Raw genomic sequence first — 57,671 nt, 5'->3', positions numbered from 1 at the left:
TGTATCTGCGTGGTGTGCGTGGTGGGTTGCTGGAGTAGAAATCAATCTTTCTAAAACCCATGCAATTGGATGCAAAACTTTGTATTTGTAAAATGGCTTGTCCCAAGCAATACTTGAATGTGCGCCCAAAGTGATGAAACTTTTAATTACTAAAACAAATAAAGCTGGTAACCCTAAACCTAAATACGTTAATGTTGCTGTCAAATAAATTTGAGAAAAGAAAACCGTGTAAATAAAGTTTTGTCTAGAAGCCATCGCCATTCCCATGTATGGAGCTGAGTGATGTGTTCTGTGAAAACGCCATAAAAACGGAACTTGGTGGTGCAGTCTATGATACCAATACTGCGTTAAATCGTCTGCAATTGCGATTAGGAAAAACCCTCCCCAAAACGGAACCCATGCTAATGAATTTGCCAAGTTTGGAAGTAAATAAGGTAAAGCTGTTAAACTAAAAAAGGCAATTACCGGCGGTAAAAGTAATTTTGGAGCTAAAAAACAAACGATATCAATTTTACGTTCTTCGCCTGTCCATTCGTCATCGTACAAACCTGCTGCAAATTCGATAACTCCCAAAACCAGCATAAAAACCGTTAATCCCCAGGTGCGGATATTTTCAAAAGCAGGTTTTGCGAATTCTAAAAATCCATGAAGCGCAATATGAGAATCAGTTACTGATCCGCCTGTTAGTTTAAAATAAAGGTAAATTGCCAATACCGGCAATGAATAGATGAAAAAACTTATCGTTAAATCTCTTGTTAATTTTTCTTTTTGAACTATTGCCATGATTTCTTATTTTAAAAATTGATTAATTAATGCTAATCCTCCAGCTAAAATTACCAGCGGAACTAAAAATAGGATTGCCCCAACGACAATCTTTTTCCCTATGATTTCATAATCTACTCGTTTCATATCTTTTTGAATTTTAATTCTTTAATGTAAAAATAAATAATTTAACTGCTAATTCTATGGATTTAGTAGAGTTTTATTTTTTATTTTTTCATTAATTTGTTAGAATTTGTTGTTTTACTTCACTTTTTGAATGGTTGGAAGTGTTTCAACGGTTAAATTTTCTCTCAATTTTTCTGATGGTAAATACAAACGAATGATCAAACTCGTTTTTTGAACATTGTTAATAGGAAGCCAGTTTTCTTTTTTTTCTGTACCCGAAAGGTTGATTTTATAAGAAGTGCTGTCGGCCTCATATTTTACATCTTCAAGATTATAGCCGTATTTGTTGATTGGGTTTTTAATTAAAAAACCATTTTCATCATAAGCCGTAATGCTCCAGTATTTTGCATCAAGTTTTTTTCCGTTAATCACATAATCCGATTTTGGGTCTAATGCATTTCCTTCGCTGTCTGTATTTGTACTCAGGTAAATTACTTCTTTTTTAGTCAATGCATAAGGTCCGTAAACTGCTACTTGTGCAATTGTCAGCAAATCAGCTGTGTTGAGGTCTTTGTCTTTATCAACTGTCTGCCAGTTTCCAATTTTGCGCTGTGAATCACTTTTTCCTGATTTGATATTATAAATACCAATGCCGCTTCCTAAAACTACAGCTAAAAGAATTAATCCTAATCCGATTGCTATTTTTTTAATTTTTTGATTTAAAGCCATTTTTATTTGATTTTAAAATTACTTCGCTAATTTCTCTACCGTAACGCCATGCTGTAATTCGGCCAGCGTTTTTACGGGATACGCTTTTGAAACTAAATAACGAAACAGAATCAATCCTTTTGTCGTTGGACTGTAAATGATTTTTTCTTTCGGAACATTTTTTAAAACTTCTGAAGTACTTCCTTCTAGAGCTAAATAATATTCAAATTTTGCTTTTACTTTTTCTTCGTTTTCTACAAAATAATTGGTTGTATTTTCTTGGTATGCAGATATTGACCAATAAGTAGAATCAGGAACAACGCCAGAGATTTTTAATACATTCTCTTTCAAATCATAATTAATTGTAGAATACAAGAAATCAGGATTTGGAAGCGGAATTACTCTGCTGTTTTCTGCATTTGGCTGATTTCCAAATCTTGGCACATTTACGTAACCGGCACTTTTTTCTGCAAATTTACTTTGCACATAATAGGGAGTTGCCCATATTGTTAAGTAGTAAAAAGTGACTGCGATTACTACAAGCACCAAGGCAAAAATGCTTTTTTTGATAATTGGTTTTGTTGCTGCCATAATTTATTTTTTTAGTTAATGATTTTCAAATCTTCTAAAATAATTTGTTGAGATTGAGAACCTGCAAGATTTGGAAAGTCTTGCAGGTTTGGTAATTCTTATTTAGAAGTACTTTCTGTATCTCCAGATTTAGTTACTTGTTTAATCAAATCAGAAACTGTTTTTCCTTTATCGGCTCCTGTATTATGGATTCGTCTGTTGTACACATCCTGCCAGTCTATTAACGGGTAAACGTTGTTTTCTTTTGCCTGTTCATCAAACAATTTTTGAAGTTCAGCAAGTTTCTCAGGATATTTTTTCGCAAGATTATTACGCTCGTTAAAATCTTCGTTTAAGTTGTACAATTCCCAAACATCAGTATCGAAATTACTTGGTGCAGGCTTTTCATTTTTTACCAAAAGCTTTTTTAACGGCAAACGAATCTGGAAGATGTGCTGCTCCAGCTTTCCAACCATCTTTGTAAATTGCTCTGTTTCCGAAGATATAGTAATATTGAACTTTGTGTAAAGATTCTGCTTTCGGATTATCTAATGAGGCCTGGAATGAAGAACCTTGAATAATATCTTGCTTGATTCCTTTGATGTATTCTGGAGCTTTAATTCCCACAATATCCAATGTTGTTGGAAGCAAATCGGTTACGTGGCTGTATTGATTTCTAATACCGCCTTTGTCTTTAATTCCGTTTGGATAAAAAACAATTAACGGATTATGTGTTCCTCCTTCAGATTGGGCATCTTGTTTCCAGTTTTTAAACGGAACATTCGTTGCTTGAGCCCATCCTAACGGATAATTGGTATTTAAACCTTTTGGCGTACCTATTTCATCAATATTCGCTAAGTTTTTCTTCAAATTTTCCTCGTCAGATACACCTTGAGAAAACAAACTTTGATTGATTGTTCCTTCTGTAGTTCCTTCTTTACTAGCTCCGTTATCTCCAATCGCTACAAAAATCAAAGTATTGTCAAGCTGTCCGCTTTCTTTTAAATAATTTACAACTCTTCCAACTTCATAATCTGTATAAGTCAAGAAACCAGCGTAAACTTCCATAAATCTAGCATAAACTTTCTTTTGCTCTGGAGTCAGTTTTTTCCAATCTGTAATCAGTGGGTTGCGTTCTGGCAAGACAGCATTGGCAGGGATTACACCTAATTTCTTTTGGTTTGCAATTACTTTTTCACGGTAAACATCGTAACCTTCGTCAAATTTTCCTTTATAAGGATCGCTCCATTTTGTAGCAACTTGATGAGGTGCGTGCGCTGCTCCCGGTGCGTAGTATAAAAAGAATGGTTTTCCAGGTGCGGCTTTTTGTTGTTTTTGAATATAGCTGATTGCTTTGTCTGTAATTAATTCATTTAAATGACGTCCGTCAGGTTTAATATGAACTTGATCTTCAACCAAATCAGGATTGTATTGATCTGTCTGAGAACCTAAGAATCCGTAGAAATGATCGAAACCTTTTCCTGTCGGCCATCTGTCAAACGGACCTGCATCTGTAGCATCTTCATCTGGTGTTACACCATATTTACCAACGGCAAAAGTATTGTATCCGTTTTCACGTAAAATCTCAGCGATTGTACCTTTATCAGAAGGAATTCTTCCGTCCCATCCTGGGAAACCAGCAGATAAAATAGTGTGAGAAAATCCGCTTACGTGAACTCTTCCTGAATTTCTTCCTGTTAGTAATGCAGCACGTGTTGGAGCACAAATTGCAGTAGTATGGAAATTCGTATAACGTAAACCATTATTAGCCAGATTATCAAAAGTAGGTGTATTGATTAAACCTCCAAAAGTACTTGCAGCACCAAATCCAACGTCATCCAATAAAATCCAAACAATATTTGGAGCACCTTTTGGAGCTTTTACTGGTTCTGGCCAATATTCTTTAGAATCAGCCAAAGTTTTGCCAACAGTTCCTTTAAATTCTGTGTTTTCTTGTGCAAACCCGATCTGGACGGCTAGAAAAGCGGTAAACAAAAGCCCCGTTTTTGGACTTTTGTTTAAAAGGTTATTTAATTTTTTCATGATTTTATAGTTTTTTTAGTTACTTTTTAGATTAATATCCAGGGTTTTGAGGTAAACCGTCAGGGTTAATATTTCGTTCGCTTTGAGGAATTGGATAAAGATTATTTCTTTCTGAAACCGAATTTTTAGCCGTTACTTTTTTCACTTCAGTAACCAGAGTTCCCCATCTTACCAAGTCGAACCAGCGCTGTCCTTCCTGAACAAATTCTTTTTTACGTTCTTCCTGAATTGCCGCTCTAAACGTTGTCTGGTTCAGCCCAGCCAAATCAACAGCTGCATCTGGAGTCGTAATTGGCTTTCCAAAAGCTCTTCTTCGTATCTGATTAATTAATTCGTAAGTTTCTGCAGTTGGTCCGCTTTGTTCATTTATCGCTTCCGCTAAAGACAATAAGATGTCGGCATAACGAATAATTGGAAAGTTGATAGCGACATTTCCAGGTGTTGCTAAATTGGTTAAATCCAAGTATTTTTTGAAAATTGGTTTCGGAAATGTGTATAGCGTTCCAGTTGTGGGATTCAGCAATTGCTTGGCGTAACTCACATCTCTTCTTTTATCTCCAGGCGCATAAATGTCATAAAACAATGCTACGTCTGAGATAATATCTGCTGGTTCTGTTGCAGTAAATCCAGTAAATGATGTTGATTGAAAAGTACTTCCGCTAGATCCGTTTCCTGCTTGATTAGGTTCAAACTGAACAGAAAAAATATGCTCTTTTCCGTTCTTTTTAGTTTTTGTGAAGATATCTTGAAAATCTTCAAACAAAGCATAACCATATCCGCCGTTAATTACTTCTCTAGCTTTTAAAATTGCATTTGGCCAGTCTTTTCTCGTCAAATAAACTTTTGCCAAAATTGCTTTTGCAGCTCCAGAAGTTGCACGGCCGGCATCTGCAGCAGTGTAAGTAGGAGGTAAAGCTTCAGCATCAGTCAAGTCTTGAATAATCTGAGTATAAACTTCTTCTACAGTTGCTCGGTTAGTTTTTAAGTCTCCTAAATTAATAGATTTTGCTTCGTGTAAAACAATTGGGACACCGCCCCAAAGACGCACTGCTTGAAAATACAATAATCCTCGTATGAATTTTGCTTCATTGATTAGTCTAGTTTTGATTACTTCATTTCCAGCTACTTTCGGGATATTATCAATCGACACATTCGCTCTGTTGATTCCATTGTAAATTTGTCTCCAAGCTACTTGAACACGGTCATTTGTTGCATCATGCGTTAAACTGCTCATTGCTCTAACTTGCGGATTTGTAGCAGAAACTCCAGCTGCAGCATAATCTGAACCCATATCTGTTAAGAAATAAAGGTTTCTTCCAAACAAACTCTGCTCTCCCGGATCAATACTTAACGAAGCGTAAACTGCAGTTACACTCGCTACAGCATCATCCTGGGTTATAAAGTAATTGTCTTCTGTTACAAAAGAGGTAGGCGTTACCTCTAGTTCCGTGCACGATACAAGTAAACCTGCACTAAAAAGGAATGTTATAATAATCTTTTTCATTTTATATTTTTTTTACTTAGAAAGTTACGTTCAAGCCCGAGATGAATGTTTTAGAGTTTGGATAAGAACCAAAATCAATTCCCGGATATAAGTTGTTTTGTTCGTATGAACTTACCTCTGGATCATAACCAGTGTATTTTGTCCACGTAATTAGGTTTTCTGCTGAGATATAAAATTTCACGCTTTTTGTTCCTAATTTTTTAGAAACGCTTTTTGGTAAAGTATATCCTAATGTGATTAATTTTAATCTTAAGAAAGAAGCATCTTCTACATAGCGCTCAGAAACAATTCCTAATGGGGAACTTGTTGCCCTAGGAATTTCATTGCTTGGGTTTGTTGGTGTCCAGCGATCATTTAAAGTAGATGCTGCATTTGTTCCCAGCGTAGAAATTTCTAACTGCTGATTTAAAGCATTGAAAATTTTACCGCCATAAGATCCTTGAAAAGAGAAGTTTAAGTCAAAATCGTGGTAAGATATCGTGTTGCTGAAACTTCCAACAAATTTTGGCTGAGACGTTCCTAAATTTCCTTTGTCCAAAGCATTAATTACGCCATCTCCATTTGCATCAACATATTTTCTGTCTCCGACTTTTGTATTGGCTAAACTGTTAATTTTTGGCTGTGTATTTACTTCTTCCTGAGTTTGGAAAATCCCGTTTGTTTTATATCCCCAGAAGCTTCCCAAAGGCAGACCAACTTTTACAATAACAGGCTGCTGCTGTAGTAGAGAACCATTTGGAACTACAGGGAAAAATTCATTAACGCCATTTCCTATTTCTGTAACTTTATTTTTATTGGCAGAAAATACGATGTTTGAATTCCAAGCGAAATTTTCTGTTTTGATGTTTTCTGTTGTCAAACCAATTTCCAAGACCTTTATTTTCAACACCTCCAATATTTTGAAGAACAGTTGCATAACCCGAACTCAATGGAACTGGTACATTGATTAACAAATCTTTTGTTTTTTTGTAATACACATCAAATACAAAATTGATTTTTCGATCTAATAATGATAAATCCAATCCAACATTATATTGATTTGTTTTTTCCCATCTCAAATCTGGATTTGCCAATCGGGTAGGAGCCAATCCGGTATACAATGTACCTCCAAAAGAATAGTTTACAGAACCCATTGAAGCCAGCGAAAGATAATTTCCAATTTCCTGATTTCCTGTTGTTCCAGCAGTAATTCTAAGTTTAGCTTCTGTTACACCTTTAATGTTATTTGCAAATTCCTCGTCAGTAATATTCCATGAGAATCCAGCAGAAGGGAAGTAACCCCAAAGTGATTCAGAACCAAATCTAGAAGAACCATCTGCACGTCCAGAGACTGTGAAGTTGTATTTTCCTTTATAAGAGTAATTTACTCTTGCCAGCCATGATTTTAAAACACTTTCGTAAGCATCGCTGTATGGTTTTACTGGCACACCATCTTGCAAAGCATTGTATGTATTAGCATCATTTACAAATGTCTGTGCTCCTGCATTCACAACTTCTCCTTTTGTATATTGAAGTGTATAACCTCCTAAAGCAGAGAATTTATGATTTTCGCCAAAATTTGTATTGTAGTTTAAGGTATTTTCATTTAAAACAGAACTTACAGCTCTTTCACCAACAGAAGCTAAACCTTTTGTTCCTGCACCATTTGATGTGTTTGCAGGAGCGTAGTAATTTTGTTTTGTATTGATGACATCACCACTTACTGCAACTTTAGCCGTTAATTTTTTAGTGATTTTGTATTCACCAAATAAGCTGGTTAAAATTCTATTGATTTTAGTTTCGTTAGTGGTATTTTCTAAATCATTAATGGGGTTAGGAACATAACCATTTACAGAAGTAGCGTAAGGATTATTGGTAACATTATAACTTCCGTTGTCATTTTTTATAGGCACTACTGGAGCAGTCAATAGAACACCAACTAAAGGATTTGGATTTCTTCCTCCACTGCTGCTGGCACCTACTCCATTTGATACTGAATTGGTATAATTAGCATTTACACCAAATTTGAAATTCTGAGAATAATTTCTTTCGTAGTTAGCACGAAGTGAAATACGTTTAAAATCACTACCCAAAACAATTCCGTCTTGATCAAAATAACCAGCAGATATGGCATATCTTGATCTTTCATCACCTCCAGAAAAAGACAAGTTATGACTTTGTATTGGTGCTGCAGTTACAAATGCCGCAGACTGCCAGTCATAATTTCCAGAAGTTTTTAAGGCTTCTATCTGCGCTGCAGAAAAAGAAGGCGCCTGACCAATACTGGCTTGAACATCGTTTCTTAAACTTGCCCATTCGCTGGCATTCATTATCCTAAGTTTTTTCGAAATATTCTGAAATCCAAAATAACCTTGATACGAAATATTATCTTGTCCCTTTGTCCCTTTTTTAGTGGTAATAATTACTACACCATTGGCACCTCGAGAACCGTAAATTGCTGTTGCAGAAGCATCTTTCAATACTTCGATTGATTCAATATCAGCAGGGTTGATAGTTGACAAAACGTTAACACTAGAACCTGCATAAGCTACTCCCGCAGAGCTGTTAGAATTATCATTGTAAATTAAGATTCCATCTACAACATACAGCGGTTCATTACCAGCAGTTATAGAGTTTCCTCCACGAATACGAACACTAGAAGAAGCACCAGGACGTCCAGAACTTTGCGTAACTACCACGCCAGAAATAGCGCCTCTTAAAAGATTATCTGCCGAAGAAGTTACCTGAGATAAATTAGCTTTAGGCACAGAAGCTACAGAACCTGTAATGTCTTTTCTTTTCTGAGTTCCGTATCCAACAACTACTAATTCATCAAGTTCTTGGCGTTCTTCTTTAAGACTAATGGTAACTGGATTTTTTTCAACAATAATTTCTGCTTTTTTATATCCAATGTAACTTACAAGTAAAGTATATGGAAATTTTTGTCCTGTCTGAAAATAAAATTTTCCTTCCGCATCTGTCACAACGCCGTGAGTTGTTCCTTTAATTGTAACAGATGCTCCTATAATTGGCTGATTTGTAATAGCGTCTACAACAGTTCCGTCAAGTTTAGACTGTATAAGAGGTGTAGTATTTTGGGCATGTATTCCCGCCGTTATGAAGAGTAGAAACAGCGGTATGTATATGTTTAACTTTTTTTTCATTTCTTTGTACTGGTTTTAAGTAATTAACAAGACGCCCTGAGCACTGTTTATACAGCACTCTAAAAGTGTTCTTGATTTAGTGATAAATGTTCTTTAAGCCTTGCCATTTCTGTTGCCGCAGAAATGGCTTTTTTTATTTACAGCAGCAGGTTTGCATTGTTTTCATTTTAGTTTTTTTAGTTGTTAGTTATTTAAATTATTGAATAATAGGTGTGGTTTCAAGAATCCATCCAACGCAGAAAATGCATCAGAAAGATTTTTGGGTAAAATTCAGTAAATATTTTTTTGATAGTGTTTTTAAGAAATTTGCTGTAACAGAATATCAAATAGCAAATAAAATAAAAGTAGGTTTTAGCAACAGAAGCACATATAACAGCAAGTGTTATAAGTGTACTTTTTAGGAAGAATGTAATACGATATGCTTTCTGTTGTTTTCACAATAATAGTTTTTATGGTTTGAAATATTATTTTAAACTCTACTAATCCTATAGACAAAGTTAATTTTTATATAATAAAAACCAAAAGTTTGTTGATTTTTTTTTGAAAAAACTTCGCTTATATATACCGTTTAAACTTCTATTGTATTTGTTAAGCCCTTATTTTAAAGAGATTTCAAAAGAACATATACTTCGAACATTTGTTAAAATAAATTTTTCCTGCTGGTTGAAATGTAGTATTTTACATTATTTTAAACCTCAATTTTAAGGTTTTTAATGTCTCATATTCAGGCAAAAAATGTTAAAAACTATCATATAGCCTTTTTCAAATTAAAAAACAGATTAATTGTAATGAAATTTTAAAGTTGATTTTGAATAAATTAAAGTAATTTTATAAAGACGAAAAAGAAAATTCAAAATTTGATCCATCCTAATATTAAATACTTATATTTGTAATAAGTATTTATACTTAGTTTAACTAAATAAATAATGATAGAAGTAAAAGAAGCTTTAGAAATTGTAGCAGCGAATAGTAATGCTATGCCAACGCAGAAAATTAAAGTACAGAAAGCGCGAGGCTATGTCGTGGCAGAAACAATTTACTCGCCAATTTCTATGCCTCCTTTTCGTCAATCTGCAATGGATGGGTATGCTTTTACGCACAGTATAAGACATCAATACGATATTGTAGGGATTTCTCAGGCTGGAGATCACTCCAATATCAAACTAAAACAAAATGAAGCCATCAGAATATTTACTGGTGCCTATGTTCCAGACGATGCTGATACAGTGGTAATGCAGGAGCATGTAATGGCCAATACAGATTCAATTCTAATTGCTCAAATGCCAGAGAAAAATACAAATGTTCGTGCAAAAGGAGAGCAAATTGGCAAAGGTGATGTTGTTTTCGAACCTAATACTTTGCTGACTCCTGCCGCAATTGGATTTCTAGCTTGTTTGGGAATTACAGAAATTGAAGTGTATAAAAAACCAAAAGTAAGTATTTTAGTTACTGGAAATGAATTAGTAGAGCCTGGAAAAAAACTAAAAAAAGGAAAAATATTCGAAAGTAATTCTATTATGCTTCAGGCAGCACTTGAGACAATTGGAATCGAAAAAACGAAAGTTTACAGAGTAAAAGATAATCTAAAAGCCACGAAGAAGGCATTAAAATCAATTTTAAAAAAGAATCATATCGTATTAATTTCGGGTGGAATTTCTGTAGGTGATTATGATTTTGTAAAAGAAGCATTATTGAAAAATGGAGTAGAAGAACTATTTTATAAAATCAATCAGAAGCCTGGAAAACCAATGTTTTTTGGATCTAAAAAAGAAACTTTAGTTTTTGCACTTCCAGGAAATCCAGCTTCGTCATTGACTAATTTTTATATTTATGTTTTGCCGGCAGTGAAAAATAAAATGGGTTTTTCTGAAATTCATAAACCAAAAGTAGTTCGAAAACTAAATTCTGAAATCAAAAATGATACAGAAAAAACGTTGTTCTTAAAAGCAAAATACGACGAAACAAACGTGACGATTTTAGATGGTCAAAGTTCGGCGATGCTTAACTCTTTTGCTATTGCAAACGGATTGGTAATTGTAGAACAAGATGTAGAAAATATAAAAGAAGGACAATTAGTGACTATTTTGCCAATTGATTAGTTTTTTTTAAGAAGAAAGAAAATAGAGAAAAGAAAATAGAAGAGAGAAAATAGAAGAAGAAAATAGATTGAAGCAAAAAAACGATTAAACAATTTAACAATTAAACCAAAAAATGAGTCTCCTTAGTTCCGAAAATATAGTATTATTCAGTTTCGCCTTAATCGTTATTGCGTTTTTATATTCAAGTGTTGGGCACGGGGGAGCTTCGGGTTATTTGGCTTTGATGAGCATTTTTGCGTTTCCTATTTCGATTATGAAACCATCTGCTTTATTGTTAAATTTATTTGTTTCCAGTATTTCATTTTTGTTTTACTACCGAAATAATTATTTTAAACCAAAGCTCTTTTATCCGTTTGCAATTGCGTCTATTCCTGCGGCATTTATTGGTGGTTTTATAACTTTAGATAATACAATTTACAAAATAGTTTTAGGAATTGTTCTCGTATTTGCGGCATTAAGATTATTCGGGATATTTAATTTTAAAGAGAAAGAAGAAGTAAAAATTAATTTACCTTTTGCATTATTAATTGGTTTTACCATCGGATTATTGTCCGGCATGCTGGGAATTGGAGGCGGAATAATTTTAAGTCCGATTTTATTGTTTCTAGGATGGGCTTCTGTTAAAGAGTCGGCAGCGATTTCGAGTTTATTCATTTTTGTAAATTCATTTGCAGGAATGCTGGGATTCTTTTTAGGAGGAAAAACAATTCCTATAGAAAGTTTTTATTTAGTTCCAATTGCCGTAGTAGGAGGAATGCTAGGCGGATTTTATGGAAGTGGTTCTTTTTCTAACCGAACATTAAAAATGGTTTTAGGAACAGTCATTTTGATGGCAAGTATTAAATTGATTTTTCCTTGAAACTAAAATATTAAATGATTGCTATATGAAACATAGCCGACGGTTTCGACCATCGGGATAAAGATTGGCAACCTGAAACGTGAAACAAAAAAAAGTCATGGAAGCATTAACAGTATTTATTCTTTGCGGCGGAAAAAGCTCAAGAATGCAGTCAGAAAAAGGATTGGTTTTGTTTCAGGATAAACCATTCATTGATCACATTATTCAGGCGATTCTGCCCATTACAAATCAAATAAAATTAATCACAGCATCTAAAGACTATGATTATCTGGAATATGAAAAAATACCAGATTTGATTGTGGATAAAGGTCCGCTGGGTGGAATTTACACAGCATTATCTCATTCTGAAACCGAATTTAATCTGATTTTAAGTTGTGATATTCCCTTGATTTCAACCGAATTATTGCAGGAATTAATCTCAAAACATACCAAAGAAGCTGGAATTACAATTTTTGCTTCAGAAAGTAAAACACATCCTTTAATTGGTATTTACTCGAAAAATATTGTTCCGGTAATAAAAGAAGCAATCGATTCTGATGAATTGAAAATGATGGATTTGCTGGCCAAATTACCGCATCAGATTATAAAAATAGAAGAAAGTGAAAATTTTCCTTTAACCAATATTAATTCAATGGACGAATTAGATGACCTCAATATCAATTTAAGTTAATTACTATGCGAAACTTAAAAACACCAAAATTGACGATTGTAGGCGCAGGTCCTGGAGACGTCGAATTGATCACAATGAAAGCCATAAAAGCACTGAAAAATGCAGACGTAGTTTTGTACGATGCTTTGGTTAACGAGGAATTATTAAACTACGCAGCAAATGCAGAAATTGTTTTTGTTGGAAAACGTCTTGGCTGTCACGCCTACACACAAGATCAGATCAACGATTTGATTGTGAGTATGGCAAAAACCTACGGACATGTTGTCCGCTTAAAAGGCGGTGATCCTTTTGTTTTTGGGAGAGGAAGTGAAGAAATTGAATTTGCAGAACAATTTGGAATTGAAACAGCAATCGTTCCCGGCATTTCATCTGCATTAGGAGTTCCTGCATCGGTCGGAATTAGTTTAACACAACGTAAAGTTGCCGAAAGTTTCTGGGTAATTACAGGAACAACCTCAGATCATAAATTATCACAAGATGTGGAATTGGCTTCGAAATCGGCTGCGACCGTTGTGATTTTGATGGGAATGCATAAATTAGATGAAATCATTTCTATCTATCAGGAAAACAGAAATGATGATCTGCCAATTGCAATTATCCAGAATGGAACTAAAAATTCAGAGCAAAAAGTAATTGGAACTGTCAATACAATTAGTAAATTGGTATCTGAAAAAAATATATCATCACCAGCAATTATAGTTATTGGAGAAGTAGTGCGAAATACGTCAAGCTGGATTTCGTATTTTCAAGAACATTTTGATGACGAATTTATATTTCAGAATTTAAATTTATAAGAATGATCGAGGTAAAATATTTTGGAGCTGTTGCTGAAAAAACAAAATGTGAATTCGAAAAATTATCTTTTTCCGAAGAATTATCACTGCAACAATTATTGCAGGATTTAAACGAAAAATATGAATTTGAATCATTGAGTTTTAGCGTTGCAGTAAATCAAAAAATAGTTTCAAAAACTACAGATCGCATTTTGCAGGCAAGTGATATTGTGGCTTTATTGCCGCCATTTGCAGGAGGATAATACATATGGAAACATCAAATCGATATAACCGACAAATAATTCTTCCTGAAATAGGAGAGGAAGGACAATACAAATTACTGAAATCGAAAGTTTTGGTTGTTGGGGCTGGAGGTTTAGGCGCGGCAATTCTGCCCTATTTGGCTGCAGCAGGAGTTGGCGAAATCGGAATTATTGATGATGATCGTATTGAAATTTCAAATCTGCATAGACAGGTTATTTACAAAACTTCGGCCGTTGGAAAATCAAAAGCAAAAGAAGCCAAACTGATGATTTCAGAATTGAATCCGCAGGTAAAAGTAAAAGCATTTTCAGAGAAATTATCAGGGAAGAATGTTTTTAATTTATTTGAAAAATATGAGATAATTGTCGATGCAACAGACAATATTTCGATTAAATATTTAATTAATGATGCTTGTCTGGCTTTAAATAAGCCAATGGTTTATGGATCGATTTTTAGATTTCAGGGGCAGGTTTCAGTTTTCAATTATCAAAACGGGCCAACATACAGATGTTTGTATCCCGAGGAAAATAATAGTGCATTGAATTGTGAGGACGCTGGTGTAATTGGTGTTTCAGTTGGAATTATCGGAATGTTTCAGGCCAATGAAGTCATAAAAATGATTCTTGGAGTAGGAGAAGTTTTGAGTGGAAAGATTCTGATTTATAATATTTTGAATAATGAGCAACAGAAATATGATTTCGAAAAGAGCTCAAAAATAGAAATGACTAAAGAAGATTTCGAACAGAAATACAATTCATCTGAAAATGAGATTGAAGAAATAAAATTTGAGCTTATTTTTGATGAAATTGAAAATGATGAGGTTCTTTTTTTAGATGTTCGAAATGAAGACGAACTGCCAAAAATAAACTTGAAAAACAGCCTTCAGATTCCGTTGGTGAATCTAGAAAATGAAATTAAAAAACTGAATTCAAATCAAACGATTTACGTTTTCTGTCAATCTGGAATCAGAAGTAAAATCGCAGTTGAATTGCTTCAAAAGCATCAATTTAAAAATATAAAAAGCATTGCTGGAGGTGCTTTAGCAATGAAAGAATCGTTGCATGAAAAATCCATTCTAATTAATAAATAATAGCTACTATGAAAAAAGTTATTTTCGGATTGTTTTTATTTTTTTGTTTTTCTCAATTCGGTTTTTCACAAAACCAAGTTGATGCTACTGGTGAAACAGAGCTTTATGAAGCTTATGATAAAGCAGATAAAGAATTGAATAAAGTTTATAATCAGCTGAAAAATAAATTAGGAACAAAAGATCAGACAGCTTTAGTTGCTGCTCAAAAAGACTGGATAAAATTTAGAGATTCAAATTGTAAGTTTAAATGCTATTCTGAAGGTGACGGTGGTGTTATAGCAAATAAAATGTACACAGATTGTAGAATGCAGCTTACCATTAGCAGAACAAAGGAATTGAAAAGTTTGATGAACGGCTTTTAAAGTCCTTATTAAAAAAACTTAAAAATGAGTAAAAATGTATTTGTAGAAGGGCCAATTGCTCCTGAATTTATAGCGGAATCTATCGCTAAACATCAATCAAAACATACGATTGGTGCGCACAATATTTTTTTAGGACAAGTTCGTGCTGATGTTATTCACGATAATACTGTAGTTGCGATCGATTATTCAGCGTACACCGATATGGCAAATGAATCTTTGTACACGATTCGCGAAAAAGCTTTCGCTAAATTTGATTTAACCTGCATGCACATTTACCATAGTCTGGGAGTTGTAAAAACAGGCGAAATTTGTTTGTTCGTATTTGTTTCGGCAACACGCAGAAAACAAGTTTATGAAGCGACAGAAGCAATTGTAAATTGGATTAAAACAGACGTTCCAATTTTTGGCAAAGAAATGTTTGAAAACGATACATTTACTTGGAAACAAAATAGTTAATGGTAGATATTACACATAAAATAAGTACATTAAGAAAAGCAACCGCAACCGCAATTGTAAAAGTCAGCAGACAGGAAACGATTGATGCTGTGGTAAATAATTTGGTCCCAAAAGGAAATGTGCTTGAAATGGCAAAAACCGCGGGGTTATTTGCGGTTAAAAACACACATTTATCTATTCCGGATTGTCATCCAATTCCAATTGAATTTACTTCGGTGGAATATAAAATTGAAGGTTTAGAAATTCAGATCATATTCAATGTAAAAACCGTTTATAAAACGGGAGTTGAGGTTGAAGCCATGCACGGCGCATCTATCGTGGCGCTCACAATGTATGATATGCTGAAACCAATTGATAAAGAAATTGAAATTTCGACAATCAAATTAGTCAATAAAGAAGGCGGAAAATCTTCTTTTAAAAATAAATTTCCAAATGCGATAAAAGCAGCTGTTTTTGTTTGTTCTGATTCAATTTTTGCAGGTGATAAAGAAGATCGTTCTGGAAAAGCAATTGTTGAAAAATTAGATTCTTACGGAGTCGAAACTTCTCATTATGAAATCATTCCAGATGAACTGGATATTATTCAAGAGAAAACAAAAGCTTTCGCAAAAGATCATCAATTAGTTATTTTTACGGGAGGTACAGGTTTATCGCCAAGAGATGTAACTCCAGAAGCGCTATCGCCGATTTTAGAAAGCAGAATTCCAGGAATCGAAGAAGCTATACGCAATTACGGACAACAGAGAATGCCTTATGCAATGCTTTCAAGAAGTGTCGCTGGAACGTTGGGTAAAAGTTTGGTCTTGGCACTGCCGGGGTCAACTAATGGAGTAAAAGAGTCGATGGACGCTGTGTTTCCACACGTTATGCACGTCTTTCATATTTTAAAAGGAAAAAATCATGACAACCTCTAACACTATTTTGACGGATGGTTTTGGGCGTAAACACAATTATTTACGCATTTCGCTGCTGGAAAAATGCAACCTGCGTTGTACGTACTGCATGCCCGCGGACGGAATTGCGCTTTCTCCAAAAGCCAGTTTAATGACGGCGGAAGAGATTTTTGGTATCGCTCAGACTTTCGTAAAAAATGGTGTTGACAAAATAAGATTAACGGGCGGAGAACCTTTATTAAGAAAAGATTTTCCGGAAATAGTTTCTAAATTATCAAATTTAAATATCTCACTTTCGATAACCACTAACGGAATTTTAATTGATCGTAATATTGAAGTTTTAAAACAGTTTAAAATCAAAAACATCAATTTGAGTCTAGATACTTTAGTTTCGTCGAAATTTCATTCGATAACACTTAGAAATCAGTTTGAGAAAGTAATTGACAATCTGCATTTGCTTTTGAATAATGATTTTAAGGTAAAAGTAAATGTGGTTTTAATCAAAGGATTTAATGATAACGAAATTGTAGATTTTGTTAAACTGACGCAGTTTCTGCCTATTTCTGTCCGATTTATTGAATTCATGCCTTTTGCAGGGAATGAGTGGGACAGGAGTAAAATGGTTTCGCAAAAAGAGATTTTATCTTTGGTAGAAAATGCTTTTTCTTCAGATGAAATTCAAAAATTAGAAAACGAAAAAAACTTTACTTCTAGAAATTTCAAAATAAAAGGTTTTCAAGGTGATTTCGGAATCATAAGTTCTATTACAAATCCTTTTTGTGACAGCTGCAACCGAATCCGCTTGACGGCAGATGGCAAAATAAAAAACTGTCTTTTTTCTAATTCTGAAACTGATTTATTGACTGCTTTTAGAAATGGAGAATCAATCGCAGATTTGATTTCAGAATCCATTCAAAATAAAAAGAAAGTCCGCGCTGGAATGGTTACCATTGACGAAATGGACGATCCAAAAAAACACTTTGATAATCGCAGTATGATTGCGATTGGGGGATAGGTTATTTAATTATGAATTGTGAATTGTGAGTTGTGAATTGTGAGTTGTGAATTGTGAGTTGTAAGTTGTAAGTTGTAAGTTGTGAGTTGTAAGTTGTGAGTTGTGAATTGATAGTTGCGATTTACAAATTATTTTAACGATTGTCAGGCTGAGCGGAGTCGAAGCCTTTTACGGAACACGAAATTAGTATCCTTTTTGTGATGTTCATACATGCATCCATTTAAAAACAAAAAAGGCTCAACTCTAAAGTTAAACCTTTCCTTAAGTAAATTATTTTTTCTTTTTAGCCTTTGCTTTTTTCTTGGATTTAGCTTTTTTTTCTGCTGCTTTTTTAGCTTTTTTTGCCTTTTCTTTTTTCTTTTCGGCTTCTTTTAGTTTTGCTTTCTTAGCTTTTTCTAATTTTTTGATAACAGCTTTAATCGCTTTTTCTCTTTTCTTTTCTTTTTCTTTTTTAGCTTTAAGTTTAGCTTTCAGCTTTGATTTTATATCATTGTTTTTACCAATTTTTTCAATTGTCACAACTGGTTGGTTTGCTTCAAAAGGAACTGGAATATCAGTAGTTTGAATTTCAACAATTTCAGAAACAATAGGTTCTGTGCTTTCAGGTGTTATTGCTTCTTTCTTTACGGTTGCTCTAGGTGCTCCTTTTACTGCCGCTCTCACAGGTGTTTTTGCAGCTGGTTTAACTGCTGCGGGTGTTTTTACAGCTGTTGTCTTTGCAGCAGTTCTGGTTGTTCTTCTAACGGTGGATTTTGCTTCTGGCTGTGTTTCTGTAGTTTGTTCTACAATTGTTTCTGCTGGAATATCGGTAGTATTTACAGCAGGGGTTTTAGTTGTTCTCTTTATCATAACTGTATTTTTATTGAGTAAAATAGACGATTACTAAGAGGTAAACAATAGCTGGAGTACAATGTTTGGATATAAATTCTTAGTTAAGCTAAATATACGCAATTTTTGAATACCCAAATGTTAAGTTTTTTGTAGAAAAAGCTAATGCTCAACGGCTTCCAAAATTTTGAAATTACTTTTAGGAGCTTCACAAAGAGAGCAGCAATATGTTTCTGGCAGATTTTCAAACAAAATACCTTTTGGAATTCCCTGAGTTTCATCTCCGTATTCAGAATTGTAAAGCGTTAAACATTCCTGACATTGATAAATATCTAATTGTGGTTTTTCTTTTTTCTGCGGATTTTCTGTTGTTTCTATTGTTGAATTTCCAAGCTCTTCAAAATATTTTCGGCTTAATTCAATTAAAATTGTCGGCAGTTCTAGTTTGTCAATATCCTGAGAATGTACAATATATTCTCGTGTGTTTGGGTCGAAATTTTTAGCAAAAAGAACATTATAAGTATCTCTAATTTTGATGGATTCTAAAGCTGCAGGAAGTTCGTTTTTTTCGATTACAATCGAAGTAAAATAGTGGCCGTCACGATTGTATTCTGCAATTCCAAAATTTAATCCGTATGTGCTGATGTCAAACTGGTCGAGTGTACGCACCAGAAATGTTTTGAGATTCAATGCCCATTCCATTGCAACAGGCAAATGCCAGTTTAATTCTAGTAAAGAATGACGGACGTTGATTCCTCTTTTACCTAAAAATTTTTCCCATTCTAATTTGCGGTCTTTCGGGATTCCTTTAATAATGAATGATTTCCAAGGTGTGATACAGATTTTACCGATCTTGCATTCAAAACACAAATCACACATTTCTTTTAAAAAATCGAGATCGTACAAATTATTACGCCAGTATAATCCCAGCCAATATTGATCAATCCCCATTCTATTCATTCCTTCGTAATATGGAAAAGGATAAAAAGGAACTTTTAAAGGTTTATCAATTGTTCGATTATTAGTATCTAATGCTTCGCTGACCAAAGTAAAAAGTAATTCTATGTCAACAGCAGTTTCGTCTGTTATTTTTTCAATTTCGTAATAGGTTTTGGCCAAATCCCAGCTGTAAATTAAAACAGGATAAACCTCCATTTTTTCCCATTGCGGAAGACGAATATACAAATACCAGTAATCCTCGTGCTCTGAAGCAATAAAGTTTATATGACCCGTGAATAAAGGGACAAGCTGCTGTTTTGGATCTGTTATATTGACTTTTAGTTTGGGCTGTTCTTTAAATTCTTCTAAAATATATAAAAAACGATTTCCAGTAAGCCAGTTTGTATTTCTAAAAATATCTGTCGAAACATAAGAAGAAACAATATTATTCCCGCTTTTTTGATCGGGATAAACAAAGTGATGTTTGCCCAAAGTCGTTTTGTCCAATGATTTAAAACCTTGCGGAAAAATAATATCTTGTCTGGAACCAAAAGAAATGGAATCGAGACCTTCTTCCAATGCAATATCAATTACTTCTCGTAATTCCCCCGGCGAAATAACGCCTCCTTTTACTATTAATCTTGTTAGTTTCATTTTTTTTAGTTTCAAGTTTTAGGTTTCAAGTTTCAGGTTTCAGGTTTCAGGTGCACGTTCCAACAACTTGAAACTTGAAACCTGAAACAAAAAAACTCATCTACACTTCGCAAGAATCTCCTTAACCTCTGTTTTACAGCTGCCGCATCCTAATCCTGCGCCAGTGTTTTTGCATAGATCGGTAAAATCGTTTACGCCGCTTTTAATAGTTTCTTCTATATTTCCAGCACCAACCTGACTGCAGGAACAAACTAGTTTTCCTAAAACAGGTTTTGCATTTGAACTTCCCCTGAGCAATAAATTTCGTTTGTCTGATAATTCTATTTTGCTTTCGATCATCGTTTTGAATTCGGCAAATTCGTTTTTATCGCCCATCAAAATCGCGCCAACCAAAAGATCATCTTTTACGATGCATTTTTTATAGTAACGTTTTTTCAAGTCTGAAAAAACAATTTCTTCGTATGAATCGTCGTTTTCGGGAATTTCAATATCACCAATACTGCAAAGATTTATATCTTCCAGTTTTAAAATATTCATTAAAATCGAACCTTTGTAATAACTGCTGATATCGCCTGCCAAAAAGTTAGCCAGAATATCGGCCTGTTCTTCGGCAGCAGAAGTGATTCCGAATAACTTATTATTGAATTCAGCTATTTCTCCAATAGCAAAAATATCAGGATTTGATGTTTGTAAATACTGATTGACTTTTACACCGCGTCCGCAGGCAAGACCGCTTTCTCGAGCAATTTCGATATTCGGAATTGTTCCAATCGTATAGACAATCGCATTTGCTGTAATGATTTTACCGCTCTTTAAAGCTATTTCAATCTCATTCGGATTATCCGTTTCGAAAACCGTGCTTACTTCATTATCAAAATAAATCTGAATATCGCGAAGCTGTACTTCTTCTGCCAGAAGCTTACTTGAAATTCGATCCAGCTGGCGTTCCATTAAACGCGAAGCCCTTTGAACAATTGTAGTTTTTACTTTTTTATGTTTTAAAGCTGCAGCTAATTCCAAACCTAATAATCCACCGCCAATAATCACAACGTGTTGTTCTTCTGGAGGAAGATTGGTGCTGTCGAGATGTCTTTTTAAACGATCGGCATCTTCTTTACGTCTCACGGTAAATCGTCCTGGAAGATGTAATTGTGCATTTTCAGGTACAAAAGGACGGCTTCCAGTCGCTAAAATCAAGGAATCAAAAGTATGTGTGTTACCCTGATTGTCTTTTATTGTTTTTAAGTTAGTATCAACTTTATCAATAGAAATCCCCGCTTTCATGGTGATTTTTAGTTTATTAAAAGTTTCGCCGTCTTTTACTTTTAATAATTGTTCCCAGCTGAATTCTCCAGTCATATATTCTGGAAGTAAAACGCGGTTGTAAAACGGATTTACTTCATTCGAAAAAACAATGATTTCATCAGTTGTATTGAATTCACGATAATTTTGAATGAATCGGAAAGAAGCAGCGCCGGCGCCAACAATTGCAATCTTCTGGAAAGGTTTTACATATTTGGTAATGGAAACAGTAGTGAATTTAAAATCAGGTTCTTTTGAAATTGGATCGACTACTGTATTGGTTAAATTATTGGTTCGATTTAGATCATTTTCTAATTGTTTTCCCCAGTGCATTGGCAGAAAAACAACTTTTTCTTTTATAGAGTCTGTCACTTTTGCTTTTACACGGACTTCTCCTTTTTTGCTGGTAACAGTAACAATATCACCGTTTTTAATATCGTTTTTAAAAGCATCAATCGGATTTATTTCTAAAACAGGACTCGGAATATGTGTTAACAACCTCGATACTTTTCCCGTTTTGGTCATCGTATGCCATTGATCGCGAATTCGTCCTGTTGTTAGTATAAAAGGAAATTCCGCATTTGGCTGTACGGATGTATTTTCGATAGAAACAGGAAGGTTGAAAATAGCTTTTCCAGAAGGCGTATAGAATTTTTTATCGGTAAATAATCTAGGTGTTCCCGGATGTCCATAATCTGGAACCGGCCATTGAAAAGTCCCTTCGGTTTTTAAACGGTTGTAATTTAAGAACGAAATATCGATGTTGGTTCCTTTCGTAAGTGCACAATGTTCTTTGTAAATTTCTTCGGCGCCATTGAAATTAAATCCGTTGAAATTCATTTTTTTCGCAAAGCGAATTAGAATTTCAATATCTGGAAGCGCTTCTCCCGGCGCATTAATTCCTTTTGGTAAATAAGAAATACGACGTTCAGAATTGGTCATCGTTCCCTCTTTTTCCAGCCATCCCGCTGCAGGCAATAATAAATCGGCAAATTTGGCTGTATCGGCATTATGAGAAATGTCTTGGACCACAACAAATTTGGCGTTTTTAAGTGCTTTTTCAGCTCTTCTGGAATCGGGTAAACTCACTAATGGATTGGTGCAAATAATCCAAACTGCTTTCATTTTTCCCGATTCCAATGCTTCAAACATTTCAGTTGCTGTCAATCCAGGTTTATCTGAAATTTCGTCAACACCCCAAAAATCTGCAACTTCTTTTCGATGCGTCGGATTTGCAATATCTTTATGTGCTGCCAAAAGTGTTGCCATTCCGCCCACTTCGCGGCCGCCCATTGCGTTGGGCTGACCCGTTAATGAAAAGGGTCCAGAACCTGGTTTTCCTACCTGTCCCGTTAACAAAGATAAATTCAGCAAAGCCGTATTTTTATCAACCCCAACAGCACTTTGATTTAAACCCATTGCCCAAAGCGAAATAAAACCTTTTGCCTTACCAATAATGTCTGCCGCCAGTTTAATATCGCTTACAGAAATTCCACAGAGTTTAGAAGCTTTTTCTAAAGAGGTATTTAAAACTAAATCCTTATACTGTTTAAAGTTTTCTGCATTATTTTTTACAAAATCATGATCGACATAGCCTTTTTCGATGATTCGTTTGGCAATGGCATGATATAAAATAATGTCAGAACCTGGAATAATCTGCAAATGCAAATCGGCGAAAGCAGCAGTGTCTGTCCGCCTCGGATCGATTACAATTATTTTTATTTTCGGATTTTTCTCTTTATGTTTTTCAAGTCGTCTGAATAGAATAGGGTGGCACCAAGCAGGATTTGCCCCGGTAATTAAAAAAGTATCAGCCAATTCAATATCATCATAAGCAATTGGAACAGAATCTTCTCCAAAAGTTTTTTTGTAACCCACAACAGCCGAACTCATGCAGAGTCTGGAATTGGTATCGATATTATTGGTTTTTAAAAATCCTTTTACAAGTTTGTTTACTAAGTAATATTCTTCTGTTAAACATTGTCCAGAAATATAAAAACCAACGCTGTCTGGTCCGTGTTTTTTGATGATAGAAGAGAAAACAGCAGCAGCACGGTCAAGAGCGGTATCCCAGCTGACACGTTCCAGCGGATAAGATTTACTGCCCCGCATTTCGGGATACAGAATTCTATCAGATGTTTCGTTAACTACGTAGTGCAGATTCATTCCTTTAGAACACAGCATTCCTTTATTAACAGGATGGTCCTTGTCACCTTCAACCATTACACCGTTTTTGGTATCATTAGTTACGATTATGCCGCATCCAACGCCGCAATAGGAACAGGTGGTTTTGATCTTTGTATTTTGCATTACAATTCTGTTTTTGAATACTACTTTATCGAATCTGCTTCACTCTAGATGAATACGTAAACAAAAATAAGTATTATTTACGTATAAATACTTAATTTTTAAATTTATTTTTTTATTTTTGATGCAGTAAAATGACAAACAACAAATTAGTTTTTAATCTGCTAAAAATGAAAAGTCATGAAAGAAGAGCAAATTATTTGTTATTCCTGTACCAATGAAAATTGTTTCATAAAGAAACACTTGCATTTAGAACAGATGACGCAGTATGTTTCGAAAAAACAAAATCTAGTTTGTAAAAAATCAGATCGTTTTATTACGGAAGGTTCACCGCTGCATGGACTTTATTTTATCTGCAAAGGAAAAGTGAAAACAGTAAAGACGGGCATTAACGGCCGTGAGCAAATTGTCCGCCTGACAAAAAATGGAGACATAATTGGCTTTCGCGGATTTGGAACGGGGCAAAAGTATTTAATTGGAGCTTATGCCTTAGAAGATACTGTTCTGTGTAATTTCAGTAACGAAACAATGCTGGAAATTTTAAAAGAAGTTCCTGAATTTACATACGCTCTTATGTTGTTTTATGCCGATGAATTAAACAAAAGTGAAAACAACATTCGCAAAATTGCACATATGAATGTCCGTGAACGTGTTATCGATTTACTGCTTTACATACATCGAAAATTTGGACAAATCGATGATGGTGTTATAGATATCGATCTTTCCCGAAAAGAAATAGCCGATTTTGCAGGAACTACCGAAGAACAGGCCATTCGAGTAATTTCGACTCTTAAAAAAGAAGCGTTGATTAAAACAGTTGGAAAACGAATTGGAATTCTAGAAGTTGCCACACTGCGCTCCGAAATTATGGAGCATAAATATTTTTGATGTGAGGTTCTAAGTTGCTAAGATGCTAAGGTTTTGACTGTAGAGACGCACTGCAGTACGTCTCTACTCGTATTAAATTTATTTTTTCCTGCCGATAAATCGAATTACAGAACCAGTTCCGTTATGGAATAAACCTTCATTAAGTTCAATTTCTTTTTCTTCCAATTCAATGATTTCGTAGTTCGGAAAATCAGCTTTGATTTCTTCAATTGAAAAAAGCGATTCAATATCTTTTGGTCCGCCCACTTTTTCGTTTATGGCAAGATATTCTAAATGTTTTTTGCTGAAAGCTTCAAAAATAATAATACCGTCTTCGCGGAGTAATTGATTCAGCTGTTTGTGAATTTCAGATTTAATTGCTGCAGGAAAATGCGCGTAAATCAAAGCAATTGCATCAAATTGTCTTGGCTGAAAGTTTAGTGTTTCCAGTTCACCAACTTGGTAATCAATAGAAACATTATTTGTTTCTGCAAGTTTTATAGCTTTGTTTTTTCCTTCTTCACTAATATCAAAAGCCGAAACTTTCCAGCCTAATTTTGCGGCAAAAACAGCATTTCGTCCTTCGCCTTCGGCAGGAAAAAGAACAGTGCCGGGACTTAATTTTTCCAGTTGTTCTTTTAAATAATTATTAGGCTCTTCGCCGTACGCAAATTCTTCACTGCTGTAGCGGTCGTCCCATCTTTTTGTCCAGTTGTTCATGGTTTATATATTGAATTTAATGATTAAAGGTTTGTGGTCGCTGTACAAAGTCCAATCTTTGTAACTTCCCACTTCAACGCTTTCTAAAACTTCTATAAAATCATTTGAGACAAAGCAATAATCCATATGATAAGGCTTGTTTTCATGTCGGTACATATACAAAGTTGGATGTGCTTCTTTGCCTTGAATTTGATTGAAATATTTGTGATAGGTGCTGAAAATATTTTTATCTGCTAATTTGTTTACCACCGTCGTGTGATTTCCTTCTCGTCTCGGTTTGTCCCAAATCGTATTGCTGTTGAAATCGCCAATTAAGATTGTTTTTGTCTCTTTGATTAAATCGTCGTAATAATTAATTGCTTTCCACACTTGAGTTACATAAGCGCCATCTTTATCAGCGGGATTATTTGCCCAAACAGCAAACAAAGTAAAATTAACTTTTCCGCCTGTGACGGCTATGGGCAAAATATTTTTAAAGTCTGGATTATGGCAGTCTAATAATTGAAGTCGGTAGTCACTATAAGAAAAAACACCAATTCCTTTATTGAGATTGGCTCCGTACCAAATAATGTCATTTGGAGTTTGTACGCCGTTTGGGAATTTTAATTTTTCAGGACTTTCGCACTCCGAAATTACAGCAATATCAGGATTGTGAGCGAGAATGAAAGCTGCTTTTTTTCTGAATGCCATGTTGCAATTCCATGCGATGAGTTTCATTAGACTATTAAATTATTCTATCTCAAATATAGCGATTAAAGAGTAAAATAAATTCCTCCCAAATTAAAAAAAAATACCCTTTTTCTACTTGGAAAAAGGGTACTGTATAAATTTCAGATTTATAAAATCTCTCTATTTTTAATCTTAACCAACGATTGTTGTTATGCCGCTATTTATGTCAATTTCTGCAAAATGATGTTTTCCCATTACGATAAGCAGTTTATCTGAATTATAACCTACATATCTAATTTCAGGTTGTCCTTTTTTTGGTTCTCCGCAAGCAGAAATTACATTGGTTTGCCATTTCAATTTGCTTCTTTTGTAAGCAGATATGGTTTGTAAATCCTTTTCAACATAATAAACTATGTTGTTTTTTTTAATTCCTCTTTTTTGCGTTTTTGCAAAATTTATTTCTGAGTTTTTTGAAATTAAATCATCATTGTATTTTTGGGCAATGCCAGGCTGGGCTACAATGAAAGTTAACATTGATAATTTTAAAAATGGTTTCATTAGGATAGAATTTGGGGTTCATAATCGGCTCAAATATAATTAATTAAACTATATATCAAGTTTCTTTTAGGTGAAAAAAAAATACCCTTTTCCGAAATAGGAAAAGGGTAAAAAATATAATTTAATTTTGTAGAAAAATTATTTTTTCCAGCTAAAAATTCTTGGATTCACAGAAACCATTAACCAAGCCCAATTATTAGTATGGCTGGCATCTCCATTTTTTATAAATTCCATTGTTTTTGAACCAAACATTTGAGAATAACCTCCTGTAACTGTAATGTCTTTTTTGAAATTATAACCAAAAGTAACATCAACCTCAGTTCCTAAATAAGAATCTAATTTTTCGTTTAAAGGCGTAACTACATCAGCAGCAGCTAAAAATACGTGAGGCATTAAAGCAAACTGCCATTTATTAATATTGTAATTTAATTTGATAAAAGCATCTTGTAAACCTACATTGTTTAAATGGTTTCCAACATAAAAATAATCCATATAACCATTGAAGCCGTGGTTAGTTCCAAAAATCGGATTGAACGATTTAATAACTGAGCTTCCGTCGTTTGAATCTTTTCCAGATAAGAATTCATATCCTAAGCCGGCTTTGAAAGATTCAGTGATTTGATATCCAAAATTTGCCGCCGCATTCCAGGCACTTACTTGTAAATCTGTACTTTTTCCTGTTTGCCCGTATACCCAAAAATTAGTATCTATTTTACCAGTTTTATAAGTAAGGTACGGCCCAAAAGTTTGCTTGTAATCTACTAGTAATTTGGCATCGGCATTGGCATATTCGTAACCAGTATTCAATAATAAGAAACTCAAACCTAAATTTTCATTAAATTGATTGTGATACCAGGCATATTGCAAAGTTTTATATGTGGCAATAGTGTAAGGCGTTTGGAAAGTATTTTCGGCAGTAGAATTATAGGCGCCTCCAAAATCAAATTTTTGCTTTTCTGTATGATAACTTACAGTAAGTGCATCATGACTTTGTGCCTGTTGTCCCCAATCTTGTTCTCCAAAAATACGCTGATTATCATAAGAAAGAACTTGGCGTCCCATTCTTGCGCTCCATTTTTCTGTAAAATTATATTGTGCCCAAGCTTCAAAAACGGCAACTCCATTTTTATCAGCAACTGCTGTTGGTGCAACATCGCCCCAGGTTCTGGTGTTTTGAAGAGTTAATTTTACAATTAAATCTTCTTGTTTATAATTGAAATTTAAACGAGAACGCTGTGATATTTGAGATGTTCCTTTTTGTCCCTCAGGGATAAGGGTTTTATAACCATTACGGTATTCAAAACGTGGTCTAATCTGCAGATTTACATCTAACTCCTGCGCCTGAATTTCGAAACTTAATCCTACGATAAGTATTAAAATTAGTTTAAGTTTTTTCATAAAGTTTTTATGTTTTTATCGAAGGTAAATTTATAAGAAAAAGCCTTTGTTTTCTATGATCTAAGTCATAATTCTAATTATTTTTTAATCTATGTTTAATATGCTGGCTCTAATTTTGCTTTACTTGTTTTAATTTGTTTTTCCTTAGATAGTTGTGTTATCGTGTAATGCATCCAAACTAGACAGGCAGTTGAAAAAATTAGAATAAAAATCCATGAACTGGACCATATTCCAGTAGTTGTAAGTAAATATCCGAAGATAATAGGACCAAAGAAACCGCCTAAACCACCAATCATTCCTACCATTCCGCCTACAACACCAACTTCTGTCGGGAAATATTCTGGAATATGCTTATAAACTGCCGCTTTGCCAATTCCCCATGAAATTCCGATTAAGATCACTAATACTAAAAATACCCACATGTTGGCATCAAATTTAATAACCGTGATTCCTTTTGCGATTAACTCTTTTTTGGCAACATTTTGATTATGAGCTACTACAACATTCTGCCAGCTCGAAGTGGTTGGGAATATAGCATTCTCATTTATAAGTGAGGCTTTCTGTATAATTGGATATTCTTTGTCACCTACTTTTACAATTTTTTCGTTGATTTCTTTCACAACTCCTTTTTTGGCTGCTAATATTCCTGGTCCCGCAGTAGTGATTTCCATTTTCGGAACCATTAATAATGCGCTTAAGATTACAGAAGAACCTAAAACCCAGTACATCACTTTTCTGGCTCCAAATTTATCAGACAAATAACCTCCAAAAGCTCTAATGACACCAGACGGAAGACTAAACATGGTAGCAAACAAACCGCCCATGACCAAACTGGTTTGATAAACATTCATAAAGTTTGGTAAAAGCCATTGCGAGTACGCTACAAAACAGCCAAATACTAAAAAGTAATAAGCTCCAAAACGCCAAACTCGAGCCGATTTTAATGGAATGAGCATTTGTGAAACAGTTTTGTTGCTGTTTTCTATTTTTTTATTTTGGGCAAAAATTAGAAATGCGATTCCGATAAGAACTAAAGAAATAGCATAAATCACAGGAAGTATTTTCCATCCATTTTGCGGATCACCAATTGAAAAATGATTTAATAATGAAGGTGCAAGAAAGGTTGTAATAGCTGCGCCTGCATTTCCCATTCCGAAGATTCCTAAAGCGCGCCCCTGCCATTCTTTTGGATACCAGATTGATGTATAGCCGATTCCGACTGCAAAACTGGTTCCGACCATTCCGAAGAAGAAACTAAGTACGGCAAACATGAAAAAACTGTCGGCGTAGGGAAGGAGAAACAACGGAATTGAGCTGAGAAGCAGTAAAAGTGAAAAAACGTATTTACCTCCAAATTTATCGGTCAGAATACCAATTGGAAGACGCATAATAGATCCCGTTAAAATTGGAATTCCAAGTAACCATCCAACCTGAACAACGCTCCAGTGGAAAATTCCGTTATCTACTAAAAAGGTTACTAAAACCCCATTTAATGTCCAGCAGGCAAAACACACTGTAAAAGCCAATGTGTTCAAAAATAAAATTTTGTGTGATTGCGATAATGAGTTTGTATTTTTCATAGCACTTATATTTTTTAGTAAAATTAAGTACTATAACTTAGTTAAAAGATGCTAAAACGCAGTTTTTGAAAAATAATTACGTATTTATACGTATTTTTAAATTAAGGAATACTCCGCAGCTTTATTCGAAAGTTCCATCAAGTTTTTAACTTTTAGTTTTTTCATCAAATTAAATCGGTGTACTTCAGCTGTACGTTTACTGATATCAAGAGCTTCGGCGATTTCTTTGTTTCCTTTTCCAGATAATAAAAGAGTTAGAATCTCTTTTTCTCTTTTAGTGATCATCATTTCTTCTCCTAAATTTTGCTTAGGTTCTAATGATGTAGATGAATTCGTTAATTGACTTATTAAAATAGAAGAAATATCACCGCTGAAATATTTTCCGCCAGCAGCAACACTATGAAGAGCTTTTAAAAATTCTTCTTTGCTTGAACCTTTTAATAAATAACCATCAGCACCAGCTTTTATAGATTTCAAAACATATTCTTCCGATTCGTGCATCGAAAGCATTATAATTTTGATGTCGTTATTTTCGCTTCTAAGTTTTTCTACTACCTCTATACCAGTTAAGTTTGGCATACGAATATCTACTATAAGTAAGTCTGGTTTGCTTTCTGCAACTACTTCAAGCGCATCGGCACCATCTATTGCTTCGCCTACAACCTCAATGTTTGCTTCGTTTTCTAGTAAAGATTTGATTCCGTCTCTAACAAAAACATGATCATCTGCCAGCACTACACGAATGTTATTACTCATAATTTACTTAATTTGATTTCTGGATATTTACGTATATTCATCTATAAAGAAGACGCTAATATACGTACTTTTTTTATTTAAAATTTCAATTTTTTGAAATTCCAAATTCCAACATTAAAAAATCATTAGAAAAAAATACAATGTCAATGACAATTTCAATATCAAGGACGATATCAAATTTCAATTTTTTTAATTGTAAAATTGTCGATTGAGATTGAGGTGTCTTCAACTTCGCTCAGCCTGACAAATGGAAAAAGTTGGACGCTTAGGTAAATTTTCTAATTATCCCATTTTCTAATTACCACATTATCTCATTTAAGAATTGGAATATTAAAAGTGATTCTCGTTCCTTCGCCAGGAATTGAATTGATGAAAACGCGGCCGTTAACGTATTGTATGCGCTCTTTCATAAATAAAAGTCCCATTCCAGATTCGCTGTTGCGTTTTTTGTCGACTGAATTCATGTCGAAACCTTTTCCGTTATCATCAATAATAATGCTGAGGAGCGTTTCGCTGTGTGAAAGCTGTACAATGATATGAGAAGATTCGGCGTATTTTATGGCGTTGTTGATGGCTTCCTGCGTAAGACGGTAAATATTAATCTCGATTAGAGAATCCAAACGCTGGTCGAAATCGGTTTTGTTGTAAAAAAGGATTTCTTTTCCCGTTAGTTTGGAAAGTTCTTGCGTAAGTTTTGCCAGCGAAGAAACGATTCCGTGATCGCTTAATTCTGGTGGCATTAAGTTGAAAGTTGCCGTACGGACACCTTTTATAATATCAAGTGAAAGTTTTTTTAAATACTCAATTTTTTGTTCCGACTTTTCTCTGTCATCTAAATTAATACTTTCCAGACTGAACTTTAAACCAGTAAGCATCTGGCCAATTCCGTCATGGATTTCTTTCGCGATTCGATTTTGTTCGTTTTCTTGATTTTCAACAATCTTGCTTGAAATAATCTTTTGCTGATTGATTTTTTCGGTGGTGTTTTCAAGGTTTAAACGTTCGACTTCGCGTTGTGCTTTTTTGCGTTCTGTAATGTTGAAGCAGACAATTAGAAGTTCTAATTCGTCTTTTTTAATCATAACTGGAACCATTGATAAATCAAGCCAGATTTCGAACTCTTCTTTGGTGATAATTTTTATTTCACCCTGCCAGCCGCTTCGCTGTTTTTCAAATATCAGGCGGTCAAAATTGGATTGTTCTTTTTCGTCAACGGTTAAAACTTCTGAGAATTTTTTGTTGGAGGAAAATTTGGTATAATTGAGCAGTTTGGCAAATTTTTCGCCAATATGTATGATCGAACCATCGGGTGCAATTCGGCAATAGAGAAGGGTATTTTCCATTGCATAGTTAAGTGATTTTAATTCTTTAACCGAGTTTTCCTTGATTTCGCTAAGTATTTCGGTGTCGTATGCCAGTTTTAAAGCTTTCTTTTCGGAAGAAAGAAGTTTAGCAATTAAGCGTTCGATTTTCTTATTTGTGGGTTTGAAAATAAAGAAGAACTCTAATAGTAAAACCAAAAGTGTAAAGCCAAAAATCCAATATTCTATTCGGCGTTGTTCGGTTACTTTTTCGTGTGCTTCAAGATCGTATTGCGTTACAATCTGATTCATTTTAGAAAGGAAAATGCCTTCGTTTTCAAGAATAATCTGAACCAGTTTTTGATTTTCTGAAGTTTGTTTTTTCTGTTTTAAATTTGATAGAAATGCATCGGTTGTTTGGGCAATTTTATTAAAAATCGGATTGATTTCTAGATACAATTTATTTAATGTCTCGCTTTTTTCTTTAGGAAAAGCTAAGCTGTCACTGCCGTTTACAAGTGCATTTTGGTTCTTTTTCCACAGTGATAAAACGCTTTTTAGATGTGAAATTTGTTTAGCAGAAGCGGTGTCAGAAACATAATGGAGAATCAGAACTTCTTTTACGATTTTCTGACTCAGCATTCTTTGCTTTCCTGAGAAATTAATGATTTTAGAATCGCTTAACTGCTGGTTCAGATTGTATTGTACTAAAATCTGACTTACAATTATAGTTAAAGCAATAGTAAGAAGTGCAAAAAAATACAGACGGCGTAAATTTTTGAAAGTGATTTTATCTTCTTCCTGACTGCTTTTTTTCATATAATTGAATTACAATCCTAAAGAGGCTTTTATAAGATTTAAATTTTCTTCGGAATAGTTGATTTTTAAGGCTTCCTGATGTCCTTTGTCTGACATTTTATCCCAGGTTTTTTTGATGATGTTTTTTAGTTTTTCCTCATCGTGTTTATGAACGAAAGGTTCTAAATAATACTCAAGGAAAACAAGACAAATAACATCTTCTAATAATTGTGTTTCGTGATCTTTTTTTAGTAATTTTTTCTCAATTAAAAACGAAACGCGATCAATAAAAGTCTGGTCATAACCTGCTTTTTCCAGAATTTCGGCAGTAGTTTTGGCGTGGAATTTTTTTAATTCTTCTCGCCATTTCAAATAACCAACGCGATCCATTGGGTATGATTCTCTTGCGACTTTCCATCGGCAGATGTGCTGTGCTTTTGAAGCAATCTGGATTTGTTCAGATGCATTTGGTTCAAACTGCATCAGTCTTTCGTACATCCTGTTGGAATACAATAATTCTTTTGGATATTCTGTATTTTGATCGATTTCAATGTTTGGATCTTGTGCGTTTTCAGCATCAATCCATTCGCTTGCTTTTTGAAAAGGTGTAGTCATTGTTTGGTTTGATAATAGATTTCAAAGATACGGAATTAGTAAATATGTGAGATGTGAAATGTGAAATGTGAAATGTGAGTAGTACAAAGTGAAAATTGAGAATGTATTTTTAAGTACTAAAATTCGTTTCACATTTTACTTTTAGCATCTCACATTTTTTCTAATCCACAAATCCAACAAATACTTCATTCTCCACAACCTTAATCGGATACGTTGCAATTTTAAAATCATCTCCGTTTAGGTTAGATCCATCAACAAGTGAAAATGTTTTTTTATGCATTGGGCAGGCAATTTTCGGGATATCATCGGCAGATCCTGTCATTCCTCTTGAAAGTACCATTTCCATTTTGTGCGGGCAGGCATTTTGACAGGCATACCATTCATTTCTGCGTGTAAAATTGAAAATGGCAATCTGTTTGTTTTTGTATTTGATGCATCCGCCTCGGTTGGTTGGAAAATCTTCTACTTTACCTGCTTTGAACCAAATTGTTGCATCGCTTGCATGAACTGTTTCGTATTGATTTAAGATTTCTTCCATGGTAATAAATTTTAATTCCTGTTTCTTAGCCCTCTTTTTACAATCATGAGAGTTATGATGGCGCAGTAAAAAAGAGGGTAAGAAGGACAGCAACGTTTATGATATTTTTTTTTGGAGCTGATTTTTTAATTAAAAATTGAGAATTAAAAATTAAAAATTTTTGAAACTGTAATTTTTGTTACAGGTATGCTATGTTTGTTAATGTAAGTGAAACGCCTTTATATATGCCTATAAGTTATGTTTCTATGTGTTTAAAAATTATTTATAAAACTAAGACCAAGCTTTTGGTGCTTTTTGATCTCTTAACGGAACAAAAACAGCATTATCATCTTTTTCGTCTGAGTTTATAAAGTGATTGAAACGTTTCAATAATCTTGGTTTTTCCAGGACTTGTTTCCATTCGCATTCGAAAGTGTTTACTAATGTCTGCATTTCAGCTTCAAGTGTTTCGCAGATTCCTAAACTGTCTTCGATAATTACTTGTTTTAAATAGTCTAAACCTCCGTCCAATTTTTCTAACCAAGTTGAAGTTCTCACAAGCGGACCAGCAGTTCTTATGTAATACATTAAGAATCTGTCCATATATTTGATCACGGTTTCTTTGTCGATTTTCTCAGCCAATAAAACAGCGTGTTTTGGGTTGGCACCGCCATTTCCAGCAATGTATAAATTCCATCCGCCTTCAACAGCAATTAATCCGAAATCTTTTCCGCGGGCTTCGGCACATTCGCGAATGCAGGCCGAAACGCCACCTTTTAGTTTATGAGGAGAGCGAATTCCTTTATATCTGTTTTCTAGTTCGATAGCAAATCCGGCACTGTCGTCCATTCCGTAACGACACCAAGCATTTCCAACGCAGCTTTTTACAGCACGAAGCGATTTTCCGTAAGCGTGGCCGCTTTCAAAACCGTTATCGATTAAGATTTTCCAGATTTTTGGCAAATCACTCAAATGCGCTCCGAATAAATCCACTCTTTGTGCTCCAGTGATTTTGGTGTACAAATCAAATTGTTTAGCAACTTCGCCAATTACGATTAGTTTTTCGGCTGTAATTTCACCTCCTGCAACTCTTGGAACAACAGAATAAGTTCCGTTTCGTTGAATGTTTGCTAAAAATCTATCGTTTGTGTCTTGTGTTGTTACATGTTTATTGGCTGTATCATTATAAATACTAGAAAAAATTGAAGCCACAACTGGTTTGCAGATCTCGCATCCGTCACCTTTTCCGTGATGATCGATAACGTCATAGAAATTCTCGTATTTATTGATTTTTACCAAATCGAACAATTCCTGGCGTGTATAGCTGAAATGCTCGCATATCACTTCTTTTACTTCTTTTCCAAGTGATTTTTGAGTCGCTTTTACCAAATCTGAAACCATTGGCTTACAACCCCCACAACCAGAAGTTGCTTTGGTTGCTTTAACAACATCTGATAAGGAACTGCAGCTTTCGTCTAAAATTTTACAGCAGATGGCGCCTTTAGTAACATTTTCGCAAGAACAAATTACAGCTGTATCTGGTAAGTCCATTACGCTTCCTAAACTTGAACCTTCAGATCCATCTCTTGAGCCAAGAATTAAATCTTCTGGATTTTTAGGCAGAGTCATTTCGTTAACATAGATTTGAAAAAGTGAGTTATAGTCGCTTGCGTCTCCAACTAAAATTCCACCTAATAGTTTTTTAGAATTTTTTGTAACGTTAATTCTTTTGTAGATACCGCTTAATTTGTTTTCATAAATAATGGCTGTAACGTCATTATTTTCAATAAAAGGATCACCAAAACTCGCTACTTCAACACCAATTAACTTTAATTGAGTCGACATATCGATGGTTTCTCTCATGGTTTTATCACCATTTAAAATTTGCTCAGCGGCAACATCGGCCATTTCGTAACCTGGGGCAACAAGTCCGTAAATATTTTGATTATAAAGTGCCGCTTCGCCAATTGCATAGATAGAAGGATCTGAGGTCTGCATTTGATTGTTTACCACAATTCCGCCTCTTACACCGACTTCCAGCCCAGAAACTCTTGCCAGTTCGTCGCGAGGTTTAATTCCGGCAGAAATAACCAGCATGTCTACTTTTAACAATTCGTCATTGGCAAACATCATTCCTGTTATGCATTCCTTTCCGTCAATATATTGTGTGGCTTTATTAAGATGAATTCCGATATTTAATTCTTCAATTTTAGATTGCAGCATATCGCTCGCGCCCTGATCTAATTGTCTGGGCATTAAACGAGGTGCAAATTCCACAACGTGTGGGTTGAGTCCTAAATCCCTAACCGCTTTTGCTGCTTCAAGACCTAATAATCCTCCGCCTAAAACTGCAGCTTCGGTTGCGCCTTTTTGTTTAATTTTTTTGGCGTATGCCATAATAGAATCCAGATCTTCGATGGTTCTGTATACAAAAACGCCTTCTTTTTCTACTCCTTCAATTGGAGGAACAAAAGCCGAAGAACCAGTTGCCAAAATTAAGTAATCGTAAGTATGCGTTTTTCCTAGATGTGTATATATTGTTTTTTGTTCACGATTTATATCAGTAATTAATTCTGATGTATTAAGAGTAATGTTATTTTCAGCGTACCATTCACTTGTTGATAGAGATAAATCATCTGCTGTTTTTCCCCCGAAGTATTCACTTAAGTGAACGCGATCGTAAGCTCGTCTCGGTTCTTCACCAAATACTGTGATTTGATACTTTTCTTGTCCTGATTTTGCAACGAATTTTTTGCAAAATTTATAACCAACCATGCCGTTTCCAACTACTATTACTCTAATCATGATTTCTTTAATTAAGTATTACTACGCAAATATAAGTATTTATACTTATTTAAATACGTATTTATTTAAATTTTTAAGTAGAGTAGAGGTTTTATTACTACGTATTTCAGCGTAATATCATACGTAGTGTAGCTTTTGGACCGATTTGTAAAATTTTAATAGCATTAAATTTGAAAAGATTCTAAATAAGGTTTTCAAAAAAAGTCGTAAATTCATAGGAATTTTATACCTATTTAAGGATTGGTAACATTTTTAAATAAAGATCTTATGAAAAAAATACTTTCACTTTTGTTATTGTCTCTTTTGATGATAAGCTGTAAAACGGCAGCAAATAAAGAATCTAATACAAGCGCATCGACTTCAGGAACTTTACAAGACGATTTAAATTTTTATTTTAAAGCAACAGGAAATGAGCCTTTTTGGGGAGTTAAAATAGGAAATGATCAAATTGTTTTTACTTCATTAATAAGTGGTAAAGAAAGCATCACTTTTCCTGCTGTAGATGCGATACGAGCGATGGATGCCAATGTCAAGATGTATAAAAGCAGTAACGAAACGGCATCTATAATTGTCACAATCCAGCAATTAGATTGTCAAGACTCTATGTCTGGCGCAATTTCGCCTTACAGCGTAAAAGTTGAAATTAAAAATAATGCTGACTTGGAGTTTCAAAAGCTGAGCGGCTGCGGTAAATATATAACAGATTATCGCCTTCATGACATTTGGGTTTTAGAAGAATTGAATGGTTATAAAGTTTTTGCTGCCGATTTTCAAAAGGAATTCCCAAGAATCGAGATTAATTCGACAGAAAATAGATTTTCTGGCTACGGCGGCTGTAATACTATTAGCGGGCAATTTTTTTATGAAAAGGATGTATTGAGATTTACCAAAGTCCTTTCGACCCTTATGGCATGTCCTCAAGGAAATAAAGAAGGAGAATTTACTAAAGCACTTCAAAACGTAACTACTTATTCTATTGAAAATAACAGATTAACACTTTCGAACCCTTCTGCAAAGCTTTTGGTTTTTAGAAAAGTAGATTGATATTTATTACTAAAATGTCTTAAAGTGGTTTAAAAATAACTTTTAGGGAATATGAATGCTGTAGCGACAAAATATTTTTGTAAAATAAAACTTATATTTATTTTACATGAAAAAGATTTTAATGTTATTTATTGCAGCATCATTGGCTTACAGCTGCAAATCGAGTAAAGAAGCAACATCCGTTGCTGTAACAAATGAAAAATCAGTTGAAAAGAAATTACAACAAACTTGGATTTTAGAGAATTTGAACGGAAAAACAATAAGTGAGAAAGATTTCGCAAGTTTTCCAAAAGTTCAACTGACTCCGTCAAATTTTTCTGGATCAACGGGATGCAATGCTATTAAAGGAAATTTACTTTCTAAAGGAGAAGGAAAAATTCAGTTTTTGGATCTTACTTCAGAAACTAAAAAATGTGATGCAAAAAAAGAAAGCGAATTTCTACAATTGTTAAGAACCACTTCAGGTTATTCTATTGAGAACAATAAGCTTTATCTTTCTAATCAGTTTGGATTGACAATGTCTTTTAAAAAAGGGTAATTAATAGAAAGGCTTCGAAATTAATCGAAGCCTTTTTTTATTTATTCGAATAATTCCTTAGGATCTTCACTTTCGTCTTCTTCAATAAAATCTAATTCTAGAGCCCTAACGGTCTGCACAGCATTTCCGGCAATTCCACGAATCGAACCGTACATTCCTAAAGTGTTATGAACTACTTTTTCGATTTGCTTTTCTCTTTGTTTCCAGATTCGCTGCATCGCTCTTTTTTCAGAATCTAAGTCGTTTTGCATTTGCGTAAATCCTTCTACAATTCCTTCAATCTGTAGTCGGAATTCGTTGCTTGTCAAGAAATCGTATAACATTGACATTTTATCACCTTTGTTTTCCTGCGCCTGTACAGCCTGGCTAACCTGAATTAAGGATTGACGTAAAACTGCACTCAGACCTTTAAATTCTTCATAGGTACAAATCCAGATTCCGTCACGCATTCCCATTCTTTCCATTCCAGAAGGCATCACTTCGGTAACTAGTACGCCAATATTGGCTCTTTTAGTTCTAATATCATTTTTAAACTTTTCAATCCACGATGGCTGAAAAGCTTTTGTTCGTTTACTTTCGTAATAAATAGAACCGCAATTTTGTAGTTCACGTGTATTTACAATTTGAAGACAGTCGGCACCATTTGCGCCTTTTTTAACTTCATCGATACTATCAAGCGGAAAATTATTTGCGAGCCATTCTTCAATCGCCAATTCCATTACTTCGCCTTGCAATTGCATAGAACCTTGTTCCTGCTTGCGTTTCATTTCTTCAATAAGTTTCTTCTGGTCGTCAGACTGCTTTTGGTATTCTTTGATTTTTAGCTCGTTTTTTTCTTCTTCCTGTTTACGAATTTTATCACGCTCTAAAACCAAAGTTGCATTCAGCTGTTTTTGCGCTTCGGCTTCAATTGCTTCTTTCATTTCCAGTTTTTCACGCTGTAATTTGGCAATTTCACCCTGCATTTTATTCAACTCCCTAATTTTATCTGATTTTTCAGAGAGCTCTTTTTCCATTAAAAGCAAACGATCTTTGTTTTCTTCTTCGAGTTTAATTTTAAGCTTTTCAGAGATTTCTTTTTCGGCTATTTTTCTTTCTCGCTCCAAACGCTCAGCAAAGAGTTCGTTTTCTTGTTTTTTCTTGGCTTCAAACTCGGCTTTGGCTTTTTCGAACTGTTCGTTTTTAAGCTCAATTTCACGATTTTGAATACTGGCTTTTTGTTGAAATTCTTTACGGATGCTATCTTCCAACTGATGTTTTAAAACATCATTGACATCGATAGGAGTTCCGCAGTTTGGACACTGAATTGAAGATTGCTCGGCCATTTTATATTGAAATTTTATTGTAGAATTTGAATTTGCTAAGATATTTAAACTTTCTGTTTTTCTTACTGCGATTCGTGTGATAAATTGTAACGAAATTTTTGTCTGCCACGAATTACAACAATTTTCACGAATAGTTTTATATGCTGCAATTTAAATACGTTTTATATTTAGATTTTACGGATTTCCTTTGTTTTAAAATAATTCGTGAAAATTGTTGTAATTCGTGGCAGTTTTTTATTTCTTAGAAAAATTCAATAAAAAAGCAACAGCCGTTTTTGTAATTTCAGAATCATCTTCTTTTGAAGTAATCAGTGAAACATCGGTAAAAAGATTTACTTTTTTTAATTCGATAAATCCTATCTCAGAATCCTGATTGCTTTTAGCAATATTCGAAGGGACGATCGAAATTCCTAATCCATTCTTCACTAATTGTACAATAGAGTTAATGTTGTTTGCTTCATGGATGATTTTCGGAGTAAAGCCATAAAAAGCACAGAGTTCTAACAAAACTTCATGATAATGAGGTGCATAATCTTTGTTGAAAAACACGAAAGTTTCGTCTCGTAAATCCAAAATATCTTTTTCAGATTTTAATTGAATCATGTTTTTATTAAAAACAATAGAAAATCCGTCCTGAAACCATAAGTGTGCTTTTATCTTAGGAGATTGTATTGGTGAACGAATTATTCCCATTTCGATTTTTCCTTGTTCTAATGCTGTAATTTGTTTTGTTGTTGAAACTTCAAAAAGTTTGAAATTGACATACGGAAACTGCGCTTTCAAATGTTTTATTAAATCTGAAATAACAGCCGAATAAATGGAACTGATATAAGCAATTCTGAATTCACCTGAAATGTTCTCTGCAATTTTTTTTGTTTTAGTAGAAATACGTTCCAAATCTTGAAAAAGGGTTTTTACTTCTTTTTCAAAATATTTTCCAGCTTCGGTTAATTCTACTTTTTTATTGTTTCGAATGAAAAGCTTTGCCTGAAGTTCTTCTTCCAATTCAGCAATTTGACGGCTCAGCGGTGGCTGTGAAATAAACAGTTTTTCTGATGCTTTAGTAAAGTTTAATTCTTCGGCTACAGCCAAAAAATATTTTAAGTGACGTAATTCCATGATACTTTATAAGTATTGTTAATTGATAAAAATAGTATTTTTAAAGTATATGTCAATGAGGTAGTTTTGAAAAATAGAATATTTCTTAAGCAGGTTTTGCAGATACAGCAGAGTATTAATTTATTTAAATAATTTAATCATAAAAATCTCGATCAATAATAGCAACAAGAGCTGCTGATCTGCAAAGTCTGCGAGAGAAATCTAAAATAAAAAACATGGAAAAATCAACGATTACAGAGATTAAAGAAAGATTTGACAAGGATGTCGAACGTTTTTCGAATTTAGAAACGGGTCAATTGTCCACAATTGATGCTAAGATTTCTTTAGAATTAATTACCGAAGCATCAAAAAGAATTGTGCCAAACGCAACTCATGTTTTGGATATTGGCTGCGGTGCTGGAAACTATACTTTAATGATGTTGTCTAAATTACCAAATTTAAATTGTACGCTGGTCGATTTGAGTTTGCCAATGTTGGATAAAGCATTTGAAAGAGTTTCGGCAGTAACAAATGGAAAAGTCGAAATTCAACAAGGCGATATTCGTGAAGCTGCTTTAGAAGAAAATAGTTTTGATATTATTTTGGCTGGAGCGGTTTTACATCATTTGAGAGATGATCAGGATTGGGAAACTACTTTTACCAAATTGTTTAAATTGTTAAAACCAGGTGGATGTCTTATGATTTCTGATTTGATTACACAGGATACCGATTTGTTGAATGAATATACCTGGCAGATTTATGGCGAATATTTAGAAGGCATTGGCGGAGCAGTATATCGCAAAAATGTATTCGATTATATTGCAAAAGAAGATACGCCAAGATCTATGAATTACCAATTGGATTTAATGAAAAAAGTAGGTTTTTCTAAGGTAGAAATTCTACACAAGAATATGTGTTTTGGCGCTTTTGGGGGAATAAAGTAGTTTTTATAGCCACGAATTCACGAATTTATTTTTAGAATCTATATGTGTAAAGTTTAGATTAATTAATTCGTGAATTAGTGGCGGAAAACCTTTATAAAATTTGAGCTGTTTTGTAAACTTGAATTGGGCTTGCGACTAAGCTTTCGGTTTTTGAAATAAAATCAATTAAATAGGATTGTGCGTTATGTGAATCTAGACCAATTTGATCTCTCCATTCTTCCCAAAGAATAAATACGTTGTCGGAAGTATGTAAATCGTAACGAATACATGCTGTTTCTTTTCTAGTTTCGGTTACTAAATGTGTCAGCATATTTTGAACTTCAATTAAGTTCTCTGGTTTACTTTTTAAAATTGCGGTAATCGAAATCATATTATAAGTTTTTAAAAGTTTCTTCCAAATGTTTCGTATAATCTTCTTTAAAGATAACGATATTTTCTGGTGTTGCGCCTTTTTCTACATCATGAAAATGGAATCCGTTTACGCGTTCCATTCCTGTAAATTTATTCATTTTATGAAAACCAAACATTACGCCGTCGTCAACAGAAGTTTCTTCGAAGAATTCTCCGGGCAATGTAAACGCTGTTTTTGGAGCATTCCAACTGGTTGTCAGCATATATTTACGACCGTGTAAAAGTCCGCCTGTTCCGTAGTTGATGTCTGGATTTACGCGGCTTCTTCCGTCACTTTTATAGATTCCGTTGTTGTGTCCCTGTGTAAAAACATCATCGATATATTTTTTAAAAAGATTTGGCAGTTGAAACCACCAAACGGGTGTGTGATAGATAATTAAATCTGCCCAAACGAATTTTTCTACTTCTTCCTGAAGATCGATATTGTCTTCGATATGAGTTGTTTTTATTTCGTAATTATTGTTTTTTGAAAGAAATTCAATTGTCCAGTCTTGAACTGTTTTATTGAATTGTCCGCCTGAATGTGCGAATTTTTGTCCGCCGTTGATTATAAATATTTTTTTCATTTTAAAATTATTGTTTCTTATGAAAATGGATGCGTGAGGGATAGCAGTGGAAATCCTTTTGTGTCTCGTTTTTTAACGAGACACAAAAGATTGTAACGGATAGCCCGACCCGGAGGGACACGCCCAAATTCTAATTATTTAAATTTTGAGATTGTTTTTAACACATAGAAACATAGATTTTCTTTCTTGAAAAGGAATGAAAAGAAACTAGTTTCTAACATATAGTCCCGAAGCCTCGGGATATGTTAATGAAAGTGAAACGCCTTTAACCACAACAAAAAAACTATGTTTCTATGTGTTTAAAAGAATATTATTTAAGTTTCGAAATTGCCTGATTAATGAAATCTAATTCTGAAACTGATAAATTGAAATCCATTGTTTTTGCATTTGAAATGGCTTGTTCGGCATTTCTAGCTCCTGCCAAAACAATTGAGATTCCTTTTTGTAAGCTTGTCCAGCGTAAAACCAATTGCGAAAGTGAAATGTGTTTTGCGTTTGCCAGCGAACTTAGTTCTTCTACCAAAGTTTTTACTTTTTGAAGGTCGAATTGACCGAAGTAACCATTTCTATGATCGTTTTCTTTTAATTTACTGTCTGTGAAATATTTTCCAGTTAACAAACCTCTTTCCATTGGACTGTAAGCAATAATTCCGATGTTTTCTGCAACTGTGAAAGGAATTAGTTCTTCTTCAATTTTACGGTTTAGCATGCTGTACGCTACTTGGTTTGAAGACACTTGAATTGTTTTTTGTGCTTCCTGAATTTGAGAAACATTATAATTACTTACTCCAAATGCTCTAATTTTTCCTTGTTGTATTAAGGTTTCTACAGCTTCCATTGTTTCAGAAATTGGTGTTGTAGCATCTGGCCAGTGAATTTGTAAAAGGTCAATGTAATCAGTTTGAAGGCGTTTTAAACTTTCTTCGATTTCTTTAATCACATTTTCCTTTGATGAATATTTGTATACAGGAACTTTTTTTCCGTTGTCATCAGCATCAAAAAAGAAATCTCCTTTTCCGTTATTACTTCCGTCCCAAACCAAACCGAATTTTGTAAGCAGTTGAACTTTAGAACGATCGTGACCTTTAATAGCTTCACCAATCATTTCTTCACTTAAACCGAATCCGTAAAAAGGAGCAGTGTCGATTGTAGTTACGCCATGATCTATAGAAGCGTGGATCGAATCGATTGAATCTTTCTTTTCGTTTCCGCCCCACATGGTTCCGCCAATAGCAAAAGCGCCGTATGTAATAGTTGATAATTCAAGTTCTGAGTTTCCTAATTTTCTATATTCCATGATATTGTATTTTTAAATCTTAAATTTCACTTGGCAAAATTATACTGTTTTTAGGACTATTAATTTGTATATATTTGTCTTTTTTATGTAAATTTGCAACTTCAAATAATTATCAGTGTCATGAAAAAAGAAAATTTATACGAACCTTTTACGGTTTCTTTTGAGACTTTAGATGAATATCCAGATGTTGGTGATCGTCATAATTTCTTTGAATTGGTCTATATTTTAAGCGGAACAGGAAGGCAGTGTATTAACAAAAATATTTTTGAATATGATGCTGGACATATGTTTTTATTAACGCCTGAAGATTGTCATAATTTTACAATTGAAACGGAAACAAAGTTTTTCTTTTTGAGGTTTAATGATATTTATTTGAAGAATTCTAGTCTGCAGAATGAAAATATTCAGCGTTTAGAATACATTCTGCAAAATGCTAATCATCAGCCAGGCTGTATTTTAAAAAATGATGCCGATAAATGTCTGGTTAAAGTGATGATCGAAGCAATTTGTCGAGAACATAACGATAAAGATGTTTACAATCAGGAATTGATTCAGCAATTGGTAAATACTTTGATTATTATTGTAGCAAGAAATATTGCTAAATACCTTCCTGAACAAGTGAATATTGGTACTGAAGGAAAAGCAATGGATATTCTGCAATATATTCAGAACAATATTTATTATCCTGAGAAGATTAAAGCAGAATCTATCAGTGATTATTTCGGAATTTCGAATACGTATTTAGGCCGTTATTTTAAGAAACATGCAAGTGAAACGATGCAGCAATATATCAGTAATTACAAAACAAAACTGATTGAACATCGTTTACAGTTCAGCGATAAACGTATTAATGAAATTGCTTATGAATTTGGTTTTACGGATGAAAGCCATTTTAATAAGTTCTTTAGAAAACAAAAAGGGTATAGTCCTTCTGAATTTAGAAAGACGATTAGATTAAGTGCTTAAACACTAATTGCACTAATTTAGACGAATTATTTATTACCGTTGGATGATGGTAAACTTTGTTTAAATCGTTGTTAATTTTGTGTTTAAATAATTTTCTTGATTACTCTTAATTTGTGAGTGTGTTTATTCAATTCAGGATTATAAATTCCGGTGTGGTCTAAACGGTCAATACGAACTTTTCCACTGGCGTGAATGATGTAATTGTTGTCCATTATAATCCCAACGTGAGTAATATTTCCTTCATCGTTATCAAAAAAGGCCAAATCCCCGGCTTCACTTTCTTCAATAAAGCTTAAAGGTTCGCCATCAAGCGCCTGCTGTGACGCGTCACGATGAATTTTATAACCATTTAGTTTATAAACCATTTGGGTAAAACCAGAACAATCGATTCCGAAAGGTGTTTTACCTCCCCATAAATATGGAGCATTCAAATACATAAAAGCTGTATTTATAAGTGCACTTTTAGGTTTGATGCCACTTGTTTTTGTTCCCTCAAAATCAAAATTAGAAACATTGATTTCGCTGTTATTTAGAAATGATAATGAAGCTCCTAGTGGAATTGGAAGTAATAAATTGTCGGGAGCGGTTATGTAATCAATTAAATCGGCATTTAAGATAATCGCCTCTTTACTTAATTGATTGAAATTTGCTTCAGAAATTACCTGATATTGTTTCGAATCTACCCAGCCTTCGTAGTCATCAAACTGAATTCTTATTTTAGCCCATTGATTATGGCGTTCTAAAATTTCGATATGCTCGCCAAACAAAAGTTGTGTAACGATTTCACTTCTGTCACTTGGTTCAGATCGAACGGGTACTATAGCTAAATTGCAAATTCCGAACATTTAAGGAAATTTATAAGTTAAAAATTAGGAGTTATAACTTGTGATAACTCCTAATTTTAGATAATATTATTTAAGCTCTTTCGATAACAATTGCAGATGCACCACCGCCTCCGTTGCAAATTGCAGCAGCTCCGGTTTTAGCATTGTTTTGTTCTAAAACATTTAGTAAAGTTACAATAATACGCGCTCCTGAACAACCCAGCGGATGTCCTAATGAAACAGCACCTCCATTAACGTTTACTCTATCGTTATCTAAATTTAAGATTTTCGCATTGGCTAAACCAACTACAGAAAATGCTTCGTTAAATTCGAAATAATCAACATCTGAAATTGAAATTCCAGCTTTGTCTAACGCTTTTGGCAATGCTTTTGCTGGACTTGTAGTAAACCATTTTGGTTCTTGTGCAGCATCTGCATATCCTTTGATGTAGGCTAAAGGTTTTAAGCCTAATGCATTGGCTTTTTCTTCAGACATTAAAACTAACGCTGCAGCTCCGTCATTAATTGTCGATGCATTAGCAGCAGTTACAGTTCCGTCTTTTGTAAAAACAGGACTCAAAGATGGAATCTTGTCTAATTTTACATTAGTATATTCTTCGTCTTTTGAAAATATAATTGGTTCTCCGCGTCTTTGTGGAACTTCCACAGGAACGACTTCATTGTCAAATTTTCCAGAATCCCAGGCTTTTGCGCTTCTTTCATAAGATTGAATAGCAAAATTATCCTGCTCCTCACGGCTGATGTTATATTCAGTAGCACATAAATCAGCGCAAACTCCCATTGCGTTGTTATCGTAAGCATCTGTTAAACCATCTTTCTGCATTCCGTCAAGCATTGTAGCTGGACCAAATTTGTTTCCTGCACGCATTTGTACGTAGTGTGGAATTAAGCTCATGCTTTCCATTCCGCCTGCAACAACAATTTCAGCATCTCCACACGCGATTGCCTGCGCAGCAAACATAACCGCTTTCATTCCAGAAGCGCAAACTTTGTTTACAGTTGTAGCGGCAACTTCTTCAGACAAACCAGCAAAAAGAGCTGCTTGGCGAGCTGGAGCTTGTCCAACGCCGGCCTGAATTACGTTACCCATAAAAACTTCATCAACTAATTTTGGGTCTAGGTTAATTTTTTGAAGTGCTCCCTTAATTGCGGCAGCACCTAATTTTGGTGCGGGTACGGTAGATAACCCTCCCATGAAACTTCCGATAGGTGTTCTAACGGCAGAAACGATAACAACTCTTTTGTTCATTTTCTGTAATATTAGTTAATAAAGCAAATTTACTCTTTATTTGAATAAATTCAAATTTTGTGTAGAATAGGGTGATTTTAAATTGAAGATGAAATTTTTGTTAATTCTATTTGTTTGATTGTGAAGTGTTTTAAAAAAAAGATTAAAAAAACTTAAAGAAAAGCGTAAAAATAGTTGTGAGAAATGGAATGTTGTCTTACATTTGCAACCGCAAAACAGAACACGTTTCTTGAGCTTGGAGAGGTGCCAGAGCGGTAATGGAGCAGATTGCTAATCTGTCGACGGGTAACCGTCGCCAGGGTTCGAGTCCCTGTCTCTCCGCTTAAATTTTGCCTTCGGGGTGTAGCGTAGCCCGGTTATCGTGTCCCGATTGAGATCGGGAAGACCACAGATACGAATCTATGACTAAAGCTCGGGGTGTAGCGTAGCCCGGTTATCGCGCCTGCTTTGGGAGCAGGAGGCCGCAGGTTCGAATCCTGCCACCCCGACAGAAACTTTGCCATAAAGTTTTAAAACAAATGGACGCATAGCTCAGCTGGATAGAGCACCTGCCTTCTAAGCAGGCGGTCGAAGGTTCGAATCCTTCTGCGTTCACATCAAAAGCCACTCAAATCGAGTGGCTTTTTTGTTTTGTATAAAATTGGTTTTTGATAGCATAGCTCAGCTGGATAGAGCATCCCGATTTTTTAATCGGGACGGTCGAAGGTTCGAATCCTTCTGCGTTCACATCAAAAGCCACTCAAATCGAGTGGCTTTTTTGTTTGCATAAAAATGGTTTTTGATCAAGTAGTTCAGCTGGATAGAGCATCCCGATTTTTAATCGGGACGGTCGAAGGTTCAAATCCTTCTACGTTCACATCAAAAGCACTCAAATCGAGTGTCTTTTTTGTTTTGTATAAAATTGGTTTTTGATAATTTCTTTCTGAAAAATTAATTATTCTTGATTTGAGCCATTTCTAGAAGCGCTTCCATTTTATTTGGCATAATGTAGAATACCAAATTTCTACTTATTGCCGATAGGTTTTCAAATGCAACAGCGCCCAAATAAGAATCTGCAAGATTAAAACTATTTACCTGCCAGTTTTTACTGTTTTTTATGAGGCTAAAATCAATTTTATGCTGTCCATCTAAACTCGGAATTTGTTTAAAATCTTCATCGATGCCTTTTCCTAATGCTTTTACAAAAGCTTCTTTGCGTGTCCATGAAGTATAAAAAGCATGTTTTTTATCAGCTGCATTTTGAATCTGCAAAACTTGATTGTCGTCAAACACATCTGGAAGAAGACTTGTAAAATTGAAATCTTTAGACATATATTCAATATCTAATCCAACATTTTTGCGCGAAACTGCTATAGCTGCAAAGTCTTCAGAATGTGAGAGATTAAAAAACAACCAAGGATGTGAAGCCAAATATGGTTTTTTGTTAAATTGATAATCCAGATAAATATTCTTTACATTCAATTTGGTATGAGCTGCTAAAACGAACTTTAAAATTGATCTGTATATAATGAATCTGCTTCGGTCTATTTCTTTAAAAAAACGTTGTGCTTTCTTAAGCTCTTTAGAAGTTAGAAACTGAGATAAATCAGATTTTAGTTCGATAAAATCAGGCAGATAAATAGTGTAAATGATTATTTCATCAGTATCTAATGGTGCGAGTTTACAAGGAATCAGTTTTATGTCCTTTATCGTTGAATATTCAATGACAGGTTTAAATGTTCTCATGTTTCTCATCTAAAATGTCCTGAAGTAATCGCGCTAATACTTTGTCATTTGGTGGTGCTACAATATCTAAATGATTACCAGAGATATTATGAATTGTAACGCCTCCTAATGCTGCTTTTTTCCATCCCAAATGTGTTGGGTCTAATTTGTAATTAGCGTCATCTTTTGATCGAAATAAATCAACTTCAATGTTTTGTGGTTTTAAGTGGTAACGGTCTACGATCTTTTTAACCATGCCATCGGCTTCTATAAATTGCTGAAGAGCTAATTCTTCCTGCTCAGTCATTTCTTTTTTCTTGCCAAAATGTCTTTGTAGAATGTATTCTTTTTTTCCATTGATACGCATTTTAAAAGCTTCCCAGCTCAATAACATTTCTTTTAAAAAATCCAGCCTTCTGTGTGTAATATCGAAGTATCTCACAAGTTGTTTTCGCCTGTAATTTCCATAATAATAAGAAGAATCAACATAAGAGTCGAGCAGTGCGGTCAAGCTTACTTTTTTTCCCTGTGCTTTCAATTGGCGTGTCATTTCAAAAGCAACAATACCTCCAAAAGAAAACCCTGCTAATGCATATGGTCCTTTCGGGTTTACTTTTATGATTGCATCTATATAATGAGCAGCCATCGCTTCAATTGATTCGTACCATCCATCAAAGCCTTTAGGTTTAGTTCCTTGGATACCATAAATAGGCTGGTCTGGATCAAAATGTTTGCTTAAATTAATGAAATTTAAAACATTAAGTCCTGCTCCATGAACGATAAAAAGAGGCGCTTTGTTTCCCTGCGGTTTTATTGGAACCAGACAATCCGAATAAATTTCTGTGCCGGTGTTCAAAAGTTTTGCAAATTTTTCTACTGTCGAATATTTGAACAATGCTGATAAAGGAATTCGTTTACCGGTATGCTTTTCAATTTCAATCATAACCTTAACGCCTTTGATTGAATGCCCGCCCATTTCGAAGAAATCACTAAAAATATCAATGTTTTCTATATTTAAGCTTTCTTTCCAAATGGTGGCAACTATATTTTCCTCTTCGGTTCGAGGAGCAGTATAAGTTACTTTTTTGTTTACTTTATATTGCGATAATGCTTTGCGATCGATTTTTCCATTAAGCGTTGTTGGTATTTTCTCGATTAAATTAAAATCATGCGGAATTAATTGCACGGGTAATCGTGAGGCTAAAGCTTCGCGCCATTGCGGTATTTGATTTTCTGCATTTTCTAAGCTGCTATCAGGTACTATATGTGCTATAAGAAAATTTTCATCGGCTAGTACGACCGCAGCTTTTATGCCGTCAAGTAATAACAAGGCTTGTTCGACTTCGCCGGGTTCAATACGGTGACCTCTAATTTTAACCTGCTGATCCAGGCGTCCTAAACATTCAATTTCATTGTTGGGAAGTATTTTTCCTAGATCACCTGTGCGATAAATAACATCTTCTTTATTAGAAGAAAATCTGTTTTCAATAAATTTTTCAGATGTTAGCTCTGGTCTGTTCCAGTAACCTTTTGCAACGCCATCACCTCCAATAACAATTTCTCCGATATTTCCAGGTGCAGCAAGCTGACCATGTTCATCGATTAAATAAATTTGTGTGTTTCCAATTGGTTTTCCAATAGTTATTAATTTATCGTCAGCTTTTATTTGTTTTATAGAAGACCATATTGTGGTTTCTGTTGGGCCATAAACATTCCAAAGAGTATCACATTTAGACAAGAGTTCTCTGGCTAGATCTGCAGGCATTGCCTCACCGCCGCAAAGGGCTTTAAGTGGTAATTTTTCAGACCAGCCAGAATCTAAAAGCATTGCCCAGGTTGTTGGTGTTGCTTGTAAAAAATTAATATTTTCACGTTCTACTAATTCTAGTAAAAGTCTTCCATCTCTGGCTGTTTCATGATCGGCTATTATTAATGTCGCACCTTTAATAAGCGGGAGGTATAATTCTAAACCTGCAATATCAAAAGATATAGTGGTTATAGATAGTAATCTGTCATTTTCAGTAATGCCAGGTTCTAAAGCCATACTACAAAGAAAATTCACCAAATTTTTATGGGTAATAGGAACACCTTTTGGGTTACCAGTTGACCCAGAGGTATAAAGTACATACGCTATATTTTCTGGACTAACGGTTTCAGGAAGCGGTAATGTTGAATATTCATCTAATGAATCCATTGCATCTTCTATAAAAAGCGTTTGCGGCCATGATGGCAAAGAGGCGAACAATGTTTTACTGGTTAATAAAACTTTCGCACCCGAATCATTGAGCATGAATTCTAAACGTTCTTTAGGATATTCTGGGTCTAATGGTAAATAGGCGGCGCCGCATTCCATAATGGCTAATAATGTATAAACCAGTTCTGGACTTCTTGAAAAAGAAACCGCAATAAAATCGCCCGATTCAACTCCTTGTGCTTTTAAATAATGCGCCAGCTGATTTACTTTTTTATGTAATTCCAGATAGGTCGTTTTAGAATCGTGAAATTCTAAAGCTATATTATCGGGAGTAATTTCTGCTTGTTTTCGAAGTAATTCAATTAAGGAAACTTTTGGATAAGGCATTTCGGTATTATTCAGCTCACTATAATCTGCTAAATAATTACCTCCTATAAAATTGGATAATGGATTATCTGCATTGTCTATGATTTTATGCAGAATTTCTTCAAATGATGCCATCATCTGAATTATAGTTTCTTCTTTGAATAATGTTGTATTATAAGACCATTGAAATGAAGGTCCATCTTTGGCTTTAAAAATATGCAGCTGAATTTCAAAAGTTCCAAATTGACGTGGATTTACTTTAAGTTCGTGCGAAAGACCTGCAAATGAAAATTCCTCTTCTATAGTTCGATTCATGTCAACTGTAAGTATAACTGGAACTAGCGGAATTCTTGAAGGATCTCTGGCAATGGCAAAACTTTTTAATAAATGACCAAAACTAACCTGCTGATGTTCATAAGCATCAAACAATTGAGAATTTCTTTCTTTTAAATAATCTGAAAAACTAATTTCTGAGCTGATTTTACTTCTGAGCGGCAGCAGATTCACACAATCGCCAATCAATTGGCGCATGTCGTATAATGTATTTCCCGAAGAAGGAAATCCTACGACTAAATCATGCTGGCCAGTAATTTTACATAAGAATACTTCAAATGCTGAAAGCAGTGTGGTAACCAAACTGCAGCCGGCACTTATTCCTATATTTTTTAATTTATTTATAATAGTTTCATCTAGAGGAAAATCAATACGGCTGCTGTTATAGGTTCGCAAAGGAGGTCTTTCGAAATCTAATGGCAGTTCAATTGTAGGAACCGATTCTTTATAAATATTAATCCAAAAATTTTCTAAAGACTTATATTCACTGCTTTCCATAAACGAATTTATTCTTTCGGCAAATTCGCTAAAAAGTTCAGGTTCTGGTAGTTTTGGTTCTTTGTTTTCGATATATGCAGAATAAATTGTACCCAGTTCTTCTAGTATTATGTCAATACTTAATCCGTCGCCAACAATATGATGAATGGTTAAGGTTACGAGATATTCAAAATCATCTATTTTAAGTAAATTAATCCTAAATAGAGGACCGTTGACAAGATCAAAAAGAGCATTAACTTCTTCTTTTATTAAATTATCTGTAGAAAGTTCTTTTTCAATCGCTGACAGGTTAGAAAAATCATTATGAGAGATTTCAAAGTTGACATGGCTGTAGATACACATAAAGCGGCCATCTGGACTAAATGTTGCTCTCAAACCTTCATGACGCTGTACTAAAGTTTGAACAGTCTTCTCAAATTTATCTATTACTAAATTGCCTTTCAGTTTAATAGATACAGACAAGTTGTAAGCTTTATTGGCATCACCTCCGCCAAAAATACAATCTGTCCATATTTCTTGCTGCGAATTTGTGGTGTAAATTACGCGTTCAATTTCAGGTGAAAATGGATTAAATTGAATTTCAGTTTCAGTTTCCATTTCTGTTTGTATTTGAGGTTGATTTTTCATTACTACTCTGTTTTAAAGGTAATTGTGCAGTTTTAAATAGATAATTTAAGATGCTAATTACTAGTTATTTCTTATCTGTTTCTTATAACTTGATCTTCACAAAATTTCCATTTTGAGTAGGATCTTGTATAAACCATGCCGGATTTCCGTTTTCATCCCGTCCCAGTTTACTGCCTTGAACAGGAGGTTCATTTGCCATTATTGTATACTTTTTTTCAGCAGTATTATTTTCATTTGAATGGTGATTATTGAGTTTTGAAATTTCAAAAGACTTTTCTTTTTTATGAACCCCATTCGTTCCATTTGTTTCGTTTCCATTTTTAGTATTCAATTTAACCGTGTCAAAATGTTCTGCTTTTAGATGGGTAAATGAAGAATTTCCGTTTGTTGAGGAGCTTTGATAATTTTGTAATTGATCTACTTTCTGACTCAAAAGATGAATTTGCTGTACAATTTGTTCTAACGAAATTTGATTTTGATTGGAAGATAATTGTATGTCATTTGAAGAAATATTAGGTTTAATAGTTTGGTCAGAGCCTATTTCAATTTGCTTATTATTACTATTGATTGAATGCTCTTCGGGTAAATTAAGTTCTATATAATCGGCTAATAATGATGGCGTTGAATAACTTTCGTTAAGCTGTCTAAATGTGATTGGTAAATCAAACTCTTTTTTCAATTTTCCGGATAACTGAGTAAGTGATAAAGAATCTAATCCCAATTCTAAAAAACTGTACGACGCTGAATCTGAATCGTATGTTATGCCTGATGCATTTTTAATAATCTCTGAAATTTTAAAGAGAATAGATTCTTTTTTAGAATCATTTGACGAATTGTTTATGTTATCAGATTCTATTGAAATTGCAGGTATTTCTTCTTGGATTATTGATTTTTTGACTATTGTTTCAATTGTACCTAAAGGTTCAATCCAGCAAGGTTTGCGATCAAAAACATAACTAGGTAATTCTATTTTTTGTCTTTGCTGTTCCTTGTAAAAAGCTTTCCAGTCTGGGTTTATACCTCTTAGCCATAAATCGCCTAGCGTATTTAATATTGTAGCGTATTCATTTTCCTCTTCGTCTTTTGGAAAAGTCAAACTAGGAAAAGCAGCGATGATTTTTCCCGCAGCCTGTTGACGTGCGAGAGTTGTTAAGGTTTGCCCAGGACCAATTTCTAGTAAAATAAAATCGTCTAACTCGAATGCTGTATTCATAGCATCGGCAAATCGAACTGTGTTTTTTAATTGATTAACCCAATACATTGAATTTGTCGCTTCTGTATCTGTAAGCCAAGTTCCTGTTGCTGTTGAAATAATTGGCAGGCGAGGAATGTTTAATTTTATTTTTTCTATTTCATTCTTGAAGTTGTCTAAAATCGGTTCCATCATGAAAGAATGAAATGCATGACTTGTATTAAGCAACTTGTTCGGAATTTCTTGAACATCAAGCTCCTGATTAAAAGCAGCAATGTCTTCTTTTTTACCCGAAACAACACAAAACTGATTTGCATTTATGGCAGCAACAGAAAGTGTATCAGGAATCAGTTCGTTTAATTTATCAATAGATACTCGAACAATAAGCATAGAGCCGCCGGGAAGTTCGCTTATTAATCTTCCTCTTACGGCAACTATGTGTAATGCATCTTTCAAACTTAGTATTCCTGCTAAATGTGCAGCTGCAAATTCGCCAATACTATGACCGCAGAGAAAAGTCGGTTTTATTCCCCAGCTCAGCCATAACTGCGATAATGCATATTCTGTGACAAATAAAGAAGGCTGTGTTAAACGAGTATCTTTTAGAAGTTCTTCTGCTTCGTTCGATTTGATCTGCGGATAAATTATATCACGTATATCTAGCTGCAACTCGTCCATTAAAAGCTCGGCGCATTTGTCTACAGCGTCACGATATACTTTTTCATTGTCATAAAGTGTTTTACCCATTTTTACATATTGGGAACCTTGACCTGGAAAAAGAAACCCAATTTCGTTAGGGACACTTTTTAATAAAGAGGTTTTAGAACTTTTTGTTTTTAGGCAAAGTAATTTTTCGGCAGCACTTTTTGTAGAATCTGCTATTAAAAAACTTCTGTGGTTAAAGTCATCTCTCGTTATATTCAAAGAATAAGAAATGTCTGCTAAAGGAATTTCTTTTGATTTGTCAATAAAATGTCCCAGCGCATTTTCATAACCCAATAAACTGTTTTGGCTTTTTGCAGACCACATTAATATTTCAAGTGGTCTTCCAGCTGAAGATATTAAAGGTTTCGCTTCATATTCTTCAACAATGGCATGAACATTTGTACTGCCAATTCCAAAAGAACTTACGCCGGCTCTTCTTATACTGTCTGCTTTCCAATCAATTAATTTATTATTGATGTAAAAAGGACTATTGTCAAAATCGATATTCGGATTTGGTTTAGTAAAATTAACCATAGGCGGTATTTGCTTATAGCGCATTGCCAATAATACCTTGATTAATCCTGCAACTCCGGCCGCAGCTGTAGTGTGGCCCATGTTGCTTTTTATAGAACCTAATGCGCAATAATTATTTTTTTCTTGTCTGCCGTAAGCAATTTTAAGTCCTTCAATTTCTATCGGATCACCAATTGGAGTCGCAGTACCATGTGCTTCCATATAACTAATTGTTGAAGGTGATATTTGAGCATCATTAAAAGCATTAATTATTGCTCCCGCCTGACCTTTAGGACTTGGTGCCATAAAACTGCCTTTGTCTCCTCCGTCATTATTTACACCAACTCCTTTAATTACGCCATATATAATATCTCCATCTTTTTCTGCTTCTTCCAATTTTTTAAGTACAACTACTCCGGCGCCGTCACTAAAAACCGTGCCTTTTCCAGAAGCATCAAAAGATCGGGTAGAACCGTCGGGGCTTTTAATAAATCCATCATCGTAAAGATGACCGCTATTAATAGGTGCAGTAACGCTCGATCCTCCTGCAAGAGCTATATCACACATGCCAGTTCTTATGGCTTTTACGGCTTCCGCAACTGCTAATAGTGAAGTAGAACATGCGGAATGTACACTAACAGATGGTCCTTTTAAATTTAAATGATAAGAAGTACGCGGTGCAATAAAATCTTTTCCGTTTACGGTATAGATCTGTAATTCGCCAATTGAGCTTTTTAGTTCTTTGTTGTTAAATATATTGTTTTCGTAATAAGAATTGATTTCACTGCCAGAATATACGCCAATGCTTCCTTTATAATGTTTAGGAAGATGACCAGATTGTTCCAGCGCTTCAAATGATATTTCTAAAAATATTCGGATTTGTGGATCCATTGCTGCGGCAAGTTGCGGATTTAATCCGAAGAAATTAGCATCAAATGTTTTAGCTGAAGGCAGAATTCCTCTAGCGCCTATATAAAGCGGATCTTTACGAAGGCTTTCGGGTAAACTGCTGTCTAATTCCTCTTTTGTAAATAATGAAATTGTTTCTTTTCCATCTCTTAGATTTTCCCACAATTCGTCTATGGTGTCAGAACCAGGAAATCTTCCAGCCATCCCAATTATTGCAATGTCTGGAGAAGTTGTTTTATTAGTTTCCTTAAATTTAAATAAGTCTTCGTTGGCAGTATCGCTGTTATTTTCTTCTAAAATAGCTGCAAGTTCTCGAATTGTTGGATGAATATAAATTTTAGAAACAGGTACATCTTTCGATAATTGCTGTTTCATTAATGTAGTTACTTTTTGTGCTAATACAGAGCTGCCACCCATATCGAAAAAGTCATCATCGATTCCAATACTTGATATTTTCAATTCTTCGCTCCAGATTTTTGCAATATCTTTTTCTAATTGTGTGTTTGGTTTCTTAAAAAGAGGAGCAGAGTCTGGTCTATTATATTCAGGAACGGGTAAATTCTTTTTGTCAATTTTTCCATTAGGAGTTATCGGGAAATCATCAACCCAAATGTATTTAGAGGGTATTAATATTTCTGGTAAAACTTTTGAAAGTGCTTCGTGTATTTGTTTTTCATCTTGTATTTGTTCACTAGATTTTAAATAAGCCACAATTTTGTCTTCATTCCCAAAGTGATTGCTGACAATTACTGCGGATTGTTTTATACCAGATAAAGTATTTAAAGTAGCTTCTATTTCACCTAGCTCAATGCGGTGGCCTCTAATTTTTACTTGATGATCGATACGTCCTAAACATTGAAACTCTCCATTTGGTAAAATTTTACCTAAATCTCCCGTACGATATAAAATCGAATCTGGGTCATTAGAAAACGGATTTGGAATGAATTTTTCGGCTGTAAGTTCTGGACGTTTCCAGTAACCTTCTGCGACTCCGTCTCCGCCAATAACTATTTCTCCAATTGCTCCTGTTGTAACAATTTGACGCTGTTCATCTAATAAATAAATTTGTGTGTTTGCAATTGGCAGTCCAATTGTTATTAATTCATCATCTGCCTTAATTTGTTTTACGGCAGACCAAATAGTAGTTTCTGTTGGTCCGTACATATTCCAAAGAGAATTGCATCTCGAAGTTAGCTGGCGGGCAAGGTTCAAAGGCAGAGCTTCGCCGCCGCAAAGTGCTTTTAAAGCAAGCGGAGTTTCCCAGCCAGAATCAAGCAGCAACTGCCAAGTAGTTGGTGTAGCTTGAAGTATTGTAATTTGTTTCTTTTGCAAAAGATTCAATAATAACTGTCCGTCACGAGTAGTGTCATGATCTGCAAAAACGACAGCGGCACCTTTTATTAAAGGAAGAAATAATTCTAATCCAGCAATATCAAATGAAATAGTGGTAATAGACAATAGTTTATCTTCTGCACTTATGCCTGGTTCAATCGCCATGCTGAAAAGAAAGTTCACTAAGTTTTTGTGGGTTACAGTTACACCTTTAGGTTTTCCGGTAGATCCAGAAGTATACATCATATAAGCAACTGCTTTTGGATCGACTGAAATAGAAAGCGGTTCTACAGCAAATTGTTCTAATGAAGCCAATACATCTTCGATCACTATATTTTTGGATGAATTTGGCAGCGAGCCTGAAAGTGCTTTTGTGGTTAGCAGAAAACTAGCTTCAGAATCTTCGAGCATAAATTCCAAACGTTCAGCGGGAAATTTTGGATCTAAAGGCAAATAGGCAGCTCCACATTGTAAAATTGCCAAAAGAGAAGCAATTAAGTTTGGGCTTCGATCCATAGACACAGCAACAATTTGTCCAGAAGATAAACCTTTAGCAGCAAAATAATGAGCTATTTGGTTTACTGTTTTTGCTAATGCGCTGTAGGTAATCTTTTCGTTTTCGAATTCAAGTGCTATTGAATTGGGAGATATTTCAGCTTGTTGTGCAAAAAGCTCGTGCAGCGGACGGTTTGGATATTCCATTTTTGTCCCTTTTATTCCTTTTTTTAAACTATTGTTGTTAGGTCTTTTCATTTTAAATTATATTAAAATTAAAGTTTGAGCAAAATAATATGATAATATTAGCGTTGGGACTAAAAGAACAGAATTTAATTTATTGGCTTACAGTTTATTAGTAGGAAAAGATTACATTTTTTTTTATTTGCATTTCTGCTTGGTTAGTAAATAGATGTAAGAATTTTGATTGGTTTTAGCCTAAATATTGTCTTTATATTAAAATAGTATTTACAGCTTATTATTCAATAAGTTGATCAAAAAAAGGAAAAATATTTCATTAATACTTGCATTTTCTATATAAAGCTATTATTATCGATGAAAAGCATTTT

At 34.4% G+C, this 57,671-nt stretch carries 46 protein-coding genes and 3 tRNA genes (1 of these 49 running past the window's edge); 18 read left to right on the top strand and 31 right to left on the bottom strand.

Features of this window, described 5'->3' with window-relative positions; translation table 11 throughout:
- The 8 genes from QE431_RS15485 to QE431_RS15450 all read right to left on the bottom strand — a co-directional run.
- On the bottom strand, positions 1–783 hold the 5' portion of the coding sequence (locus QE431_RS15485; protein ID WP_307297505.1) for a sterol desaturase family protein. It extends 276 nt beyond the left edge of the window; 783 of the gene's 1,059 nt are visible here — the first part of the coding sequence; it begins with the start codon at positions 781–783; its stop codon lies beyond the left edge, outside the window.
- A 240-nt stretch (positions 784–1,023) separates the two neighbouring features.
- Entirely contained in the window at positions 1,024–1,617 is a 594-nt protein-coding gene (locus tag QE431_RS15480) for a DUF1214 domain-containing protein (protein ID WP_134140032.1), read from the bottom strand.
- 18 nt (positions 1,618–1,635) lie between these two features.
- Positions 1,636–2,187, bottom strand: coding sequence for a DUF1254 domain-containing protein (locus QE431_RS15475; RefSeq protein ID WP_307297501.1), 552 nt, complete (start codon positions 2,185–2,187; stop codon positions 1,636–1,638).
- 98 nt (positions 2,188–2,285) lie between these two features.
- A complete protein-coding gene (locus QE431_RS15470; protein WP_307297499.1) occupies positions 2,286–2,585 on the bottom strand; it encodes a hypothetical protein in 300 nt (99 codons plus the stop codon).
- Complete coding sequence (locus QE431_RS15465) at positions 2,572–4,209, bottom strand: arylsulfatase (protein ID WP_307297496.1); 1,638 nt, start codon at positions 4,207–4,209, stop codon at positions 2,572–2,574. The genes QE431_RS15470 and QE431_RS15465 overlap by 14 nt, the downstream gene beginning before the upstream one ends.
- A 31-nt stretch (positions 4,210–4,240) precedes the next feature.
- On the bottom strand, positions 4,241–5,713 hold the full coding sequence (locus QE431_RS15460; RefSeq protein WP_307297494.1) for a RagB/SusD family nutrient uptake outer membrane protein: 1,473 nt from the start codon (positions 5,711–5,713) through the stop codon (positions 4,241–4,243).
- 16 nt (positions 5,714–5,729) lie between these two features.
- Positions 5,730–6,584 carry a hypothetical protein gene (locus tag QE431_RS15455; RefSeq protein ID WP_307297491.1) on the bottom strand — a complete coding sequence of 285 codons (855 nt, stop codon included), beginning with the start codon at positions 6,582–6,584 and terminating at the stop codon, positions 5,730–5,732.
- The gene (locus QE431_RS15450; protein WP_307297488.1) at positions 6,505–8,856 is read right to left on the bottom strand and encodes a SusC/RagA family TonB-linked outer membrane protein; all 2,352 of its coding nucleotides are present in this window, start codon (positions 8,854–8,856) and stop codon (positions 6,505–6,507) included. Before QE431_RS15450 ends, QE431_RS15455 begins: the two co-directional genes overlap by 80 nt.
- A gap of 926 nt (positions 8,857–9,782) precedes the next feature.
- Between QE431_RS15450 and glp the strand changes: the two genes are divergently transcribed.
- The 10 genes from glp (at position 9,783) to moaA (ending at position 17,337) form a co-directional block, all read left to right on the top strand.
- Positions 9,783–10,955 (top strand): gephyrin-like molybdotransferase Glp, encoded by a 1,173-nt coding sequence (glp, locus tag QE431_RS15445; protein WP_307297486.1) that lies wholly within the window; start codon positions 9,783–9,785, stop codon positions 10,953–10,955.
- A 112-nt stretch (positions 10,956–11,067) separates the two neighbouring features.
- Positions 11,068–11,814 (top strand): sulfite exporter TauE/SafE family protein, encoded by a 747-nt coding sequence (locus QE431_RS15440; RefSeq protein WP_057116588.1) that lies wholly within the window; start codon positions 11,068–11,070, stop codon positions 11,812–11,814.
- A gap of 97 nt (positions 11,815–11,911) precedes the next feature.
- Entirely contained in the window at positions 11,912–12,484 is a 573-nt protein-coding gene (locus QE431_RS15435; protein WP_057116587.1) for a molybdenum cofactor guanylyltransferase, read from the top strand.
- 5 nt (positions 12,485–12,489) lie between these two features.
- Complete coding sequence (gene cobA, locus QE431_RS15430; protein ID WP_307297481.1) at positions 12,490–13,278, top strand: uroporphyrinogen-III C-methyltransferase; 789 nt, start codon at positions 12,490–12,492, stop codon at positions 13,276–13,278.
- A gap of 2 nt (positions 13,279–13,280) precedes the next feature.
- On the top strand, positions 13,281–13,520 hold the full coding sequence (locus tag QE431_RS15425) for a MoaD/ThiS family protein (RefSeq protein ID WP_307297479.1): 240 nt from the start codon (positions 13,281–13,283) through the stop codon (positions 13,518–13,520).
- Between the two features lie 5 nt (positions 13,521–13,525).
- Positions 13,526–14,611 carry a HesA/MoeB/ThiF family protein gene (gene moeB, locus QE431_RS15420; protein WP_307297477.1) on the top strand — a complete coding sequence of 362 codons (1,086 nt, stop codon included), beginning with the start codon at positions 13,526–13,528 and terminating at the stop codon, positions 14,609–14,611.
- Between the two features lie 8 nt (positions 14,612–14,619).
- Complete coding sequence (locus QE431_RS15415) at positions 14,620–14,973, top strand: lysozyme inhibitor LprI family protein (protein WP_307297475.1); 354 nt, start codon at positions 14,620–14,622, stop codon at positions 14,971–14,973.
- A 24-nt stretch (positions 14,974–14,997) separates the two neighbouring features.
- Positions 14,998–15,429, top strand: a complete 432-nt coding sequence (locus QE431_RS15410) for a molybdenum cofactor biosynthesis protein MoaE (RefSeq protein WP_307297473.1) — start codon at positions 14,998–15,000, stop codon at positions 15,427–15,429.
- Entirely contained in the window at positions 15,429–16,343 is a 915-nt protein-coding gene (gene moaCB / locus QE431_RS15405; RefSeq protein WP_307297470.1) for a bifunctional molybdenum cofactor biosynthesis protein MoaC/MoaB, read from the top strand. The genes QE431_RS15410 and moaCB overlap by 1 nt, the downstream gene beginning before the upstream one ends.
- A complete protein-coding gene (gene moaA / locus QE431_RS15400; RefSeq protein WP_307297468.1) occupies positions 16,330–17,337 on the top strand; it encodes a GTP 3',8-cyclase MoaA in 1,008 nt (335 codons plus the stop codon). Before moaCB ends, moaA begins: the two co-directional genes overlap by 14 nt.
- A 270-nt stretch (positions 17,338–17,607) precedes the next feature.
- Here moaA and QE431_RS15395 read toward each other — a convergent pair whose 3' ends face one another.
- From QE431_RS15395 to QE431_RS15385, 3 genes are all read right to left on the bottom strand, one after another.
- The gene (locus tag QE431_RS15395) at positions 17,608–18,186 is read right to left on the bottom strand and encodes a hypothetical protein (RefSeq protein ID WP_307297465.1); all 579 of its coding nucleotides are present in this window, start codon (positions 18,184–18,186) and stop codon (positions 17,608–17,610) included.
- A 141-nt stretch (positions 18,187–18,327) separates the two neighbouring features.
- Positions 18,328–19,758 carry a rubredoxin domain-containing protein gene (locus QE431_RS15390; RefSeq protein WP_307297462.1) on the bottom strand — a complete coding sequence of 477 codons (1,431 nt, stop codon included), beginning with the start codon at positions 19,756–19,758 and terminating at the stop codon, positions 18,328–18,330.
- Positions 19,759–19,854: 96 nt separating this feature from the next.
- Complete coding sequence (locus tag QE431_RS15385; protein WP_307297459.1) at positions 19,855–23,370, bottom strand: nitrate reductase; 3,516 nt, start codon at positions 23,368–23,370, stop codon at positions 19,855–19,857.
- A 177-nt stretch (positions 23,371–23,547) separates the two neighbouring features.
- Here QE431_RS15385 and QE431_RS15380 point away from each other — a divergent pair, with 177 nt between their 5' ends.
- Positions 23,548–24,255: a Crp/Fnr family transcriptional regulator gene (locus tag QE431_RS15380; protein WP_307297456.1), complete on the top strand. Its 708-nt coding sequence runs from the start codon at positions 23,548–23,550 to the stop codon at positions 24,253–24,255.
- Positions 24,256–24,333: 78 nt separating this feature from the next.
- On the opposite strand, the gene QE431_RS15375 is transcribed toward QE431_RS15380, so the two are convergent.
- The 10 genes from QE431_RS15375 to nirB form a co-directional block, all read right to left on the bottom strand.
- Positions 24,334–24,954 carry a bifunctional 2-polyprenyl-6-hydroxyphenol methylase/3-demethylubiquinol 3-O-methyltransferase UbiG gene (locus tag QE431_RS15375; protein ID WP_307297453.1) on the bottom strand — a complete coding sequence of 207 codons (621 nt, stop codon included), beginning with the start codon at positions 24,952–24,954 and terminating at the stop codon, positions 24,334–24,336.
- Between the two features lie 3 nt (positions 24,955–24,957).
- Complete coding sequence (locus tag QE431_RS15370; protein WP_307297451.1) at positions 24,958–25,644, bottom strand: endonuclease/exonuclease/phosphatase family protein; 687 nt, start codon at positions 25,642–25,644, stop codon at positions 24,958–24,960.
- A gap of 171 nt (positions 25,645–25,815) precedes the next feature.
- Entirely contained in the window at positions 25,816–26,181 is a 366-nt protein-coding gene (locus QE431_RS15365) for a hypothetical protein (protein WP_307297449.1), read from the bottom strand.
- 138 nt (positions 26,182–26,319) lie between these two features.
- Entirely contained in the window at positions 26,320–27,579 is a 1,260-nt protein-coding gene (locus tag QE431_RS15360) for an alginate export family protein (RefSeq protein WP_307297447.1), read from the bottom strand.
- 95 nt (positions 27,580–27,674) lie between these two features.
- Positions 27,675–29,159 carry a nitrate/nitrite transporter gene (locus QE431_RS15355; RefSeq protein ID WP_307297445.1) on the bottom strand — a complete coding sequence of 495 codons (1,485 nt, stop codon included), beginning with the start codon at positions 29,157–29,159 and terminating at the stop codon, positions 27,675–27,677.
- Positions 29,160–29,255: 96 nt separating this feature from the next.
- Complete coding sequence (locus QE431_RS15350; RefSeq protein WP_057116570.1) at positions 29,256–29,915, bottom strand: response regulator transcription factor; 660 nt, start codon at positions 29,913–29,915, stop codon at positions 29,256–29,258.
- 311 nt (positions 29,916–30,226) lie between these two features.
- On the bottom strand, positions 30,227–32,035 hold the full coding sequence (locus tag QE431_RS15345) for an ATP-binding protein (protein ID WP_307297441.1): 1,809 nt from the start codon (positions 32,033–32,035) through the stop codon (positions 30,227–30,229).
- A 9-nt stretch (positions 32,036–32,044) separates the two neighbouring features.
- The gene (locus tag QE431_RS15340) at positions 32,045–32,629 is read right to left on the bottom strand and encodes a DUF4202 domain-containing protein (protein ID WP_307297438.1); all 585 of its coding nucleotides are present in this window, start codon (positions 32,627–32,629) and stop codon (positions 32,045–32,047) included.
- Between the two features lie 160 nt (positions 32,630–32,789).
- Complete coding sequence (gene nirD / locus QE431_RS15335; protein ID WP_057116567.1) at positions 32,790–33,167, bottom strand: nitrite reductase small subunit NirD; 378 nt, start codon at positions 33,165–33,167, stop codon at positions 32,790–32,792.
- Positions 33,168–33,437: 270 nt separating this feature from the next.
- Positions 33,438–35,951 carry a nitrite reductase large subunit NirB gene (gene nirB / locus QE431_RS15330; protein WP_307297435.1) on the bottom strand — a complete coding sequence of 838 codons (2,514 nt, stop codon included), beginning with the start codon at positions 35,949–35,951 and terminating at the stop codon, positions 33,438–33,440.
- 267 nt (positions 35,952–36,218) lie between these two features.
- Between nirB and QE431_RS15325 the strand changes: the two genes are divergently transcribed.
- Both QE431_RS15325 and QE431_RS15320 read left to right on the top strand, forming a co-directional pair.
- Positions 36,219–36,995, top strand: a complete 777-nt coding sequence (locus QE431_RS15325) for an META domain-containing protein (protein ID WP_307297432.1) — start codon at positions 36,219–36,221, stop codon at positions 36,993–36,995.
- 106 nt (positions 36,996–37,101) lie between these two features.
- A complete protein-coding gene (locus QE431_RS15320) occupies positions 37,102–37,533 on the top strand; it encodes an META domain-containing protein (protein ID WP_281866208.1) in 432 nt (143 codons plus the stop codon).
- Positions 37,534–37,574: 41 nt separating this feature from the next.
- On the opposite strand, the gene QE431_RS15315 is transcribed toward QE431_RS15320, so the two are convergent.
- Both QE431_RS15315 and QE431_RS15310 read right to left on the bottom strand, forming a co-directional pair.
- Positions 37,575–38,858: a DUF2130 domain-containing protein gene (locus QE431_RS15315; RefSeq protein WP_057116563.1), complete on the bottom strand. Its 1,284-nt coding sequence runs from the start codon at positions 38,856–38,858 to the stop codon at positions 37,575–37,577.
- A gap of 234 nt (positions 38,859–39,092) precedes the next feature.
- Entirely contained in the window at positions 39,093–39,977 is an 885-nt protein-coding gene (locus QE431_RS15310) for a LysR family transcriptional regulator (RefSeq protein ID WP_307297425.1), read from the bottom strand.
- A 215-nt stretch (positions 39,978–40,192) separates the two neighbouring features.
- On the opposite strand from QE431_RS15310, the gene QE431_RS15305 reads away from it, so the two are divergent.
- Entirely contained in the window at positions 40,193–40,900 is a 708-nt protein-coding gene (locus QE431_RS15305) for a class I SAM-dependent methyltransferase (protein ID WP_307297422.1), read from the top strand.
- 91 nt (positions 40,901–40,991) lie between these two features.
- Here QE431_RS15305 and QE431_RS15300 read toward each other — a convergent pair whose 3' ends face one another.
- From QE431_RS15300 to QE431_RS15290, 3 genes are all read right to left on the bottom strand, one after another.
- Positions 40,992–41,270 (bottom strand): putative quinol monooxygenase, encoded by a 279-nt coding sequence (locus tag QE431_RS15300; RefSeq protein WP_307297418.1) that lies wholly within the window; start codon positions 41,268–41,270, stop codon positions 40,992–40,994.
- Between the two features lies 1 nt (position 41,271).
- Positions 41,272–41,877: an NAD(P)H-dependent oxidoreductase gene (locus tag QE431_RS15295; protein WP_307297415.1), complete on the bottom strand. Its 606-nt coding sequence runs from the start codon at positions 41,875–41,877 to the stop codon at positions 41,272–41,274.
- Between the two features lie 310 nt (positions 41,878–42,187).
- Positions 42,188–43,174 (bottom strand): aldo/keto reductase, encoded by a 987-nt coding sequence (locus tag QE431_RS15290; protein WP_307297412.1) that lies wholly within the window; start codon positions 43,172–43,174, stop codon positions 42,188–42,190.
- A 120-nt stretch (positions 43,175–43,294) separates the two neighbouring features.
- On the opposite strand from QE431_RS15290, the gene QE431_RS15285 reads away from it, so the two are divergent.
- Positions 43,295–44,140, top strand: coding sequence for an AraC family transcriptional regulator (locus tag QE431_RS15285; protein ID WP_113679452.1), 846 nt, complete (start codon positions 43,295–43,297; stop codon positions 44,138–44,140).
- 83 nt (positions 44,141–44,223) lie between these two features.
- Here the strand turns inward: QE431_RS15285 and QE431_RS15280 are convergent, their stop codons facing one another.
- A complete protein-coding gene (locus QE431_RS15280; RefSeq protein ID WP_134140075.1) occupies positions 44,224–44,985 on the bottom strand; it encodes a C40 family peptidase in 762 nt (253 codons plus the stop codon).
- Positions 44,986–45,055: 70 nt separating this feature from the next.
- Complete coding sequence (locus QE431_RS15275; protein ID WP_307297407.1) at positions 45,056–46,234, bottom strand: acetyl-CoA C-acyltransferase; 1,179 nt, start codon at positions 46,232–46,234, stop codon at positions 45,056–45,058.
- 237 nt (positions 46,235–46,471) lie between these two features.
- Here QE431_RS15275 and QE431_RS15270 point away from each other — a divergent pair.
- The 3 genes from QE431_RS15270 to QE431_RS15260 all read left to right on the top strand — a co-directional run bounded on the left by QE431_RS15270 (position 46,472) and on the right by QE431_RS15260 (position 46,828).
- Positions 46,472–46,555: transfer RNA gene (locus tag QE431_RS15270), tRNA-Ser, on the top strand.
- A 92-nt stretch (positions 46,556–46,647) separates the two neighbouring features.
- A tRNA-Pro gene (locus QE431_RS15265) sits at positions 46,648–46,722 on the top strand.
- A 32-nt stretch (positions 46,723–46,754) separates the two neighbouring features.
- Positions 46,755–46,828, top strand: a tRNA-Arg gene (locus QE431_RS15260).
- Between the two features lie 336 nt (positions 46,829–47,164).
- On the opposite strand, the gene QE431_RS15255 is transcribed toward QE431_RS15260, so the two are convergent.
- From QE431_RS15255 to QE431_RS15245, 3 genes are all read right to left on the bottom strand, one after another.
- The gene (locus QE431_RS15255) at positions 47,165–47,959 is read right to left on the bottom strand and encodes a 4'-phosphopantetheinyl transferase superfamily protein (RefSeq protein WP_281866192.1); all 795 of its coding nucleotides are present in this window, start codon (positions 47,957–47,959) and stop codon (positions 47,165–47,167) included.
- Positions 47,946–51,956: a non-ribosomal peptide synthetase gene (locus QE431_RS15250; protein WP_307297404.1), complete on the bottom strand. Its 4,011-nt coding sequence runs from the start codon at positions 51,954–51,956 to the stop codon at positions 47,946–47,948. The genes QE431_RS15255 and QE431_RS15250 overlap by 14 nt, the downstream gene beginning before the upstream one ends.
- A gap of 82 nt (positions 51,957–52,038) precedes the next feature.
- Positions 52,039–57,360 carry a polyketide synthase gene (locus tag QE431_RS15245; RefSeq protein WP_307297401.1) on the bottom strand — a complete coding sequence of 1,774 codons (5,322 nt, stop codon included), beginning with the start codon at positions 57,358–57,360 and terminating at the stop codon, positions 52,039–52,041.
- Between the last annotated feature and the right edge of the window lie 311 nt (positions 57,361–57,671).

The sequence above is a fragment of the Flavobacterium sp. SORGH_AS_0622 genome (assembly GCF_030818825.1).
GTDB lineage: Bacteria > Bacteroidota > Bacteroidia > Flavobacteriales > Flavobacteriaceae > Flavobacterium.
The sequence above is the reverse complement of the archived record's forward strand: the minus strand, read 5'-3'. Positions and strand labels throughout refer to the sequence as shown.

Bases quoted from the DNA above. Each gene is read 5' to 3' on its own strand.
- QE431_RS15480 (WP_134140032.1), bottom strand. From the start codon at position 1,617: ATGGCTTTAAATCAAAAAATTAAAAAAATAGCAATCGGATTAGGATTA.
- QE431_RS15475 (WP_307297501.1), bottom strand. From the start codon at position 2,187: ATGGCAGCAACAAAACCAATTATCAAAAAAAGCATTTTTGCCTTGGTG.
- QE431_RS15465 (WP_307297496.1), bottom strand. From the start codon at position 4,209: ATGAAAAAATTAAATAACCTTTTAAACAAAAGTCCAAAAACGGGGCTT.
- QE431_RS15460 (WP_307297494.1), bottom strand. From the start codon at position 5,713: ATGAAAAAGATTATTATAACATTCCTTTTTAGTGCAGGTTTACTTGTA.
- QE431_RS15450 (WP_307297488.1), bottom strand. From the start codon at position 8,856: ATGAAAAAAAAGTTAAACATATACATACCGCTGTTTCTACTCTTCATA.
- glp (WP_307297486.1), top strand. From the start codon at position 9,783: ATGATAGAAGTAAAAGAAGCTTTAGAAATTGTAGCAGCGAATAGTAAT.
- QE431_RS15440 (WP_057116588.1), top strand. From the start codon at position 11,068: ATGAGTCTCCTTAGTTCCGAAAATATAGTATTATTCAGTTTCGCCTTA.
- QE431_RS15435 (WP_057116587.1), top strand. From the start codon at position 11,912: ATGGAAGCATTAACAGTATTTATTCTTTGCGGCGGAAAAAGCTCAAGA.
- cobA (WP_307297481.1), top strand. From the start codon at position 12,490: ATGCGAAACTTAAAAACACCAAAATTGACGATTGTAGGCGCAGGTCCT.
- QE431_RS15425 (WP_307297479.1), top strand. From the start codon at position 13,281: ATGATCGAGGTAAAATATTTTGGAGCTGTTGCTGAAAAAACAAAATGT.
- moeB (WP_307297477.1), top strand. From the start codon at position 13,526: ATGGAAACATCAAATCGATATAACCGACAAATAATTCTTCCTGAAATA.
- QE431_RS15415 (WP_307297475.1), top strand. From the start codon at position 14,620: ATGAAAAAAGTTATTTTCGGATTGTTTTTATTTTTTTGTTTTTCTCAA.
- QE431_RS15410 (WP_307297473.1), top strand. From the start codon at position 14,998: ATGAGTAAAAATGTATTTGTAGAAGGGCCAATTGCTCCTGAATTTATA.
- moaCB (WP_307297470.1), top strand. From the start codon at position 15,429: ATGGTAGATATTACACATAAAATAAGTACATTAAGAAAAGCAACCGCA.
- moaA (WP_307297468.1), top strand. From the start codon at position 16,330: ATGACAACCTCTAACACTATTTTGACGGATGGTTTTGGGCGTAAACAC.
- QE431_RS15395 (WP_307297465.1), bottom strand. From the start codon at position 18,186: ATGATAAAGAGAACAACTAAAACCCCTGCTGTAAATACTACCGATATT.
- QE431_RS15390 (WP_307297462.1), bottom strand. From the start codon at position 19,758: ATGAAACTAACAAGATTAATAGTAAAAGGAGGCGTTATTTCGCCGGGG.
- QE431_RS15385 (WP_307297459.1), bottom strand. From the start codon at position 23,370: ATGCAAAATACAAAGATCAAAACCACCTGTTCCTATTGCGGCGTTGGA.
- QE431_RS15380 (WP_307297456.1), top strand. From the start codon at position 23,548: ATGAAAGAAGAGCAAATTATTTGTTATTCCTGTACCAATGAAAATTGT.
- QE431_RS15375 (WP_307297453.1), bottom strand. From the start codon at position 24,954: ATGAACAACTGGACAAAAAGATGGGACGACCGCTACAGCAGTGAAGAA.
- QE431_RS15370 (WP_307297451.1), bottom strand. From the start codon at position 25,644: ATGGCATTCAGAAAAAAAGCAGCTTTCATTCTCGCTCACAATCCTGAT.
- QE431_RS15365 (WP_307297449.1), bottom strand. From the start codon at position 26,181: ATGAAACCATTTTTAAAATTATCAATGTTAACTTTCATTGTAGCCCAG.
- QE431_RS15360 (WP_307297447.1), bottom strand. From the start codon at position 27,579: ATGAAAAAACTTAAACTAATTTTAATACTTATCGTAGGATTAAGTTTC.
- QE431_RS15355 (WP_307297445.1), bottom strand. From the start codon at position 29,159: ATGAAAAATACAAACTCATTATCGCAATCACACAAAATTTTATTTTTG.
- QE431_RS15350 (WP_057116570.1), bottom strand. From the start codon at position 29,915: ATGAGTAATAACATTCGTGTAGTGCTGGCAGATGATCATGTTTTTGTT.
- QE431_RS15345 (WP_307297441.1), bottom strand. From the start codon at position 32,035: ATGAAAAAAAGCAGTCAGGAAGAAGATAAAATCACTTTCAAAAATTTA.
- QE431_RS15340 (WP_307297438.1), bottom strand. From the start codon at position 32,629: ATGACTACACCTTTTCAAAAAGCAAGCGAATGGATTGATGCTGAAAAC.
- nirD (WP_057116567.1), bottom strand. From the start codon at position 33,167: ATGGAAGAAATCTTAAATCAATACGAAACAGTTCATGCAAGCGATGCA.
- nirB (WP_307297435.1), bottom strand. From the start codon at position 35,951: ATGATTAGAGTAATAGTAGTTGGAAACGGCATGGTTGGTTATAAATTT.
- QE431_RS15325 (WP_307297432.1), top strand. From the start codon at position 36,219: ATGAAAAAAATACTTTCACTTTTGTTATTGTCTCTTTTGATGATAAGC.
- QE431_RS15320 (WP_281866208.1), top strand. From the start codon at position 37,102: ATGAAAAAGATTTTAATGTTATTTATTGCAGCATCATTGGCTTACAGC.
- QE431_RS15315 (WP_057116563.1), bottom strand. From the start codon at position 38,858: ATGGCCGAGCAATCTTCAATTCAGTGTCCAAACTGCGGAACTCCTATC.
- QE431_RS15310 (WP_307297425.1), bottom strand. From the start codon at position 39,977: ATGGAATTACGTCACTTAAAATATTTTTTGGCTGTAGCCGAAGAATTA.
- QE431_RS15305 (WP_307297422.1), top strand. From the start codon at position 40,193: ATGGAAAAATCAACGATTACAGAGATTAAAGAAAGATTTGACAAGGAT.
- QE431_RS15300 (WP_307297418.1), bottom strand. From the start codon at position 41,270: ATGATTTCGATTACCGCAATTTTAAAAAGTAAACCAGAGAACTTAATT.
- QE431_RS15295 (WP_307297415.1), bottom strand. From the start codon at position 41,877: ATGAAAAAAATATTTATAATCAACGGCGGACAAAAATTCGCACATTCA.
- QE431_RS15290 (WP_307297412.1), bottom strand. From the start codon at position 43,174: ATGGAATATAGAAAATTAGGAAACTCAGAACTTGAATTATCAACTATT.
- QE431_RS15285 (WP_113679452.1), top strand. From the start codon at position 43,295: ATGAAAAAAGAAAATTTATACGAACCTTTTACGGTTTCTTTTGAGACT.
- QE431_RS15280 (WP_134140075.1), bottom strand. From the start codon at position 44,985: ATGTTCGGAATTTGCAATTTAGCTATAGTACCCGTTCGATCTGAACCA.
- QE431_RS15275 (WP_307297407.1), bottom strand. From the start codon at position 46,234: ATGAACAAAAGAGTTGTTATCGTTTCTGCCGTTAGAACACCTATCGGA.
- QE431_RS15255 (WP_281866192.1), bottom strand. From the start codon at position 47,959: ATGAGAACATTTAAACCTGTCATTGAATATTCAACGATAAAGGACATA.
- QE431_RS15250 (WP_307297404.1), bottom strand. From the start codon at position 51,956: ATGAAAAATCAACCTCAAATACAAACAGAAATGGAAACTGAAACTGAA.
- QE431_RS15245 (WP_307297401.1), bottom strand. From the start codon at position 57,360: ATGAAAAGACCTAACAACAATAGTTTAAAAAAAGGAATAAAAGGGACA.